The organism is Streptomyces sp. NPDC001410, from assembly GCF_042895235.1.
Classification (GTDB): domain Bacteria; phylum Actinomycetota; class Actinomycetes; order Streptomycetales; family Streptomycetaceae; genus Streptomyces.
On record NZ_JBIAWE010000007.1, the window covers coordinates 226,002 to 283,313 of the forward strand.

The following is a 57,312-nucleotide window of genomic DNA, read 5'->3' on the forward strand; positions in this document are numbered from 1 at the left end:
GGTCAGGTCGAACTCAGCCGTCTTGGGGTCCGGGTCCGGGTACTCGGGTATGCCGTTCTTCCGGAAGCACTCCGCCTCCTTCCGCGCGGCCTCAAGTGCCTCGGCCGGATCGGACGCCGACGGACGGTCGTCCGGGAGCTTGCTGTGGCACTTGGCCTCGGCCGCCTGCTGCTTCGCATAACCGAACTCGGCCGCCTTGTCCTTGTCGACCCGGAGTTCGCCGCCGTCGATCACCTCCAGGGTCAGCCCCTGGTCCTCCAGACACCGGTAGTAGGCCACTTCCTGCGCGTCGGCGGCGGACGCGCTCGGCGTCGCATCCTGGGCGTCGCCCGAGGCCGAGCAGGCGGCCGAAAGGACGCCCGCGGCCAGGGCGGCAAGCAGGAGCTGAGTTCTTCGACGGGCAGACGGCATCGCAACTCCAGGTGCTCGACCAGGGTTTGGCGCAGACAGGACTGGCGCAGACAGCGCAACAGCGGGGACCGCAACCTACGGCATTGCCGGTAGGCGATCAACGGTTTGCAACTCCTTGGCGCCTGGTCCGACGGCTGATCACAATCAGCGCACCGCCCACTGCGCCACCCGAGCAACTGCGCGACAGGCTGCGGCTTGCCGCCTCCCTGACCTTCTAGCCGGGACGGACCCCGGCGAACTCCCGCATCCCCTCCTCGAAGGTCACCTCCGGCTTCCAGCCCAGTTCCGCCCGCAGGCGGGACGAGTCCGCCGTGATGTGCCGTACGTCGCCCAGCCGGTACTCGCCGGTGATCAGGGGTTCGGGGCCGTCGCAGGCGGTGGACAGGGCGTGGGCCAGGTCGCCGACCGTGTGGGGGTCGCCGCTGCCGGTGTTGTACGCGGTGAGTGTTCCGGGGCGTGGCTCGGCCTCCAGCGCGGTGACGTTGGCGGCGGCCACGTCCCGGACGTGCACGAAGTCCCGGCGCTGTCGGGCGTCCTCGAACACGCGCGGGGGCTCGCCGCGTTCCAGGGCCGAGCGGAAGAAGGAGGCGACCCCGGCGTACGGGGTGTTCCGGGGCATGCGGGGGCCGTAGACGTTGTGGTAGCGGAGGGAGAGCGCCGTGCCGTCCGTGCAGCGGGCCCAGGCGGCGGACAGGTGTTCCTGGGCGAGCTTGGTGGCCGCGTACACGTTGCGCGGGTCGGGTGGGGCGTCCTCGCCCACCAGGCCCGGGGACAACTCCGCCCCGCACAGTGGGCAGTTCGGGTCGAAGCGGCCTGCGGCAAGGTCGGCGGCGGCACGGGGGCCGGGGCGTACGACACCGTGCACGGGGCAGTCGTAGCGGCCCTCGCCGTAGACCACCATCGACCCGGCCAGGACGAGTCGCCGTACGCCCGCCTCGGCCATCGCGGTGAGCAGGACGGCGGTGCCCAGGTCGTTGCGGGAGACGTACTCGGCCGCGTCCGCGACGCCGTTGCCGAGGCCCACCATGGCCGCCTGGTGGCAGACCGCGTCCACGCCGGACAGGGCGCGGGCGATGGCCGCAGGGTTGCGCACGTCGGCGGCCGGATCGTCCCGGACGTCGTACACGACCGGCTCGTGCCCGCGCGCCCGCAGCGCGTCGACGACATGGGACCCGATGAACCCGGCACCGCCGGTGACCAGTACACGCATACGGCCACGCTAGGTCCGCGACCCGCCCGCGACCGGGTGCGACGGGCGGTACGTCACCCCTCCGTAAGGACCGCTCTGGAAGGACTGTTCCGTAAGGGCCGCTCCGTAAGGACTGCTCTGCAAGGACTGCTCAGAGCGGCTTCGCGGGCCAGTCCAGCAGGCGGGCGCCGATCACCGCGGTCTGCAGCGGGTAGCGGTGGGCCGGGTCGGCCGGGTCGGCGCCGGTCAGCTTGTGGATGCGCTCCAGGCGGTAGGTCAGGGCGCGCACGCTGAGCGAGAGCCGGCGGGCGGCCTCGGCGGCCACGCAGCCGGAGTCGAAGTACGCGGTGAGCGTGTCCAGCAGGGGCTGCGGCCCGCCGCGGGCCGCCGTGAGCGGGCCGAGGGTGTGCGAGACCAGGTCGGCCATCGCCTGCCGGTCGCGGGCGAGCACCGGGTACACCAGGAGGTCGGCGGCGCGCAGCAGCGGCTCGTTCAGGTCGAGCCGCCCGGCCATCTCCAATGTGGCGAGGGCCTCTTCGTACGACTGCACGACCCCGCCGGGGCCGTGCTGCGCGCGGCCGACCGCGACCCGGCAGCCCTCGGCCGCCGCGTACACCTGCTTGGCGAAGTGGGTGAGGACGTCGTCCTCGTCGCCGGGCGCGACGCACAGCAGTCGGCCGTTCTTGGTGGTGAGCAGGATGCTGCGGGTGTCGAAGCGGGCCAGGACCGCCCGTTCCACCTGCCGGGCCACCGGATCGCCCTCGACGTACGGCACCGGACCCTCGGCGACGGCGACCGCGTGGGCGCGGGACATCCGCAGGCCGAACCGTTCGGCGCGCTCGGCGAGGCGGCCCAGGTCGCTGCGGCCGTAGAGCAGGTCGTCGATGAACTCCCGGCGCGCGGCCTCCTCGCGGCGCACGGCGAGCCGCTGGGCGCGTTCGTAGCCCTCGGCGAAGGCGTCGACCGCCTGCTGCACGGCGGCCAGCGTGCTGTCGGCCGAGCCGGGCGTGCGGGGCCAGGCGGCGCGGGCGGCGGCCAGGTGGGCGACGACCAGGGCGCGCAGCCCGTGGCCGGACTCGGCGGCCTGCTCGCCCAGGGCGCGGCGCGCGGCCAGCTCCTCCCGGGTCAGCCGGCGGCCGGTGGCCGCGACCTCGGCCAACGCGCCGGCGTAGCCGTCCAGATAGTGCTCGGGTATCGCCTGCTCGGTCACGCCGTCCCCGTCCCCCGTGATCTTGACGTGCCGGTGATGCTTTCTTAGCGCCTGTCCGGCATCGAGAACATAGTGAACGCTGCCGGAGACCGGCAATGCGCGGGGGTACGCCCCGGGTGCACGATCGTCCGACGGGGGAGCACTACGGATGGTTCGGGTGCCGGACATCGAACAGGTGTCCGGCACTGGGGCTGAGGGCTCGTCCGTCTTTCATCGTCTGACGCACAAGGACGTAGCCATGGAAGCCCTCGGCGTGCTGGTCGCCGTCTGTCTCGTCGTCGTACTGCTCGCGCTGTTCTCCTTCTCCCGGCTGTACCGCAAGGTGGACCAGGGCCGGGCGCTGATCGTGTCCAAGACGCGCAGGGTGGACGTGACGTTCACCGGGCAGGTCGTGCTGCCGGTGCTGCACAAGGCCGAGATGATGGACATCTCGGTGAAGACGATCGAGATCAGCCGCTCCGGCCGGGACGGGCTGATCTGCCGGGACAACATCCGCGCCGACATCCGCATCTCGTTCTTCGTCAAGGTCAACAAGACCGAGGCGGACGTCATCAAGGTCGCCCAGAACGTCGGCACCGAGCGCGCCAGCCACCAGGACACGCTGCAGGAGCTGTTCCACGCGAAGTTCTCCGAGGCGCTGAAGACCGTCGGCAAGCAGATGGACTTCACCGACCTGTACACCAAGCGCGAGGAACTGCGGTACCACATCATCGAGTTGATCGGCGTCGACCTCAACGGCTATCACCTGGAGGACGCGGCGATCGACTACCTGGAGCAGACGCCGCTCACCCAGCTCGACCCGGCCAACGTCCTCGACGCCCAGGGCATCCGCAAGATCACCGAGCTGACGGCGATCGAGCACGTGCGCACCAACGAGGCGCAGCGGGGCGAGCAGAAGGAGATCACCCGGCAGAACGTCGACGCCCGCGAGGCCATCCTGGAGCTGGAGCGGCGGCAGGCGGACGCGGAGATCAAGCAGAAGCGGGAGATCGAGACGTCCCGGGCCCGCGAGGAGGCCGAGACCGCGCGGGTCGTGGAGGAGGAGCGGCTGCGCGCGCAGGGCGCCTTCCTGCGCACCGAGGAACAGCTGGGCGTGCAGCGGGAGAACCAGGCCCGCGAGGTCGCGGTCGCCGCGAAGAACCGCGAGCGGGTCATCGCCGTCGAGAACGAGCGCATCGAGAAGGACCGGATGCTGGAGGTCATCGCCCGGGAACGGGAGACCCAGCTGACCCGGATCGCCGCCGAGAAGGAGGTCGAGGCGGAGAAGCGGGAGATCGCCGAGGTCATCCGGGAGCGGGTCGCGGTGGACCGTACGGTCGCCGAGCAGGAGGAGTCCATCAAGAAGCTGCGCATGGTCGAGGAGGCCGAGCGCGAACGGCAGGCCCTCGTCATCGGCGCCGAGGCCGAGGCGCAGGAGAAGCTGGTCAAGGACATCAAGGCCGCGGAGGCCGCCGAGCAGGCAGCGACCCACCGTGCCGCCGAGGAACTCACCCTCGCCGAGGCCCGGTTGAAGACCGCCGACCTCGACGCCCGGGCCAAGCTGCGGCTCGCCGAGGGCATCCAGGCCGAGGCCGCCGCCGAGGGGCTCGCCGCCGTGCAGGTCCGTGACAAGGAGGCCGAGGTCATCGAGAAGTCCGGCCGGGCCGAGGCACAGGCCACCGAGGCACGGCTGCGCGCGGAGGCCGAGGGCACGCAGGCCAAGGCGCTCGCCGAGGCCGAGGGCGCGCGGGCCGCGGCGGAGGCCACCGGGGCGCGACTGAAGGCCGAGGCGGAGGGCGCCCGGGCGAAGGCCCTCGCGGAGGCCGCCGGCATCGGGGAGAAGCTGAAGGCCGAGGCGGCGGGCCTCACCGAGAAGGCCGCCGCGATGGCCGCCCTGGACGAGGCGTCGCGCGGGCACGAGGAGTACCGACTGCGGCTGCAGGCGGAGAAGGAGATCCGGCTGGCCGGCCTGGAGACACAGCGGCAGGTCGCCGAGGCCCAGGCCACGGTCCTCGCGACCGGCCTGGAGAACGCCGACATCGACATCGTCGGCGGGGAGTCCGTCTTCTTCGACCGGCTGGTGTCGGCGGTCTCGCTCGGCAAGGGCGTGGACGGCTTCGTCGACAACTCCCGTACGGCGCAGGCGCTGGCGAAGCCCTGGCTGGACGGCTCGGGCAGCTTCACCGACGACCTGAGCCGGATCCTCGGCTCCTTCGGCACGGCGGACGTGCAGAACCTGACGGTGTCGGCGCTGCTGATGAAGCTGATGAAGTCCGGCGGCCCGGAGGCGGGACAGTTCCGGCAGCTGCTCGACCGGGCCGGTGAGCTGGGCCTCGCGGACACCCCGCTGACCGCGCTGAACGGCGCCGCCAGGAACTGACGGCCCGATGCCGGGCCGCCGTACGGGGGTCGGCGGCCCGGCAGCCCCCTGATCACCCACGCGAAGTTCGCGTACTCACCGTTCTCGAAGCCCTTGAAGGGAAGCGCCGTCCATGGCAACCGCCCCGGAGACGGGCTCGTACGACACCGTCGACGCCGGCACCTACGAGGTGCTGCGCGACCGCCTCGCCGCCCAGGCCGCCGACCTCGCCCGGCGGGCCGAGGCCCTCAACGCGCGCCGCGCCGAGGAGTTCGGCTCCGCCGGGCTCGGCCTCACGGCCACCGGGCGGCTGCGCACCGAGCACGCGTGCGTGCCCTGCGACGTCGTCGCCGTCGGGGACGTGCTGCTGTTCGGCAGCACAGGCAGCACAGGCAGCACAGGCAGCACAGGCAGCGCCGGCAGCACCGGCCGGACCGCCGACGGGACGCCGGCCTCGGACGTCCTCGCCCTGTACGACCGGGACCTGAACCGGCTGCCCGAGGACGCCGTACCCGGACTGCTCGACGACCCCGCGTTCGTGCGCGAGTTCACGGCCCTGCACCGCTACTACCGGCAGGCCCGGCTGCTGCGGCTGCGCCGCCTGGACGACCGGCTGCTGGCCGTCTTCCGCACCGGCGAGAAGGCCGAGGACGTCCGTGCCCTGCGCTGGAGCCTGACCGCCGACGGCGGGGCCCGGTTCCTGGACGCGCGCGGCGACCGCGACGACGTGGTCCCGCCCGCGCACGACTTCACCTGGACCGAGACCACCCGTGAGGATCACGTCCTCGGCCGGGACCCGTATGTGGCGGTGCCGGGCGGGGCGGGCGTGGCGACCGTCGGCGGCCGGCTCACCGTGCGCGGCCCGGAGGACGAGGAGCTGTACGCCGAGCCGGTCGAGGAGCCGCTGCAGGCCCTCGCCGACGCCGCGGTCGCGCACGCGCGGGTCGGCGCCCTGGTCCTGCTGCGGGTGCGGCCGTACAAGGAGGACGCCGACCGGTACCTGGTGTTCGACACGCTGACCCGGTCGGTGGTCCGGCTGGACGGCATCGGACAGGCCTGCCGCCGGCTGCCCGAGGACCAGGGCATCGTCTTCCCGGGCGGCTACTGCCTGGCCTCGGGCGCGCACAAGACGTACGAACTCGACGCGGCGGGGCTGGAGTTCGAGCGGGAAGTGCGCTCGCCGAACGGCGAGGACGTGCTGTACGCGTTCCGCTCCCGGGCCGAGGGCCGCACGCTCCTGCTGTCGTACAACAGTCTGCGCAAGGAGGTCGCCACCCCGCTGCCCTGCCGGGGCTGGGCCCTGTTCGAGGACGGCACCCTGGCCGTGCTGCGCGCCGACGGCGACGAGCGCGCGCACACGCACTCCGTGCAGTGGTGGACCTCGCCGTACGTCTCCGACACCCACGCGGCCGCCCTGCGCACCGGCACCGGTGCTTCCCCAAGCTCTCAACTTCGTTCGAGCAGGGGAGACCCCATCGCCCGGGTCGGCAACGCGGACCTCGTGCGCGGGCTCGCCGACTGCCTGTCCGTCGCCCGGCTCGTCGCCGAGGGCATCGGGACGGGGGAGGGCTACCGGGCGCTGGCCGCCGCCTGCGTGCGCGCCGCCGACACCCACCACTGGCTGGGGGAGCCCGAACTCGGCGATCTGCGCACGCCGTTGGCGGCGGTGCGGGAGACCGCCGAGCAGGTGCTGGCCGAGTTCGAGACCGTACGGGCCCTGTCCCGGCAGGCCGATGAGGCGTTGGAGGAGGCCGCGGTCCGTATCGCCGCCGTGGTGCGCCGGCTGCGCGGGGAGGCCCCGCGGGACGCCGCCTCCTGGGTGCGGGGGCTCACCGGACTCCGGCACGCGCACGGCCATCTGCTGACGCTGAAGGAGCTGCGGTACGTCGACACCGCCCGGGTGGACGAGCTGGCCGCCGAGGCGGCGGCCGACCTCGCGGCCTTCGGGCGGCGCGCGGTGTCCTTCCTGGCCCGCGAGGACGCCTTCGCGACCCAGCAGGCGGAGGTCGAGCAGCTCGTGGCGGAGGCGGCCGCGGCGCCGACCGTCGCCGCGGCCGCTCCCGTCGCCGCCCGGCTGGACGAGCTGGCCGACGGGCTGCGCACGGTCACCGAGGTCGTCACCGGCCTGGACATCGCCGACGCCACCGTCCGCACCGCCATCCTGGAGCGGATCGCCGAGGTGCTGGGCGGCGTCAACCGCGCCCGCGCCACGCTCGACGCCCGCCGCCGCACCCTCCTCGACCACGAGGGCCGCGCCGAGTTCGCCGCCGAGACGGCCCTGCTGGCCCAGGCGGTCACCGCCGCGCTCGCCGCCGCCGGCAACCCTCAGGCATGCGACGACCAACTCGCCCTCCTGCTCGGCCGGTTGGAGGACCTGGACGCCCGGTTCGCCGAATTCGACGACTTCCTCGGCGAACTCGCCGACAAGCGCACCGAGATCTACGAGGCCTTCGCCGCCCGCAAGCAGTCCCTCGCCGACGCCCGCGCCCACCGCGCCGAGCAACTGGCCGCCTCCGCCGCCCGGGTGCTGGAGACCGTCGACCGCCGCGCGGCCACGCTCCCCGACACCGACGCGGTCACCACCTACTTCGCCTCCGACCCGATGGTCTCCAAGGTCCGCCGGACCGCCGACGAGCTGCGGGCCCTCGGCGACGGCGTGCGCGCCGAGGAGCTGGACGGCCGGCTCAAGGCCGCCCGCCAGGAGGCCGCCCGCGCCCTGCGCGACCGCACCGACCTGTACGCCGACGACGGCCGCACCCTGCTCCTCGGCGGCCACCGCTTCGCCGTCAACACCCAGCCCCTCGACCTCACCCTGGTCCCGCACGGCGACGGCCTCGCCTTCGCGGTCACCGGCACCGACTACCGCCGCCCGGTGACCGACCCCGGCTTCGCGGACACCGGCCCCTTCTGGGCCCGCCACCTGCCGTCCGAGTCGCCCGAGGTCTACCGTGCCGAACACCTCGCCGCCCGGCTGCTGACCGAGCACGGCCCGGCCGCCCTCGCCGCGGCCGACCTGCCCGCGCTGGTGCGGGAGGCGGCGCAGGTGTCGTACGACGAGGGCTACGAACGCGGCGTCCACGACCACGACACCACCACGATCCTCACCGCCCTGCTCCCCCTGTACGACGCCGCCGGCACCCTGCGCCACGAGCCCTCCGCCCGGGCCACGGCCCAGCTGTTCTGGTCCCACGGCACCACGCCCGGCGCGCGAGAGGCCTGGTCCCGACGCGCGGTGTCGCTGGCCCGGGCCCGGGATGCGTTCGGGCCGTCGGGCGCCCTCACCGAGCTGGTGGGGGAGCTGGCGGAGGCGATCGGGCGGTGGAGCGGGGGTGGGGTGAGTGCTTCGGGAGTGGTGCGGGAGCCGGGTGCGGGGGCGTCCGGGGGACCGATCGAGGGGCTGTCCGTGCGACTGGCGGAGGGGGCGTCGGCGCGACCGGCGGAGGGGCTGTCGGCGCGGCCGATCGAGGGGCCGTCCACGTGGCAGACCGAGGAGCCGTCGGCGCGACCGGCCGCCGAGCCGCCCACGCCCATGGCCGACGGGCCGTTGGGGCGGCGTGCCCTCACCGAGCCGCTCGCCGGTGCCGCCGCCGCGTACCTCTTCGACGAGCTGACGTCCGGTTCCGGTGGCTTCGTCCTGGGGGCGGGTGCGCGCACCCTGCTGGAGAAGTTCCGGCACACGGTGGGCGGTTCGGACTACGCCCGGGACCTGGAGGCCCTGACCGACCTCGGCGCCCGCCGGCAGGTGGCCGAGGCGTGGCTGACGTCGTACGCGGCCGCCACCGGCGCCGAGGCGGGCCCCGGTGAGCTGGCCGAGGCGGTCGCCGCCGAGCTGTGCCCGGGCCTGCCCCGCTACGACGGCGACGCCCCGCTGACCGCGGCCGCGGAGGGCCTGCTGGGCACCCATCCGCGCGTGACGGGCGGCCGGTTGCCGTTGCGCCTGGACGAGTTCCTGGCCAGGACGGCGCGGTTCGCCGAGCTGGAGGTCCCCGCCTTCCGCGCCTACCAGCGCCGCCGTACGACCCTGGTGGACGCCGAACGCGAGCGCCTGCGCCTGGCCGACCACCGCCCGCGGGTGATGTCCGCCTTCGTCCGCAACCGCCTCGTCGACGAGGTGTACCTCCCACTGGTCGGCGACAGCCTGGCCCGGCAGCTCGGCACCACCGGCGAGTCGAAGCGCACCGACACCGGCGGGCTGCTCCTGCTGATCTCCCCGCCGGGCTACGGCAAGACGACGCTCATGGAGTACGTCGCCGACCGCCTCGGCCTGATGCTGGTCAAGGTCAGCGGCCCGGCGCTCGGCCACGGCGTCACCTCGTTCGACCCGGCCGACGCCCCGAACGCCACCGCCCGCCGCGAGATCGAGAAGATCAACTTTGCGCTGGCGGCCGGCAACAACACGCTCCTGTACCTGGACGACATCCAGCACACCTCCCCCGAGCTGCTGCAGCAGTTCATCCCGCTGTGCGACGCGACCCGCCGGGTGGACGGGGTGTGGGAGGGCGAGCCGCGCAGCTACGACCTGCGCGGCAAGCGCTTCGCGGTCTGCATGGCCGGCAACCCCTACACCGAGTCCGGCGACCGCTTCCGGATCCCCGACATGCTCGCCAACCGGGCGGACGTCTGGAACCTCGGCGACGTCCTCACCGGCAAGGAGGACGTCTTCGCGCTCAGCTTCGTCGAGAACGCCCTCACCGCCCACCCGCTCCTCGCCCCGCTGGCCGGCCGCGACCGCGCGGACCTGGACCTGCTGGTCCGCCTGGCCTCGGGCGACTCCTCGGCTCGCGCGGACCGCCTCACCCACCCCGTCCCGCCCGCCGAACTCGACCGCGTCCTCGCGGTCCTGCGCCACCTGCTCGCCGCCCGCGACACGGTCCTCACGGTCAACGCGGCCTACATCGCCTCCGCCGCCCAGTCCGAGGCGGCCCGCACCGAACCGCCGTTCCGCCTCCAGGGCTCCTACCGCGACCTGAACCGCATCGCCCAGCGCCTGAGCCCGGTCATGAACGACACCGAACTCGCCGCCGTGATCACCGACCACTACACCGCCGAGGCCCAGACCCTCACCACCGGCGCCGAGGCCAACCTGCTGAAGCTCGCCGAACTGCGCGGCACCCTGGGCCCCGAACAGGCCGCCCGCTGGGCCGAGGTGAAGACCGCCGACGTCCGCGCCCGCACCCTCGGCGGCCCCGGCGACGACCCCCTGACCCGTGCGGTGGCCGCCCTCGCCCTGCTGGCCGACCGGGTCGCGGCGGTCGAGTCCGCCATCACCCGGGCGACGGGCGTACGGGAGGGGTCCTGATGCTGTACTTCCTGGCCCCGGTCTCGGCCGCCTTCGCACTCGTCGCGTCGACCACGTACGCCCTGATCCGCCGGGACCGCCGGCTGGCGCACGGGTATCGGGACCGGGGGCGGTGGGAAGGCGACTGACGTACGTCCCCACGGCGTCCCGGTGACCCTTGCCACCAGCCCACCCAGGGGGCACGGCTGGGCTGACCTGCCGATCGACGCGGAAGCCATACGCCCTGATGGCAGCCCGGTTCTACCGGTGCTGCCCGCTCGCACACGAGCAGGGAAAGGTCGACTGCCGCTGTCTGGAACGCTGTTGGCCGATTCGGAGGCGGGCTCTACTCGACCCCGCCGGGGTTTGGCTCGGAGGGGCCGAGTGCTGCGAAGTGGCTGGTGCGGGCCGGGCCAGGGTACTCAGCCGAGCCCGACCAACTCGGCGATCGTCCCGCCGAGCACCCGGTCGCGTACCTCTCCCGGGCTGGTGACCCGCTCCACCAGCGCCCGAGTGAGGACCGGGTCGCCGTACGGCGCGTCCGATCCGAACAGGGTCCGGTCCGGAATCTCCTTGATGGCCAGCCGGACCGCGAAGACGATGTTGGCCGTGGACAGCTCCAGGTACATGCTCGGGGTGTCCCTCACCAGCTCGACGGCCTGCATCCAGTTCAGCCCGCCGAGCTGGCTGACCACCAACGGAACCGTCGGATAGCGGTCGGCGAGCGCCGACATCTTCGTCAGGTCGTCCGCCGTGGTCGGAGCGAATCCGTGCACGACCACGGGCAGTCCACCGTGATCTGCCGCCGCCCGGAGCACTGGTTCGATCACCTCTGCCCGTCCCGGTGGCGGTGTCAGCTCGCCGATTCCGCGCAGCCCACGCCCGACGACCTCGCGTTCCACGATCGCGGCGGTCTGCTCCGGCTCCAGGTCCAGCGGCACGGACAGGAAGCCGATGAACCGCTGCGGGTGTGCGGCGAGCGCGGCGTCCAGCTCCCCCCACGCTCCTCGGTACCCCTCGACGGTGCCGGCGCGACCCCCGATGGCCTCGTCCAGGATCGCCATCTCCCGGCGCAGCGAGGTGAGGTCACCGGCCCGCTCAGGGTGTGGGCGGGTGGCGAAGAGCACGGCGCGGTCCACCCCGGCCTCGTCCAGCAGCCCGACGTGTGCCTCGACGGGGTCGTGGACGTGGCTGTGCGCATCGATGATCAATGACTTACTCCCTCCTCGGCGATCGGCCCGGAATGTGGCCGATCAGCGCACTGTTGCTCCCTGACACTGTGGGAAGGTCAAGTCGGAGGGAACCGACCGGTGTTGATCGGGGAGCTGTCGCGTCGTGCCGGAGTCAGTGAGCGCCGGCTGCGCTACTACGAGCGGATGGAGCTGATCAGCTCAGAGCGCCGCGCCAACGGCTATCGCGAGTACGACGACCGGACGGTGGAGACAGTGCGGCGCATTCGCGCCCTGCTGGCCGTCGGCTTGCCCACCCGCCTCATCCGCCAGGTCCTGCCCTGCACCTTCGACGAGGCGACGCTGCGCCCCTGTCCCGGCGTCCTCACCACCCTCCGCACCCAGCTGGACGTCCTCGACCAGCGCGCCGCCGATCTGGACACCGCGCGAGGCCTGCTGCGCCGGACGATCGCCGCCACCGAGAACGCGGCAGGCCAAGACCCGGTGTCGGGAGCCGAAGTTCCGTACTCGGGTGGGGAAACCCGGCTCAGAAGTCGAAGCTCGCCTTCTGGAAGCTGAACCTGCTGACCTCCCCGGAACGCCTGGCCGACCTCACCCCCCGGGAACGCGAGGTCACCGCGCTGGCCGCCCGGGACCGCGCCCAACTCGTCGTCATCGCCTACCAGGCGGGGCTGGTACGGCCCTCGGGGTGAGCCCGTCGCCCAGCAGGCGAGCAGGGGCCGCTGTGATGTTTGGACCTGTATGTGCGCTTGGTGTACCAGGGGTCCAGGCGGTATCCGTGGGACGGCTGTGACCCCTGTCATGAAGCCAGGACAAGGGGATGAGCGTGGCTCCGCGTATCGCACGTCATCGGCGTTCAGTGCAGCGTCGCGTAGTCGCAGGGATGGGCGTCGCCGTGGCGGCCGGGCTCGCGGTCACCGCGACGGTGGGCATGAACGCCGAGGCCGCCTGGACGTCGTCGTGGAACGTCTCGGCGTCCGGCTGGTCCGCCGCCGACTCGCCCCAGGTGTCGGTCGACCGCCAGGGCGACGCCCTGCTGGCCTGGACGGCCGGCGACATGTCGACGACGTACTCCTACCAGCGGGTCCAGACCCGGGTGCAGTACGCGAGCGGCACCAGGGGAGCGATCCGCACCCTGTCGCCGGACGGTGCCGCGGTGTCCTGGCCGGAGATCGCCTCCGACGACACCGGGGACTCGGCGGTGGTCTGGCAGCAGGACAGCCAGGTCGTGGGCCGGCGGGTCGCCTCCTCCGGCAGCCTCGTCGGACCGCTCCAGAAGCTCTCCACGTCGGCCCCCGCGACCACCCCGGTCGTCGCGGTGACCCCGGGCGGCACCGCCCTGGCGGTCTGGACGGAGAGCCACGACGGCAGCTGGTACACGGTCGCCCGGCGCCTCAAGCTCGACGGCACGGTCGGCGCGCCCCTCACCCTCGGCTCGGGCTCGTCCGAGAAGCCGGCCGTCGGGGTCGACCGGAACGGTCGGTTCGTCGTGGCCTGGGCGCGGGGCTCGGACGTCGCGGCCAAGCGGATCACGTCGACCTCCGTCTCCGCCACGAAGGTGCTCACGACGCCGATCGCGTCGTACGGCGGTTTCGGCATGGTGCGGGTCGGTGTGGACCGGGACGGCGACGCGGTCATCAGCTACCACTCCGGCGGTGGCGCCGTCGCGCAGGTCTGGGCCTCGCGCTGGAGCCGCACCGGCACCCTGGCGGCCCCGCTGCGCATCTCGGCCGCCGCGGACAACGTGGGCTTCCACCACGCCCTCGCGACGGACCTCGACGGCGACTCGGTGATCGTGTGGACCCGCTACACCAGCGGCAAGCTGGAGCTGCTCGGCCGCCGGCTGTCCGCGGGCGGCACCCGGGGCGCGGTCACCACCCTCGGCCCGGGCGACCGGCCCGACCTGGCCCTCGACGACGACGGCGACGGCATGCTGGTCTTCCACACGGTCGTGCCCAAGTCGACGCCCCCGTACAGCTACACCAGGACCAGCGCCCGCACGGTCAGCCGCTCCGGCACGTTCGGTGCGACGAAGACGCTCACCTCGGACGGCCGCGTCCCGCAGGTCGACACCGCCCCGAGCGCCAGGTTCACGGTGGTCTGGCAGCAGGAGAGCTACCCGTACCCGATCAAGTCCGTCACCAGTTCCTGACGTTCCGACAGGTGATGAGCGGTGGGCCGGGCGCAATCTCCCGAGCGGTGTCAGCCGTATAGACGGCAGAGGGATCAATCCTGACGAAACACTGCGAAATGAACAGCTGGAGTCATGATGACCTCCAATGCCACCGAAGTCACCCTGAGGGGGCTGGGAGCGTGTTGTGCCGTTGGAAACACGGTGCTGCACACTCTTCTCGTTCCTGATCACCTTGAGGAGATTTTCTACATCGGCGTCCTTTTCGCCGTGGGCAGCGCCGCCATGCTGGTCGTGGCGGTGGCGCTCGTCACGGTGCGGCGCCCCATGGTCGCTTGGGCGACCGGGGCGCTCGTCAGCCTCGGCATGATCGTCGGTTTCCTGCTGTCGCGCACCGTCGGTCTGCCGAACGGCTACTACGAATCCGGTTGGGAGGCGCCCTACGGCCCGCTCTCTCTGCTCGTGGAGGGAGTCTTCATACTCGCCTTCCTCACCTGGCTGGGAGTCAGGGCGCAGGAGGGTGTGGCGCCCGAGCCGCCGTACCGGGCGGCCCGCCAACGGACCGCACCGGGCAGCGGCGCGTCGAAGGGCTGGTGAGGACGGAAAGGCTGGTGAGAACTCAGTTCTGGCGAGGGTTCGGCTTCAGCACGGCGAACATGGCCTGGCCCGGGTCCGCGAGCCAGGCGATGCGCCCGACGTCCGGCACGTCCGCGGCCGGCATGAGCACCGTCCCGCCGTTCCCCTGCACGGCCGTGACGACGGCATCCGCGTCGGCCACGGCGAAGTACGGCACCCAGCGCGCCGTCTCCTGCTCCCCCTGGAGCGGAGCCACGCCGCCGAAGGATCCCTCCTGTTGGTCGCCTTCCGCGATGCTCAGGACCCGGTAGGTCATGCCGGGCGCGTGCATCTCCTGGGAGCGCCAGCCGAACAGCCCCTGGTAGAAGCGGATGGCCGCTTCCGGGTCGGGGACGTGCAGCTCCACCCACACCAGTGTGTTGTCACCCGACGTCCGCTCCAGGCCCATCGCTGACTCCAGGACGGCGAACCGCGCGCCCTGCGGGTCGGTGAACTGGGCCAGCCGGCCCTCGCCCACGCTGATGGGCGGAACGCGCACACCGCCGCCGCCGGCGGTCACGGCACCGGCGGTGGTCTCGATGTCGTCGCTGCGGAAGTACGTCGTCCAGGCCGACGCGGCGCCCTCCTCGGTGAGCGGCCCGAGGGCGGCGACCGTTCTGCCGTCCTGCTGGAAGAACCCGTACCCGCCCGCCTCGGGCCCCAGCGACAGGTACTGCCAGCCGAAGACGGCGCCGTAGAAGGCGGCGGCCGCGTCCGTGTCGGGGCTGCCGAGATCGATCCAGACGGGCGACCCGGCGCGGAAGTCGGTGCCGAGCATGCGGGTCCTCCTGCGGGTCCGGAACTGAGAGGAACTGAGACGCCGTCACTATGCCGCCCACGAGGACGGCATCAAGCCCGGCGGCCCGGAACTCCCGGCCGTTTCACCCGGGCTGGGGAACCCGGTGGGCCCACTCTCGGCCCGTTCGCCGGCCGTGGCCCGCTCGCTAGCCGTTCTCCGTGCAGGGCGGAGCGTCCCGCAGGTGCTTGATGGCCCACGCGCCGAGTTCTCTGAGCGCGGGCTCCAGCGCGGCGCCCGCCTCGGTCAGCCGGTAGGAGACCCGCAGCGGGGGTCCCTCGTCGACCTCGCGGACCACGAGGCCCGCCCCGCCGAGCTCGGCGAGCCGGTCGGAGAGCATGCGCTCGCTGATGCCGGGGATGGCCCGGCGCAGGTCGGCGAAGTGTGTCTGCCGCCCCTGCAGGACGGACAGGATCGGGCCGTTCCAGCGCTTTCCGAGCACCTGGAAGACGCGGGTGATGCCGTCGTCCACCCGCCTGCACTGTGCCGCGCCATGCGTCTGCTCCGCCGCCATGGGGCCAGGGTACTACCCGACCGTTTGGGGGTGAAAAAAAGTAAGTACCTGTGTTAGACATAGCTGCGTACGAAACCTCAGGCCCGTCTGCCGCGGGCTCGCCCCCTTTGGAGACCCCCATGGCCACGCTGCTTCACATCGACTCCTCCCTCTTCCCGGGCGAGGCATCCGCCTCCCGTGCCGTGACCGACGCCTTCCGCAGGACCTGGGAGGAGCAGCACCCGGGCGGCACGGTGGTCTACCGGGACCTGGCCGTGAACCCCGTCCCGCACATCGACGCCCACGCCCACACCGCCGGCTTCGTCGACGCCGCCGCCCACACCCCCGAGCAGGCGGCCGCCTTCGCCGACCGCGAGAAGCTGATCGAGGAGCTGGAGCAGGCGGACGCGGTGCTGATCGGCGCGCCGATGTACAACTACTCGATCCCCTCGACCCTCAAGGCCTGGCTGGACAACGTGATCCTGTTCGGCCGCACCGCGGGCGAGGCCCCCTCCGCCAAGGGCACGCCCGTCACCGTCGTGGCCAGCCGCGGCGGCTCCTACGCGCCGGGCACCCCGCGCGAGCCGTACGAGTACGTCCAGAACTACCTGACGGCGGTCCTCGGCGACGCGCTCGGGCTGGAGCTCGACTTCATCGTCCCTGAGCTGACCATGGCCCCGCAGAACCCGGCGATGTCCGAGCTGATCCCGCTCTTCGAGGCCTCCCGCGACCGCGCCCTCCAGGACGCGGCCGTCAAGGCGAAGGCCCTCGCGGAGCGCTTCGCCGCGTAGGCGGGCGCCGGCCTCCCTGCCCCTGCCCGCCGGGGAAGGGGCAGGCTCCTCGGACCTGATCCTCCGCCCTGATCCTCCGCCCTGATCTCCCGCTCATCCGTTCGGACCGTCGCGGTCGCCGCCCGGAGCGGCTCCTCCCAGAGTGGGTGGCGTGGCCCGGCCGGAAGGGGTGTGGGCGGACAGGAATGAGGAGTGAGCCGCGTATGAGTCCCAGGAAGACAGCAGCGAAGACGGCGACCAAGGGGTTCCCCACCGCCGAGGACGCCCTGGAGATCGCCTCGGAGTGGGCGCCCGCCCAGCTCATCGACAGCGAGGAGATCGGCCTGCGGCTGAACCGGATGATGGCGGACGGGCATGCCCAGCCGGGCATGGCGCCGCCCGGCCCGGTCGCGGCCGTCTCCGCCGCTCACCTCGCCGCGGCCGGTCCCGGCGAAGCCGCGTGGCACGTGCCCACCGGGACCGCGGCGCCGATGACCGCACCGATGGAGGCGGAGCAGCTGCGCTCCCTGGTGACCAGGCTCGTACGGGCCTCGCAGCGGGTACGCAAGGACCACCGGCAGCTGAGCACCGCCGAGCGGGACCGGTACAACGAGGTGCTGCGTCAGCTCGCGACCACGCCGGCGTACAAGCAGCTCGTGGCCGACCACCAGGACATGAGCCACCGGCACCACACCATGCAGGGGATGGGACCGGAGGCCACCCAGCGCTTCCTGCCCTGGCACCGCGCGTACTGCCTCAAGTTCGAGGAGCTGCTCCGCACGGTCGATCCCGCGCTCACGATCCCCTACTGGGACTACGCCAACGACCACGCCCGCCCCGACTGGGTGTGGAAGCCCAGCGGTGTCACCCGGCCGACTCCCGCCACGAGCGGTCTGCCGACCCAGGCGACCATCGACGGGCTGCTGACCCGCCCCACGTTCACGGCCTTCACGTTCGGCAGGGTGATGGCGGGCGTCCAGCCCAGCGGCCTGGAAGTGGCCGCCCACAACAACGTGCACAACTGGTGCCGCGGCACGCTCAGTCAGCCCATGACCGCGTCGAACGACCCGATCTTCTTCCTGCTGCACGCCAACGTGGACCGCATCTGGGACCAGTGGCAGCTGACGCACACCGGCGGCCCCAACGTGACCGGCGCGGACGCGGGGCTGGACCCCTGGTGGACCCAGGCCGCCGGCGGCCTCACCACCGACTCCGTCAAGGACATCACGGTGCTCGGTTACTCCTACCAGTAGCCACCCGAGACGCATCGGCGTGCTCTCCTACGTACTCCTGGAGAGCACGCCTTCTGTTTGGGACGACCTCGCCCCTTCCTTTGCCGGTCCTTTGCTAAGATCCGGCCACTTGTGCGAGTTGTTCGTGCCTCAACGACTTGTCGGCCCCTGCCGTATCGGTCCGTCACACGACCTGCCTCGCTCCCCCGTCTCCTGTGGAGGAACCGAGTGGGCAGACGTGCCCTCATACGTGGCGGCATCGCCGCCGCCACCTCGCTCGCGCTGGCCATGGGGCTTGGGCCGCTGGCCTTCGACGCGCACGCGACCGACGCCGCGGAGGTGGTCGTACCGGCCGAGACGTCCCTGCTGCCCAGGACCGCCCTGCTGAGCGCGGGCACGTCGGGGTTCCTGCGCTACGAACCCGGACGCGGCCATCTGTGGACCACCTACACCGGTGAGGACACGGTGGTGGACGCCTCGGCCACCGAGGTGTGGGGAATGCCGGACTTCGGCGCCGGTTCGGACGTCGTCGCCCGCTACGACGACGGCACGCGGACCGTGTCGCTGCGGGACATGGGGGCCGGCGGGACGACCGTGCCGCTCCCGTTGCCGACGGGTCACACCTACGTGGGGACGCTCGGGCGGACCGTTGTGACGACCGCCTGGTCGGGTGACAACCCGCAGTGGCATCTCCTCGACGTGCAGGACGACGGCACGGTGCGCGACCGCACCGTGGCGGGCGTCCCGGCCGGCATCACCCTGCTGAACGGCGGTAATTCGCCCGTCGCCGACGCCCACGGCATGCTGGTCCATTACCGGGACAGCACGACGGTCACGCGAGCCTGGCTCGACGCCGACCAGGGCCGACTGGTCGAAATGCCGTTCGGCCCGAACGTCAGCAGCAACGCTCAGGTGGTCCTCACCGCCACCCACCTGCTGTCGTGGGACGGCTCCGACACCGTTTCCGTGTACTCCCGGGACGACCTGACCACCGTCGTCCGCACCGTGCACCTGGTGAACGACCCGCAGACGCGCCTGCTGGGCATGGTCGGCGACAAGCTCCTAATCTCACGCTACGACGCCTCCCTGGGCGCCATGGACGGCAGCCTGCCCGTCTGGCGGGTCGACGCGGTCGCCTTCGACGGCTCGACGACGGGGACCGTGCTGGCCCGGTCGCGGAGCGTGGGAGACCCCGTCTCCACCCCCGACGGCGGACTCCTGGTACAAGGCAGCGGCCCCGACACCGCCGACTGGGGAGTGAACTTGGTCCGGGCGGGCGCCGACGGCACCCCCGTGGTCCAGCGGGTCGCCGCCGCGGAACTGAAGCCCATGACCGACCCCGTGCAGGACCTCACCCTCATGGGCGGCCGGCTGACCATGCTGCAGAAGGACCTGGAGCAGGGCCGTACGTACCTGTACAGCCGACCGGTCGACGCGACCGGTGACGGTCTCACGCTCGGCTCCCGCACCTCCCACGGCGCCGTCACCGGCACCGTCGACCCCAACCTGGTCAGCACCGGTGACGGCCGAACGGTGGTCTGGAACCTGTGGTCCTCGGGCGGCGACATCGTTCCCCGGGTCGTGCAGCCGACGGGCTCGCTGCCCGGCACGCCCGTCGACGCGAAGCACAACTACGTCCGCGTGTTCGACGCCAAGGGCCGCCACGTCGTGATGCCCACCGAGTCCACCGACGAAGCCGGCTCGGAGACGCGGGTGGTCGACCTCGACACGGGCGGCACGGTGCTGATCGCGGGCGGCAGAACGATGTGGGGCACCACCCTGTGGGTGGGCGACGGCAACGACAGCGTCGTGCCGGTCGACGTCCGCACGGGTGAGCGGGGCGAGTCGGTGTGGTTCGGATCCGGCTGCCTGCTGGAGCACGTGCAGGCCGTGGGACGCTGGCTGCTGTGGTCGTGCGTGGGCAGGGCCGAGGGACAGGGCGTCTACGACACCGTCACGAAGACCAAGTTGACCCTCACCCAGGGAGAGTGGGGGAAGGCGGAACTCGGTGACGGATTCGTCGTCACCAACACGGACGGCACCCTGAAGGTGACCGACGTCCGCACCGGCACGGCCGTCTCGCACACGGTGGGGTCCGTCGAGTCCTGGAAGCCCTGGGACGTGGACCCGTACACCGGCCTGATCGCCTACGTCGACGCCAAGGGCGACACCCACGTCGTGTCCAGCGGCGTTCCCGTCTCCTCGCTCACCCAGCTCGACGCGGCCGTCGCCGGGTCGGCCGACGTGAAGGGCGGCGCCGCGCCGTGGAGCCCCAGGTGGTGGCTCTCGAAGCCGGCCGCTTCCTGGCAGCTCGTGATCAGGAACAAGGCGACCGGCACGACCGTGCGCACCCTGTCCGGTGGTACGGCCCGGGGCCTGGTCCAGGCGTCGTGGAACGGCAAGGACGCGGCCGGCAAGCTCGTCCCCAACGGCGCCTACACATGGACCCTGACGGCCACCCCGGCCGACGGCCAGGGCCCGGCGCTGACGAAGACCGGCACGGTCAAGGTCACCGGCGCCGCCGCGGTCCGGCGGGACTTCGTCGGCTCGGACGGCTTCGGCGAACTGCTGACGCTGGGCGGCTCGGGCGGGCTGACGTACCAGTACGGCACCGGCACCGGAACCTTCACCGGCAAGCGGACCGGTTCCGGGTGGCCGACGACGGTGAAGGCGGTGCCCTTCGGCGACCTGAACGGCGACCGGTGCAACGACGTGCTCGTGCGCTTCAGCAGCGGCACGCTGCGCGCCTACCGGCCCGCCTGCGGCTCGGCCCTGACCCCGTCGACCGCGTACACGTCGCTGGGTACGGACTGGAACCAGTACGACGTGCTGACCTCACCCGGGGACGTCAGCGGTGACGGCCGGGCGGACCTCGTCGCCCGCCAGTCCTCCACCGGGAACGTCTACCTCTTCAAGGCGACGAGCACGGGCAAGCTCTCGGCGCGGGTGAAGATCGCGTCGGCGTGGACGGGCTACAAGAAGATCGTGGGCGCCGGCGACCTGAACGGCGACGGCCACGGCGATCTGCTGGCGCAGGACAAGTCGAACGAACTGTGGCGCTACGACGGCACCGGGACGGGCGCGTTCAAGAGCCGGGTGAAGGTCTTCAACGACTGGGGCTCGTCGTACAACGCCCTCGTGGGCGTGGGCGACATCACCGGTGACGGCAAGGCCGACCTCGTGGCCCGCGACAGCTCCGGCACCGTGTGGCGCAACAACGGCAACGGCAAGGGCTCCTTCGGCAGCCGCACGAAGATCGCGACCGGCTGGCAGGGCTACAAGGGCCTGTTCTGACGCGGACCTCGGCACCACCCGGCGGGCCCGGACGACTTGTTCGTCCGGGCCCGTTCGCTGCTACTTGTGCTTCCCGCCGCCCGTGCTGCCCGTGCTGCCCGTGCTGCCTGTGCCGCCCGTGCTGCCCGCGCTGCCCGTGCCGCCGGGGGTGCTGCCGGACGTGCCGTTGCCGGAACCGTCGGTCTTACCTGCCGTGCCGTTGCCGGTGTCAGAGGTACCTGCGCCGGGTTTGCCCGTGCCCGCCGGTCTGCTCGGCGTGGCCGACGCCCGCGCCAGCTGCTCGGAGCAGTACGCGGCGACCTTGTCCTTCCCGCCGGCGGCCGCGACGAGCCGCTGCAAGGCCCGCGCGTCGAGCGCCTTGCCTTGGGCCTTGACCTGCTCGTAGGCCTTGCAGCGGGATTCGGTGTCCCGGCCGGGGCCGTCTGCCGGCCGGTGGCGGCCGGAGGGGGACGCCGACGAGGCCTGCCCGCCCGGCCGGTCGGGGGCGTCCGCCGACGGGTGTGCGGTCCCTTGGCCGGCACCGGCTCCGTCAGCGGACGAGCCGGCCGAACCGATGGCCGCGACTGCGACACCGCCCAGGGTGAGGCTGGCGAACACCACGCCGAAGGTCACCTTCACAGAGCGCCTGGCACGCCGCTCCGCGGCCGGCCGCCAGTCGTCCCGGCGCCGGGTGCGCGCCCGGTGCGCGGCGGTGCCGTGGGCCGCGGTGCCGTGGGCGGCCCGGAAGGCGGCCAAGGCCCGCTGCTCGGCCTCGGGGTCGAGATCGCCCGCGCACAGGGCGGCGGCCAGCATCGTCTCCAGCGCGGCGGAGTCATGCACGTCCTGCGGACCCGACGCGGCGCCGCCAGGGTGCACATGCCGACGGCCCGGAACCGCACCGCCGCTCATCCGTTCACCCATGTCCGCTTCCGTTCCTGTCCGACGGGTTCGATTCGTTCTCGCCGCCGACGCCCAACTGGCGGGCGAGGCGTTTCAGGCCCCGGTGGGCGGCGGTCCGCACCGCTCCCGGCCGCTTGCCCAGGACGCGTGCGGCGGCGGGGCCGTCCAGGCCGACCACGACCCGCAGGAGCACGGCCTCGGCCTGGTCCCCCGGCAGCGAGCGGACCAGTTCCAGGGCCCGCTCGGTGGAGAGGGACTCCAGGGCCAGGTCGGGGGTGCTGTGCGGGGCGGGCAGGTCCAGTACGTCCTGTTCGGTCCCGCCCGCCCGGGGCCGTACGCGCAGGCGGCGCAGATGGTCCAGTGCCCGGTGCCGGGCGATGGTCGCCGTCCAGCCGCGGAACCCGGCCCCGTCCCCCTTGAAACGTCCGAGGTCACGGGTGATCTCCAGCCAGGCGTCGGACGCCACGTCCTCCGCGTCGTCGCCGACGAGCCCGCGCAGATAGCCGAGGAGGCTCGGCTGCACGATCCGGTAGACGACCGCGAAAGCGGTTTCGTCACCGTCCTGGGCCCGCGCGACTGCCGCTCCCAGATCCGCGTCGTACGTCTGCACGCGCCGGGGGTGCCGTACCTGGCCCAAGACTGTCCTCGTTCGCACGGGGTTCATGGCATTCGTCATCCGCCGTGCTCCGGTCGCGTCGACGGTCCCCCATAGTGACCAGCGTCAGTGCTCACAGAAGTGTCACAGTGCCCCAGGCGCGTCTTCACGTCACCGACGTCACGGCCGGGTGACGTTTCGCGCCGCCCCTGCGCTGCATGGCGTGGGAGCCGGGTCGGCGCGAGCGGCCCAGGGCGATCGCCCGGCCGGAAGCCGGCACACGATCCGCCAGTCCCCGGACGCCTCTGCGTGGCGCTGCTGACTCCCCCCGGTCGCGGCACGCAGAGGACGGGGCGGCCGGAACCTCACCCACTGCACGAGGTTCCGGCCGCCCCCACCTGCCTCCGTGACGAGGCGGTTGTCGGACGAGGTGTAACACTTCCGGCCGAGTCCGCTCTGTCCATGTGGACGACCTCGTCGGTCGGCCAGGACAGGGGACACGACTCGTGCAGTGGACGAACGGCAGCGGCGGAGGGTACGGCGAGGATCCGTACGGCGGCGTCGGGTACGCGCATGCCTACGGCCACGAGTACGGCGCCTACGGCCACGAGTACGGCGGCAGCGCCACCGCCGACACGGCCCCGATGCCCTGGTACCCGGCGGAACCCGCGCAGTGGACGCACCCGGGGTACAGCACCGGTGCGCTGCCGCCCGTGGCGTTCGACACATCCCGCCATCCCGTACCGGAACCGGACACGCCTACGGGCGAGTCGGCGCGCCCCGTCTTCGTCGATTCCTCGGGGCGACGCCAGCGCCGCGTGCTCCGCGCCGCCCGCCTGCTGGTGATCCCCGCCGGCGGCTACGTCGCCCTGCTGATCAGCACGATGCTGGGCGGCCCGAGCATCAGCTCCCCGTTCGTGCCGCAGTCGGGCGCCTCGCATCCGGCCGTGCCTCGCGCGACCGCACCCGACTCCCCGCCCGGCACGGGCCGTACCGCGGGGAGCGGGGGCTCCGCCGCGGCGCGGCAGAAATCCGGCCCCGCGGCGCAGAAGACCTCCAGTCCCACCGACCGCCCGACAGCGTCGACCGCCCCTGCGGCCACGTCCGGGCCCACCGGGACCACGTCCCCGACCTCGACCACCACCCCCGCTCCCGCCCACACCTCCAAGGGCCGCGCCAACGGCTCGTCCCACAACCCGGTGAAGTGATCCAAGGCCCCGACGTGACCGATCGCCGACGCCGCCCGGCTCCTCCCCGCGGCCACACCCCTACCCGCCAGGTCGCGCCCCGCACCCACTGGCTGCTGCTGAGCGTGCTGGCGGTGACCCTGTCGACGGCCCTCCTGCTGCAGGGCTACACCCACCACATGTTCCGCATCACGTCGGACGCCGTGACCGGCGCCCGGGGCCGCAGCGACACGGTGCCCAGCCAGGTGGTGCACGGCGGCCCCGTGATCGCGAACGCCGCCACCTCCGCGCACACCGCCAAGGCGCAGGCCCGCACCATCGCGCTCACCTTCGACGACGGCCCCGACCCCGTCTGGACCCCGCGCATCCTGGACGTGCTGCGCCGCAACCATGTGCACGCGACGTTCTTCGTCGTCGGAACCCAGGTCGTGGCCCACCCGGAGCTGCTCCGCCGGATCGTCGCCGACGGCCACCAGATCGGCATCCACACCTTCACCCATCCCGACCTGGCCCGCCTCGCCCCATGGCAGCGCTCCCTGGAACTGCGGGAGACGCAGATGGCGGTGGCCGGCGCCGCCGGGGTCACCACCGCACTGCTGAGGCCGCCGTACTCCTCCGGGAACGACGCGCTGGACGACGCCGACTGGTCCGTCCTCCGGCAAGCCGACACTGCGGGCTATGTCACGGTGCTCTCCACCCAGGACGCGAAGGACTGGCAGCGTCCCGGTACGGACCGCATCCTCGCGAACGCGACACCGCACGGCCACGCGGGGCAGATCCTGCTGATGCACGACGGCGGCGGTGACCGGTCCCAGACCGTCGCCGCGCTCGGCTCCCTGATCCCACGGCTCAAGGCACACGGCTTCCGGTTCGCCACGGTCGGCGCCGCGACCGGCATGGCCGGACCCGTCCAGCCCGCCGGGCTCGGCGACCGTCTGCAGGGCATGGCCTTCATCAAGGTGCTGCAGGGCGGCGACCTGGCCGTGTGGCTGCTGGGCGTGCTGATGTACGCGGCCGGAGCGATCAGCGTGCTGCGCGCGGCGGTCGTACTGGTCGCGGCCCGCCGGCACCGGCGCCTGCGCTCCCGGAGCCGGGGCCGGTCCTGGGGGCCGCCGGTGACCGAGCCGGTCAGCGTCATCGTCCCCGCGTACAACGAGAGCGCCGGGATCGAGGCGGCCGTACGCTCACTGCTCGCCTCGGACCATCCGGGCGAGATCATCGTGGTGGACGACGGTTCGACCGACGGCACCGCCGACCTGGTGGAGTCGCTGCGCCTGCCGGTACGGGTGATCCGCCAGCAGAACGCGGGCAAGCCCGCCGCGCTCAACACCGGACTCGCCGCCGCCACCTACGACCTGGTGGTCATGGTCGACGGCGACACGGTCTTCGAACCCGACACCGTCCGCATGATCGTGCAGCCCTTCGCCGACCCCCGCGTGGGCGCCGTCTCGGGCAACGCCAAGGTCGTCAACCGCGGTGGCCTGCTGGGCCGCTGGCAGCACATCGAGTACGTGGTCGGCTTCAACCTCGACCGCCGCCTGTTCGACCTCGCCGAATGCATGCCGACGGTGCCCGGAGCGGTCGGCGCGTTCCGCCGCCGGGCGCTGCTGGACCTCGGCGGCGTCAGTGACGTCACCCTCGCCGAGGACACCGACCTCACCATGGCGCTGTGCCGCGCCGGCTGGCGCGTGGTGTACGAGGAGGGCGCGCGGGCCTGGACCGAGGCCCCCGCGTCGCTGAACGCCCTGTGGCGTCAGCGGTATCGCTGGTGCTACGGCACCCTGCAGGCGATGTGGAAGCACCGCGGCGCGCTCGTGCAGCGCGGCGCGGCCGGAAAACTCGGCCGCCGGGGCCTGGGCTACCTGCTGCTCTTCCAGGTACTGCTGCCGCTGCTCGCGCCCGCCGTGGACATCTTCGCCGTGTACGGCCTGCTCTTCCTCGATCCGGTCCGGATCGTCGGGCTGTGGCTGGCCTTCCTCCTGCTGCAGCTCATGATGGGCCTGTACGCGTTCCGTCTGGACGGAGAGCGACCGGGCCCGCTGTGGAGCCTGCCGTTGCAGCAGTTCGTGTACCGGCAGCTGATGTACCTGGTGGTGATCCAGTCCGTCTTCACCGCCGTGTCGGGCTCCCGGCTGAGATGGCAGCGCATGGAGCGCTACGGCAGCCTGCAGGCCCCGGCGGGGGCGGAGGCGCCCGGCAACGACGTCCCTCCGCAAGGCCCCGTCAGTCCGCAGCGGCCGCCGTATCACGGTGGTCTGCAGCCGGCGCCGTATGCCCCCGTTCAGCAGCCGGCGCCGTATGCCCCTGTTCAGCAGCGGCCGCCGTACGCCCCCGTCCAGCAACCTCCGCCGTACGGCGGACTTCCCCAGCCCCCGCCGCCCCCGGGTTTCCGGCAGCCCGGACCGTACGAGACACAGCAGTTGTACTGAGAGGACAGTGAGCAGAGCCCATGAGCGGACACCGGCGCCGGCCGCCGCAGCGCTTCAACAGCGGCACGCGTGGCGGGGGCGACCGCGGCACGGGCCGCCGGGCCGCACGTCGTGACCAGGCCCCACGACGTGACCAGGCCCAACGAGAGGAACTGCCGGGCCGCGCCAGGAGAAGGGCGCCGCAGCAGAAACGTTGGATCGACTACCCGCGCCGGGGCCGGACGGGCCCGCGCCGCTGGCTGCCGTCGGTGCTCCAACTGCTGTCGCTCTTCCTGTGCGTCCTCGGCGGCACGGCAGCGGTCGTCGGCTACGCCTACGCCACGGTCACCATCCCCGACCCCAATCCCACGACGCTGCTGCAGAACAACGTCTACTACTGGTCGGACGGCACCGTCCTGGCCACCGACGGCAGCGTCAACCGGCAGAACGTCACCCTCGCGCAGGTGCCCGAGGACGTGCGGTGGGACTTCATCGCGGCGGAGAACTCGTCCTTCTACACCGACCCGGGCATCGACCCGCAGGGCATCGCCCGCGCCGTCCTGCACATGGCCGAGGGCGACTCCGTCCAGTCCGGATCGACGATCACCCAGCAGTTCGTCAAGAACACGTACCTGGACCAGTCTCAGACGCTCTCCCGCAAGTTCAAGGAACTGCTGATCTCGTCCAAGATCGGCGCCAGCATGTCGAAGGAGCAGATCCTCCAGGGATACCTGAACACCTGCTACTTCGGCCGCCAGGCCAACGGCATCCAGGCCGCCGCCCGCATGTACTACAACCTCCCGGTGGAGAAGCTCGACGCGAGCCAGGGGGCCTTTCTCACCGCTGCGGTCAACGAGCCGAGCCTCTTCCAGTACGCGGACTCCGACCGCACGGCCAGGGCGAAGGCCGAGGCCCGCTGGTCCTGGGTGCTCGACCGGATGGTGCAGACCGGCAGACTGACCTCGCAGCAGCGGGCCCGGTACGCCGCCGAGGGCTTCCCGACGCCCAGGAAGTGGGCCCCCGGTGCGGGATTCACCGGCCAGACCGGCTACCTGGTCCAACTGGCCCGCTCGTACGTCCAGGCGCACGACCCGGCCGTCACCGACAACAGCCTGAGCCGGGGTGGCTACCAGATCCACACCACCTTCGACAGGAAGAAGACGGCGGAGCTGTCCAAAGCGGTCGCGAACGTGCGCAAGGAACGTCTCGACCCCGCCCACCGGTCGGTCGACCGGGACGTGCAGGTCGGAGCCGCTTCGGTGGACCCCGGGACCGGCAGGATCCTGGCCGTGTACGGCGGCGCAGGCTTCGACCGGGCCCACTACTCGGACAACGCCGACACCTCCGGCGTCCCGGTGGGATCGACCTTCAAACCCATCGTCCTCGCCTCCGCGCTCCAGCACGGAGCCGTCCTGCGACCCGGCAAGCCTGCCGAGTCGATCACCCCGGCCAGCAAGTTCAACGGTGACGACGGCATCAAGATCAAGGACCAGCAGGGCAACTACGTCACCGACGACAAGGACCCCACCGGCCTCCTCCACCAGCGCAACGACACCACGCACCGCTGGGGCTACATCTCGCTGCGCACAGCCATGGAGCAGTCGGTCAACACGCCGTACGTGCAACTGGGAGAGGACGTCGGCTACGACAACGTCGCGAAGACGGCCGAGGCCCTCGGCCTGCGTTCCGGCAGCCTCGCCGATTCCAGCGCCGGCTTCTACATCGGCACCTCGACACCGAGCGCCATCCGGATGGCGGGCGCCTACGCGACCTTCGCCGCCTCCGGTACGCAGGCCACCCCGTACTCGGTGACCAAGGTGACCCACGACGGCACGGCGCTGCCCGGCTTCACCGCCCCCGTCCCCGTACGGGCCCTGCCGTCGGCCGTCGCCGACCACGTGACCGACGTGCTCCGGGGCGTCATAGCCCGGGGCACCGGAACCAAGGCCCAGGCCCTCGGCAGGACGGCCGCGGGCAAGACGGGAACCACCGACGATTTCCGATCGGCCTGGTTCGTCGGCTACACCCGCCAACTCGCCACCTCCGTGGTCCTCTTCAGAGAGGACCCGAAACACCCCGAGCTGCAGTCCCTGGTAGGCGTCGGCGGCCTCCAGAAGGTGTTCGGCGGCGACATCCCCACCGAGATCTGGACCCAGTACATGCGCGGCGCCCTCACCGGCCTCCCCGACGTCCCCTTCCCCAAGCCCACGCCGCTGGGGCACGGCGCCGACGAGCCGGGCGCCTCTCCCTCTCCCTCCGCGCACCCGGACAAGCGGGACGGCAAGGACGGCAGGAAGACGTCCCCCACCGCCGCTCCCACGCCCGGCGGCCCGGGATCAGGCCACAAATGCCATGGGCCCAGGTGCCGTTGAGCCACGTCGGGCGGATCCTCGGCCGGCTGCCGGCGTCCCGTCGCCGCGAGGCGTCCCTCTACTGTCCTCCGTATGAAGATCGAATCCCTGATCGAGGACCTGGAACACGGGGACGCCTCGCGCACCGCAGCCGCCGAGGCGCGGGTGGTGGAGCAGGCGGACACCGTGGTTCCCGCACTGCTGCGCGCCGCCGCCGGCCGGAAGAGCACCCGTGATCTCCAGCCGCTGATGGGGGTGTTGAAGCGCGTCGGGCCCCCGGCCTTCGACGCGGTCGTGGCGGCCTGGCGGCGGGAGGAGATCCCGGACTGGCAGGCGGGCCGCTACCTGGGCGTGTTCGACGAGCGTTCGGCGGACCGGTACGCGGCCGCGGCGGCCGATCCGGACCGGCGGATGAGCCACAGGGGCTTCTCCGGTCTCGTCAGGCTGCGGGTGGACTCCGATGCCGGGCTGCGGGCCCTGGCGGAGGCCTTCTCGCGATGGGACGCCTCCTACAACTACGACGCCGCACGGTACGCCCGGCTGCTCGCCGACTCCTTCGGCCCGCGGCTGCGCGGCCTGCGCCGCGACCCGGCCGAGTCCCCGAGGACGCGCCGGGGAGCGATGGCCGCGCTGGTGGCGGGCGGTGGCACCGACGCCCTCGACCGGCGTGACCAGGAGGTGATCGAGCGGCTGATACGGGTGAAGATCCCGCACGAGATCCCGCGTCTTCCGTCGCTGAGCCTGAGCGGGTGGTGGCTGGCGGTGCCCGGGGCGTCCTACGAGGGAGTGTTCGAGGCGCTGGGCCTGCACGAGCGACGGCCCATCACCGTCTCCGGCGGTCTGCACGCGGTGGACGGCGGCAGCGACAGGGTCCGCCTGACCGGTCCCGACGGCACCGACCGCACCGTGGGACGGGCCTTCGTCACCCCGGAGTTGGACGGCTGGCGGCTCGTCTACGGTTCGCTCGACCTCCTCCTCGGCGACCCCTGGGACGACATGATCGAGGCGGTCGAGCGGGTCAGCGCCCACTGCGGCCAGGCGCAGTTCTTCTTCCTGGACGAGCACGGCGGCTCCAACATCTGGGTGGTGGCCCAGGAAGGCATGGTGATCCGCCGCTACACCGCCGAGGACGACCCCGAATGGGAGGGCGACCCGCTGCCCTGGGAGACCCTCGCGGTCGACGACCCGGACCATGACCCCGAGTTCGACGACTGCCCGCCCAACGCGGGCACGTCCTCGGCGCAGTCCGCCTGCGGCCGGCTCTCCCTCGACCCGGCCGAGGTCGGCCCGGACACCCGGGTGCGCGGGCACGGCTGGCTGGCCCTCACCGAACCGGATGCGAGCCACGGGGAGTTCCCCGGGATACTCCGCCTCTGAGGCGAACGACTCGCCCGACGCTCTGCGGCAAAGATGTCTGATGGAGCATCAACTCAGCGACAGGCCTTGCCGGTTCATGCCCGAGCCTCTAGGTTAAGCGAGCCCTTAAGTCTGTTTAACTGCGTACTTAAGCGAGGTCTCCGTGTCGCACCGCGCAAGACCACGTACGTGCCGGACCGTTGCCGCAGCCGCCCTGACCGCCGCGGTGGCGTTGGTCGTCGGAGCGCACCCGGGACCGGCCGAGGCGGCAGGCGCCGCCCCTGCTCACACCCAGCGCGTCGAGTACTTCCCCGGTCCCGGCGCAGAGCCCCGCGAGGTGACCGTCCCGGCGGACACCCCCGCCCGGACGGCCCGCCGCACGCCTGCCCCGGTGGACGCCACCGCCACGGTCAGGTCACTCCAGCGGACCGGGCCTGTGGCCGGGCGGCTCGACCTGGTGGTGATGGGCGACGGCTACACCGCGGACGAACAGGGCGAGTTCGCCACGGACGCCGAGGAGAAGCTGGACGAGATCTTCGACATCGAGCCGTACCGGAGCTACCGAGGCCTGTTCAACATCTGGCTGGTCGGCGCCGTCTCCCACGACTCCGGAGTCTCCGGCGACCCGACGGCCGATGTCGCCAAGGACACCGCGCTGGGCTCCCACTTCTTCTGCGACGGCCTCGAACGCCTGCTGTGCGTCGACCCGGACAAGGTCGCGGAGCACGCCGCTCTGGCCCCGGACGCCGACATCGTCTTCGTCATCGCCAACTCCGCCAAGTACGGCGGCGCGGGCTACTCCGCCGGCGACCTGCCGACGGGCTCGCCCTTCCACGGGGTGGCGACGATGTCGTCCGAGAACGACAGGTCGTACCTCATAGGCGCCCATGAACTGGGCCACTCCATAGGCCACTTGGCCGACGAGTACCAGTACGCGGGCTACGGTCCCTACCCGTACCCCGACGAACCGGCCGAGGCCAACCTCACGCTCGGCCGCGACCCGGCCTCGTCGAAGTGGTACCGCTGGCTCGGGGCCGACGACCCGACAGGTTCGGTCGTGGGCACGTACGAGGGCGGGGGGTACTACGAGACGGGCATCTACCGGCCGACCGAGACGTCCCTCATGCGCTCCCTGACCTCGACCGAGTTCAACGTCGTCGGCCGCGAGGCGATGATCGCCGGCTTCTACGCCGACGCGGACGCGCTGACCTCCTCCGTCCCCACGTCCCGGCCGGTCCGGCAGGGGCGGCGGATCACCGTGCGCCTCGCCCCGCTGACCGGCCTCGCCGACCTCGAACTGACCTGGTCCGTCGACGGCAGACGGGTCCCGTGGGCCACGGGCGACCTGTCGGTGACGCCGCACCAACTGGGCGTCCACGGTCGCGGCCACGAGATCACGGCGACCGTGACCGACCGCACGACGGCTGTACGGGACCCCGCGGTCCGGGCACAGACGTCCGACTCGCTGACGTGGACGGTGCGGTGACGCGGTAGCCGCCGCGGCTCACTCGGTACCGGCGGGCCGGCGGGCGTCGTCGTCCGGGAAGAGGGTCGCGGCCACGTGCCTGGTGTCGGCGTACTCCACGACGGAGGCGATCCGGCCGTCGCGGACCGTGTAGATGCCGATGCAGCGGTTGTCGTAGGCGCCGCCGTACACGGTGGTGGCCTTGGAGGTCCACTCGGCCACCACGCGGTCGCCCTCGGCGATCGTGCTGACCAGTTCGATCTCCACGGTGCCGGGGACGAAGACCGTTCCCATATTGCCGAGGAACTCGCCGACGATCTCGTCGCGTCCCCGCCACACCTTGGAGACGGGCAGGTCGCCCGGGTAGTGCCAGGTCGCGTCCTCGCGGAAGCTGTCGTGGATGACAGCGGCGTCGCCGTCGCGGACGGCCTCGACGTAGCGGATGACGACGGCCCTGGGGTCGTTGGTGGTCATGGGCGTGCTCCTTCGGTGGTTCCCGCGTCCGGTCGTCCGGGCGCCGGTCAGGACAGGGTCAGGACAGGGTGAGGACGGCCTTGCCGCGGATGCGGCGGTCGCGCAGGTCGGTCAGGGTGGTCGCGGTGTCGGCCCAGTCCGTGACGCGGCCGATCTCGGGGTGCAGGCGGCCTTCGGCGGTCAGCCGGACCAGCGTCGCCAGGTCGTCGTCGAGGCGGGTGTCCGCGTCGAGGTAGTGGAAGTGGCGGATGACAGCCGATTCGGGGCCGGTGAAGAAGTCGAAGAAGCCGAGCGTCGCCGGGGTGCGGCTTGCCTGCCCGAACCAGATCAGCGTGCCGCGCCTGGCGAGCCGTGCGAGCGCGAGGGGGAGGGCCTGTCCGCCGGTCGACTCCAGCACGATGTCGTAAGGGCCCCGGGCGTCGGCGACGTCGTGGACGATCTCGGCGGCGCCGAGTTCGGCGAGCCGGGCGCCGCGGTCGGCGTCCCTGGTCACGGCGGTGACCTGGGCCCCGGCGGCGGCCGCGAGTTCGGTGACGAAGTGGCCCACGCCTCCGGAGGCACCGGTCAGCAGGACGCGTCGTCCCAGCACCGGTCCGGCGGCGCGCAGCAGCCGCAGCGCGGTGAGCCCGGCCAGCGGCAGCGCCGCGCCCTGGAGCGCCGAGACGTCGTCCGGCAGTTCGGCGAGCGCGTCGGTCGGCACCGCCACGTACTCCGCCCAGCCGCCCTCCATGGGGTGGCCGACGACCCGCGTGATTCCGGACGGTCCGCTGCCGTCGGCGGCCGGCTGCACCACCAGCCCCGCGACGTCCTTGCCGGGGCGGTCGCCGGGGCCGGGCTTCTCCAGCCTGAAGGTCTCACCCCGGTTGACCGAGAACGCCTCGACCTTCACCAGCGCCTCGTCGGGGCGTGGCGCCGGCTCCGCGACGTCGGCGAGCACGACCGGCTCGGCGGGGTCTCCGGTCGGTACGAAGGCTTTCATCGTGGTCGTCCCTTCGGTGGCCGCCCGGGGCCATCTCTCGGTGCTGTCTGTTGGCACCATCCGACCGGGTGCGGCGGCGGCTCGGCCAACAACGAAGCGCCCGGACCGACAACGCGGGGTTGTCGCATAGGGTCAGGGGCATGGACCTCGACCTCGCCCTGGTCCGCGCTTTCGTCGCGACGGCCCGGACACTGCACTTCGGGCGGGCCGCGGAGGAGCTGAACACCAGCCAGCAGGCGCTGTCCAAGCGCATCGCGCGGCTGGAGGAGCTGCTGGCCGTGCGGCTGTTCGAGCGTCAGGGCGGGGTCCGGCTGAGCGAGGCGGGGGAGCGGTTCCTGCCGGCCGCGCGTGAGGCGCTGGTGGCGGGCGAGCGGGCGGTCGCGGCGGTGACGGGCGCCGGACCGGTCGTACGGATCGACACGTGGGGTCATCTGTACGCGCCGATGCGCACGGTCGCCGACGCGGTGGAGGCGCTCGGTCCGGTGCCGTGCGAGCCGGGTCCGGGACGTGACTGGCCGTCGGTCGCGCAGGCGTTGCTGCGCGGCGACACGGACCTGGGATTCGGCCGGGTGCACCCGCTGCCCGACGGCCGGGACGCGGGACTCACCCAGCGGCTGGTGCGGCTGGAACCCGTCGACGCGGTGGTCGGCCCGTCCCACCCGCTGGCCGACGCCCCCGCCCTGCGCCCGGCCGACCTGCGCGACAGCGTCCTGTGGTCCCCGGCCGAACTGAGCCGCCTGGACTTCCTGCGCCGCTTCGCCGACGCGTTCCACATCACGCGCCGGCACGACGGTCCCAACCTGGGCCTGGACCACCTCGCGCAGCACATCCGCACCGAGCCCGAGGGCTTCACCCTCTTCCCCGCCGACGCGCCGCTGCCGGACCACATGGGCCTGCGCTGCATCCCGCTCGTAGAGCCGACGCCGCTGTACGCGTGGTCGCTGGCCTGGCGCGAGTCCTCCCGTCACCCCCTGCTCGACACCTTGCTGCGCGGCTTCACCGAAGTCGGCCGTGCCCGGCGCTGGTTGGAGTACTCACCGCAGTGTGACTGGCTCCCCGACACCGACCATCCGAAACTCGCAGATCACAGCACGCCGACCGGGTAGCGGATCGGCGAGTGCCGTCAACCTCCCTGCTCAGGCGGGCTGTTCGAAGGTGAAGGAGCGGATGAAGCAGTCCCGCGGCTGGGACACGGCGAACAGCACACACTCCACGAGCGAGTGCGCGGTCAGCGGGTCGCCGGTCCCGCGCGGAGTCTTCTCCCAGTCCTCGGACAGCGGGTCGGGGTTCACGAAGTCCGGCGGGTACAGGGAGATGACGCGCACCCCCTCGGGGCGCAGCCGCTTGGACAGGATGTCCGCGAATCCCGCCTGGGCGCTCTTGGCGGCGTAGAACGCCGAGTGGGCGTCCGAGCGGTGGTGCCCGGGGACACCGGCGGCCGAGATCATGTTGACCACGTCCGGCTGCCGCGAGGCGCGCAGCAAGGGCAGGAAGTTCTTCACCATGAGGACCGTGCCGGTGGCGCCCGAGGCCACGGTGTCTGCGACGTCCTCGTCGCTGGCCGACAGCAGGTCGGTGCCCTGCAGCCAGCGGGCCGCGTTGTTGACCAGGATGTCGATGTGGCCGGTCGCCGCGGCGACCTCGGCGGCGAAGGCCCGGATCGCAGCGGGGTCGGACAGGTCGCAGGCGAACGCGTGCACCTGGTCGTGGCCCAGGCCGCGGACCTCGTCGGCCACGCGGCGGGCGGCCTGTGCCGTCCGTGCGGAGAGGTACACCTCGGCGCCGCACTGCGCGAAGCGGATGGCCAGGGTGCGCCCGAAGTCCCGGGAGGCTCCGGTGATGACCACCTTGCGGCCGTCGAGCCGGGGAAGCGGGGCGCGGGATGCGGGGCTGTTCTGTGCGTCGCTCATGGATCGGGATTCTCCTCTCGGGTCGAAGGGGTCCTGGTCGGCGTCGCCCAGCGCAGCCGCCTTCACACGGCCCGCTCACGGCTCCGACGGCCAGGAGAACCCGCTTCCCCTGCCCACCCGCACCCTGCCGGAGTTGTTCGCGCATGGCTGGGCGCTGGTGGAGAGCGGAAGGGGTCCTTCGGCATGAGGGCCGGGCGGCCGGCTCAGCCGGCCTGCGACGGGGGCTGCTTCATGGCGTCGACGATGGCCCGGTTCATGATGGCGCTGGTGTAGAGCACCGTGCCGGGGGTGATCAGGTGGTCCGTTCCGCTGTTCCCGTACACCTGGACGGTGCGCTTGCCGAGGAAGACATGGGTCTTCTTGTCGAAGATCCATTCCTCGCGCTCACCGCTGGGCTTGTCGAGCCGGGCCACCGCCACCCCGTGCCGGCCCGCCGCGTCCACCGCGTCCTCGACCACGACGACACCGGGGATCTTCGCGGCGGCCTTGAACAGCGCCGAGTAGAGCTCCGCCGGGGGGTAGCTCTCGCCGAGCAGGTCCCCGATGGTGGTGAACGCCTCCTGGTCGGGGGAGTTGCCCTGGCCCTTGGTCTCCCTGTAGATCTTGGCCAGCAGTTCGTCGGGGTCGGTGGTGAGCTTGGCCAGGTAGTCGTACGACGGACCGTTCAGGTTCGCCTTCGGGGTGTTGCCCTGCTCGTCGGGGAGGCTCAGGGTCTCGCCCTCGGGACTGTCGTCGACCGCGGGGTCGATGAGCCAGCCCTTGGTGCCGTCCGGGGACATCCACACCTGACGCCGGTGCAGCGCGTGGCTGGCGAGGCTGGACGTGTCGCCGACGTGCTTCACGAACGTTTCGGCCGCCTTGGACTCGATGTAGATGTACTGCCCCGGCTTGACGTCCGGGTGGGAGGTGTCGGCCGCCGCCAGCGAGATCTGGTCGAGCAACTGGGGCACGCCCTTGCTGGTCGCCGCGCCGATCTGCGTGGTCAGCGCCGGTCCGGTGGCGACGCCTCCGTCCTTGACCCCGCCACCGCCGGACATCGACACTCCGGCGATGACAGCTGCCGCCACGGCGGCCGCCAGGGCGGGCAGCGCGATCGCCGGACGCGGGAGCCGCGAACGCCGCGTCTTCACCGGGACCACCGTCGCCGTGCGCTCTTCCTGCTGCATGTCGTGGATCTGGGCCATCAGACGCTCCCTGTGGAACTGGTGGCGGCCCGTCGGCAGGTCACGCGCCGTCCGGGAGAAGAGCTGTGCGCTCTCGTCCCACTCGGCCGGGTTCTGCCGGGACGTGTTCGCGTTCATCGGTTTCCTTCCTGTGCGGGCCGGATCACGTTCGTGCGATCACCTCTTGTCTGTCGGGCGGGACGGCCGACTTCCCGATTTCCGCGGACTTTCTCGGACGGCGCCCCGGCCGCGAGGCGGACCGGTTCGTCCTGGGCGTAGGCGCGCAGCTTCTTGCGGGCCCGGGAGAGCCGGGAGGCGACGGTTCCGACGGGAATCCCGAGGGCCCCCGCCGCGGCCTCGTAGTCCAGGCCCTCACCCAGGCAGAGCGTGACGACCTCACGCTCCGGCCGACGCAGCCTGGCGAGGGCGGTGAGGGCCGTGGCGAGTCGGCGCCGGTCGTCGACCCGCTCGGCCACCTCGTCCGCGTGGTCGGGCACCGACAGCTCGGCCGCCGCGGCGGCGCTCGCGGCAGCCCGGTACCGCCGGTTGCTCCGGTACTGGTTGCGCGCCGTGTTGGTGGCGATGCCCAGCAACCAGGGCCGCAGGGAGCCGCCTTCGGGATCGACCCTGTCGCGCAGCCGCCACGCCTCCAGGAACGTCGCGGCCATCACGTCCTCGGCCACCGCCCAGTCGGCGGTCAGCCGGAAGGCGTGGTTGTAGACCGCGCGGGCGTAGCTGTCGAAGAGCTCCGCGAACGCGCTCGATTCCCCGGCCCGTACCCGGGTTCGCATATCAGTGCTCACCTCAATGAGCTGTCCGGCACCCTGCGCCCACTTCCCGTGACCTGTGTCACATGTGCTGGGGTCATGGGCGGCGTCCCGCCGTCACGTCGGGGGCGCCGTGCTCGGCACCACGGTCGGCCTGACGACGGCCGCCTCTTACGACCGGCCCCTCACCCGGCCTCTTCGCGAAGGGCCTTGTCGATGTCGCCCAGTGCGCTGGTGAGCCGTGCGTAGTCGTCGGCTGTCAGTGGCCTGACGAAGTACTGCTCCACCACGCGGGCGTGGACGGCCGCGGCGCGCAGGAACGCCGCGCGTCCCTCGGTGGTCGGCTCCACCAGAGCCACCCTGCGGTCCTCGGGGGAAGGGGTGCGGCGGACCAGGCCGGCCTCCTCCATGCGGTCGATCAGGCGGGTGGTGCCGCTGCTGGTGAGCGTGAGGTCGTCGGCCAGCTGCCGCTGGGAGACCTCCTCGCCGGGGCGGCGGCAGAGCCGTATCAGCACCTCAAGCATGGTGTGGCTGATCCCGCACTCCCGTCGTAGCGCGCTGTCGATGCGCTGTTCCAGGCGGGTGGCGGACTTGATCAGCAGACCGAAGTCCCGGACGAGCCCGCTGTTGGCGGCGCGGGCGACGGTTTCGTCGTCGTGCTGGGGCGTGGCGTTCATCGCCGCCGAGTTTACTGCTGCCTCAGTCACTGCTGTCTCAATTGCTGAGTAGTCAATTGCTGATCAGTCAATGAAATCCTAGAGTGGGCCCACCCGCGAGCGAGAGGGAGATCAGTGGATCTGCAGCACTGGCTCGGACGAGCCACCCACGCGATACAGGACTGGGCCGACGGCTTCGGCCCCTACCGGCCCCACCCGTCCCTCCAGGTGGACGACGACCGCTTCGGCGCGGTCTTCGAGGAGTTCACGGGCCGGCTGAAGGACAACTACCCCTTCTTCCACCCGCACTACGCGGGCCAGATGCTCAAGCCCCCGCACCCCGCCGCAGTCGTCGGCCACCTCACCGCCATGCTGATCAACCCCAACAACCACGCCCTGGACGGCGGCCCCGCCACCGCCGCGATGGAACGCGAGGCCGTCGCCCAGCTGGCCGCGATGTTCGGCTACGACACGCACCTCGGCCACCTCACCACCAGCGGCACGATCGCCAACCTCGAAGCCCTCTTCGTCGCCCGCGAACTCCACCCCGGCCGGGGCGTCGCCCACAGCGCCGACGCCCACTACACCCACGGCCGCATGTGCCACGTCCTGGACATGACCAGCCATCCCGTCCGCACCGACGGGCAGGGGCGGATGGACCTCGACGCGCTGGAGGAGGTACTGAGCACCGGGGGCGTGGGCACCGTCGTCCTCACCGCCGGCACCACCGGACTGGGCGCCGTCGACCCCGTCCACGAGGTTCTGCCCCTCGCCGAGCGCTACGGCGTGCGCGTCCACGTCGACGCCGCGTACGGCGGTTTCTTCACCCTGCTCGCCGGCGCGGACGGCCCGGAGGCGCTGGCCCCCGAGCCCTGGCGGGCCCTGGCGCAGGCCGATTCGATCGTCGTCGACCCGCACAAGCACGGACTCCAGCCCTACGGCTGCGGAGCCGTCCTCTTCCGTGACCCCGAGGTGGGCCGCTTCTACCTGCACGACTCGCCCTACACCTACTTCACCTCGACCGAGCTGCACCTCGGCGAGATCAGCCTGGAATGCTCCCGCGCCGGCGCCTCCGCGGCCGCCCTGTGGCTCACCTTCCAGCTCCTCCCGCCCGCCCCCGACGGCCTCGGCCGGGTCCTGGCGGCCGGCCGGCGGGCCGCCCTGAAGTGGGCGGACCTGATCGAGGCGTCCGACCTCCTGGAGCTGTACCAGCAACCCCAGCTGGACATCGTCACCTACTTCCCCGCCGTCGCCCCGGCGAGCCTCACCGGCATCGACGCGGCGTCCGCCCGCATCCTGGCGGACGGCATGGAGAGCCCCGACCCCGTCTTCCTGAGCACCCTCAAGGCCGGCCGCGAGGCGTTCGCCGCCCGCCATCCCAAGGTCACCGCTGATGCCGACGGCGCGCGGATCCTCCGCAGCGTCCTCATGAAGCCGGAGTCCGAACACCACGTGGAGCACCTGCACAGCCGGGTCGAGCGACTGGCCCAGGCCGGCTGACCTGATGACGTCCCCTGTGTCAGTGCTCACTCGGGCGGCAGAACACCGTGCTGCTGACCGAAGCCGCCGACATGGAGGCCCGGCCCGTGTCGATGCGTGCGGTGGGTGCTCGGCGCGTGACACAGCGCGATGAGCGCGGCGTCGTCGTCGAGGCATCCGCCGACGTGGTCGAGCAGATCACGGCGGATGTGGTGCAGCAGCTCCTCGGGGCTGCTGCCGGCCCACTGGGCGGCCCGGTCCGCCAGTGGGTAGAAGGCGCGGCCGGCGTCCCGGGCCTCGATGACGCCGTCGGTGTAGAGCAGAAGGGTGTCCCCGGGCTCGAAGGCGAACACGTCGACGGTGTAGTCCCCGGGCGTCGGCCCGTGGATCCCCAGCGGGGGTGCGGGGTGCACGGGGACCGTGACAGCGCTGCCGGGACCGAGCAGCAGGGGCGGGGGGTGGCCGCAGCTCAGTATCCGCGTGACGTGACCGTCGTCGGGGATCTCCACCAGCATCACGGTGGCGAACCGCTCGCCCACGTGTTCGTCGGGCCCGAGGTCCGGCAGGTTGCGGGCCACGCTCTGTTCCAGGGAGGCGGCCAGCTCGGGCAGGGAGGTGTGGTGGTGGGCGGCTTCGCGGAACGCCCCGATGAGGAGCGCGGCCTCGCCGATGGCGGACAGCCCCTTCCCGCGAACGTCGCCGATCATGACCCGTACGCCGTTGTCGGTGGGCGTCGCGGCGTACAGATCACCTCCGATCTGGGCCTCGGCCTCGGCCGCCATGTACAGACAGGCGATCCTCATCGAGCCGATCTGCTCCGGCAGCGGCCACAGCAGAACGTGCTGCGCCGCCTCGGCGACCATGCGCACCTGGGCCAGCTGGCGAGCGCGGCGGTCGCGCACCACGCAGAAGAACACGGTCATGGCCGACAGCACGGTCAGGGCGAGGATCTGCACCAGCACGTTCCGGCTGAACAGCACGCCGAAGTGCCAGCCGATGTACGCCTGCGCTCCCACGGCCAGGAAACCGATCAACCCGGTCAGCCAGGCGTCGGCGAACGAGGCGGTGATCGCGGGGGCGATGACCAGCAGGGGACCGAGATGGATGTCGGCCGGGACCAACTGGTCCACCACCGTGATCACCACGATGAGCACGATCGGGATCACCAGCAGCGCATGGCTCGACTGCCACGGCTGCCGCACACCGGCCGCGTATTGCCGGACGTCCACGTCTCCACAGTGCACCATCCAGCTGGTGCGGACACTCCGGGCCGAACCTAGACTGGCGACGGCGTAGAAAGTCCCGGATGAGGGAGATATGCATCATGGCCAAGCGAGGGAACAAGAAGCGCGCTCGCAAGAAGAAGAAGGCCAATCACGGCAAGCGTCCCAACGCCTGAGCCAGCCGGAAACCCCCGGGTCCACGACCTGGGGGTTTCCGGCTTCCCGTACGACGTACCGAGAGCGTGTAACTTCGCGCCATGTCCCTTGCTTACGGTGTCCTCGGCGCTCTTGCGGCTGTGCTGGCTGTGATCAACGGTTTTCAGGTCTTCCTCGGTCGTCAGCTCGTCAGGCCTTCGGCGAGCAGGCGTTCGGGCCGACAGCTTCGGGCCGAGTCGGCCGCTGCCGCCGTAGCCATGCTCGGTGCGTCCTTGGCGGCTTTCGGCGTTCTGGCGGGTGGCCAGTGGCCCCCGGTCGGCGGCCTCGTGATGCTGGCCGGATGGACCGCCCTCATAGTCGTGCGCAGGCGGTTCGCCGCCCGGGCCTGATCGAGGAGCCGGTCCGGCGCCCTTCACACGGCCCGCTCGGGCTCCGACGACCCCCTCCTGATCCCGCTGATAGCTTGCTGCCTCTGCCAGTTCACTCCATGGGGGACCCGAATGAGCCAGCCGCCGTTCTCATCGCCACCGCCGCCTTCACAGCCACCGCAGGGCCCCTACAACCCGTACAACCAGCCCGCCCCGCCCCCGCAGCCACAGGGGTTCGCGCCGATGCACCCGGCACCGCCGTTCCAGGCTCCGCCCTTCGGACAGCGGCCGAACGCGGCCGGCAACCCGGTCGGCGCGGTCTTCCTCGGGTTCGTCGTCTCGGTCGTCGTCTCGCTGCTCTACAGCGGCATCATCCTGGCCACGTACAAGGACCAGTCGCTCACCGCGGCCAACATCCTCTACCTGGGCCACGCGCTGATCAACGGAGCGCTGGTCGGCTCCTTGGTCGGCCTGGTGGGCCACCGCAGCAACGGCGCACACATCGCTGCGGCCGTCATCGCCGCGCTCGGTGCCTTCTTCGGCTTCACCAACTCCCTCCCGCTCATCATCGCCGAAAGCGAAACGCCCCGGGCTGCCGGGGACCTCCTGCAGCACGATCCCTTCTGGCCGGCCAAGGCATGGTGGAACAGCGAAACCGGCGGCGGAGTCGACTGGTTCTCCCCGCTCGGCCTCGTGATCGCCGCGGCCGCGGCTTGGGGTCTCGCCCGTGTCATCGGCAATAAGCGCGGACAGATGTGACTTTCTGTTGGCGCGGGCTTTCGGCAATTCCGGAGCCATCTGGCCCATGATCGAAGTGCGGTCGGTGCCGCACGCCTCGACGATGGCACTGAAGGGCGGAGTGCCAAGCAGGCGACAGCCGAGCACTCCGCCGAGTCATGCGTCAAAGAAAGAGGGAACCATGACGGCAGCGACGGAGACTCCCACTCGAGAAAAGGCCGGCGTAGGCCAGGAAGAGTTCGGCGAGGAATCCGCCTTCGGTCCGCTCCTGCTGGCAGCGATGCTGGCCCGCCGTGAGGAGCGCGGCGAGGAGTCGATCATCGAGCACCCGCTTCTTCTCGCAGCGCTCGCGCGACGCCGTGAGGAGGGCGGTGAGGAGTCGATCATCGAGCATCCGCTTCTCCTGGCTGCGCTCATGCGCGGTCGCCGCGAGGAGCGCGGTGAGGAGTCGATCATCGAGCATCCGCTTCTCCTGGCTGCGCTCATGCGCCGTCGCCGTGAGGAGCGCGGCGGGTCTCTGATCGAGCACCCGCTTCTCCTGGCCGCGCTCATGAACCGCCGTAAGGAGAGTGGCGAGGAGTCGATCATCGAGCACCCGCTGCTCCTGGCCGCCCTCATGCGCGGTCGCCGTGAGGAGCGCGGCGGGTCTCTGATCGAGCACCCGCTTCTCCTGGCCGCGCTCGCGCGCCGCTGATGGGAAATGGCGACACCCCTGCCCCCCGATTTCCGCAGTCGTCGGCATCGGGGGGCAGGTCCCGTACGGCAATCGAAGACTTGAGGAACCACCATGGCAGCTGAGTCCGGCGGACAATCGGAACGGGATCCCTTCGAGGCCTTCATCGACGAGATCTTCGAGGAAATGGTGCGCGATTCCGGATTCCTGCATACCGGCACCGGTGTCAGGCACGGAAAGGACCCGCTGGCCGGCCCCCTGATGGAAGCAGCCGTGGCGTCCCTTTCCCGGCCGCCCTCCCGCACCTCGGAACTGGAAAGGGTGCTGTTCGCGCAGACCCTCGCGACCGCACTGGCAGATTCCCTCGCGCCCGCTCTGGCGGATGTGCTGGCCTCGGAGATCATGAAGGTGCTGACCCACCACGCGGACGCGCAAAGAGGCGGCACCCACGAAACCGTCGGCGGGGCCGGGCGTCCTCACCGCTCTTCCGGAGGCGGCGACCGTTCCTAGCCGTTCGCCCCATGAGGACGCGACGAGGGGGTGCCCGAAACCAGGCACCCCCTTGGCCGGTCCGGTCCGTTCCGGGCCGGTCAGGAGGGGGGCCGGGCCGGTTCGCGGTTTCGCGGTGGGCCGTCGCAGCGGCGGACCTGCACCTGCCCCGAATCGCTGAGCGGCATCCGGTCCGCCCAGCTCAGTGCCTCCTCCTCGGAGGGGACGTCGATGATCCAGAGCCCGCCGACCTCCAGGACCCCTTCGCCGGCGCGCTCCTCCTGTTCGGCGGCGACCGGGCGGGCGAGCCGTGCTCCGTAGACGATCCGGACGCCGGCCTCGGTCATCGCGCGGCCGTACGCGCGATTGGCGGTGAAGCGCTCCTCGCGCTCCTGCGGGGTCATCCGGTCCCAGTCCGTCTCCTGCCCGAAGACCAGCAGCGCGAATTCCATGGTCGTCCCCTCTCCCGGCGGTTCACCGGTTTTCCGGCGGCTTTTCGGTCGGCGCCGTCTCGTCGGCTACATCCGACGGCTACATCTGACGGCTCGCCAGGCGGGCGAAGAGCCCGTCGCGGTCGGCGAGCAGTTCCTCGTATCGGCCCTGCTGGACGACCCGGCCCTGGTCCATGACGATGATCCGGTCGGCTTCGGCGACCGTGGAGAGCCGGTGCGCGATCACCACCCGGGTGGCGTTCAGGCGCCGGGTGCTCTCGGTGACCAGGCGCTGTGTCGGGTTGTCCAGTGCGCTGGTGGCCTCGTCGAAGAAGACGATGCGGGGCCGGGAGACCAGCGCGCGGGCGATCATGAGGCGCTGGCGCTGGCCGCCGCTGAGCGTGCTGGTGCCCTCCGAGAGCACGGTGTTCATGCCCATCGGCAGGGCCGCGATGTCCTTGTCGATTCCGGCCATCTCGGCCGCCGCCCAGGCGTCGTCCAGGGTGTGGTTGGTGCTGCCGACGATGTTGGCCTTGATGTCCCCGGCCAGCAGCGCTCCGTGCTGCAGCACCACGCCGCACTGCCGGCGTACCGCCGAGACCTCCAGCTCGCCCAGGTCCTGTCCGTCGTAGAGCACCGTCCCGCTCTCCGGCCGCTCGAAGCCGAGCAGCAGCCGCAGCACCGTCGACTTGCCGCTGCCGGACGGTCCGACGATCGCCACGAACTCCCCGGGCTCGATGGCCAGCGTGACGTCCTGCAGGGCGGCCGGGCCGTCCTGGCCGTAGCGGAAGGTGACATGGCTCAGGCCCAGCCGGCCGGACAGGTCGCCCGGGTCCGCCTTGGTGTCGTCCACCTCCGGCTTGCCTTCCAGGATCGGCCGCAACCGCTCCAGCATCGGCACCACGCCCAGGGCGGTGACCGCCGCCGAGGTGAACTGCAGGCTCGACGCGATCAGCAGATTGAACGCGGTGAAGAAGGAGAGGAAGACCGGGATCGGGACATCGCCGTGCAGCGGGCCGGCGATCACGCCGAAGACGACCACCGAACACACCAGGGGGAAGCCGGCGTTGAAGGTGGTGACGGCATTCTGGATCCGGCGTGCGGAGGCGGCCAGACCGCGCCCCTTGCCGAACTCCGCCGCCCACACCCCGAACACCCGGTCCTCGGCGGCGGCCACCCGCAACTTCGGTACGGCGGTGAGCAGTTGGAAGACGCGCGCGGACATCGCCTGCTCGTGCGTGTAGAGCCGCCGCTGCCAGCGGACCTCCAGCCGTCCGGCGAGCAGCCCGAAGCCGATGCCGAACAGCACCAGCGCGGTCGCCAGGCCCGCCAGCCGCAGATCGTAGAAGTAGACGAGCACCAGGTTGGCCAGGCCGGTGAGCAACCCGAGGGTCGCCGTGGTCATCATCCCCGACAGCGTCTCCTGCGCCGCGCTGACACCCAGCACGGTCGTCCCCAGCTCCCCGGTGGAGTAGCCGGAGAAGAACGACGCGGGCAGCGAGAGCAGCCGGGTCCAGACTCCCACCTGCATGGCGGCGGTCGAGCGGCTCTCGATGCGCAGCACGGCGATGTTCTGCACCACCGAGAGTGCGGCGACGGCCATCGCGGAACCGATCACCACCACCGCTCCCTCGGTGATCAGGCTGCGCTGGGCGTGTGCCACGAAGGTGCCGAGCACCGCACCCGTCATCACCGGGACCAGCAGCCCGATCACCGCGACCATCGTGGCCATCCCCGCGAACATCCACAGATCGCGCCGGTTGTTGCGCATCCCGAAACGCAGCAGCCCGCCGACCGTGCGGACGGTGAGCGGCAGCGGCCGGTAGAGCACCGTCGCCTTGTTCTGCAGCTCGCCGGCGAGTTCGGGGGTGAGCGGGGTGACCGTGCCGTTCTCGGCCAGGACATAGCGGCCGCTCACCGGGAGCAGCGCGACCGCGTCGCCGCCGACCTTGCGGTAGCCGACCATGGGGCCGAGGTCCCCCCGCCACCAGCGGCCGTCCAGCCGGACGGTACGGGTGCGTACGCCCGAGGCGAGGGCGATGGACTGCAGCCGGTCCAGATTCCGGTCGTGGCCGTTGCCCGCCACCGGCGCCTTGACCGTGAAGCCCTGGTGACCGGCGACCAGCCGGGCCGCCGCGAGGGTCGGCGGGTCGCCGGCGGCGTCGCCGATCCGGACCCGTGAAGACGTGTCGTGCAGGATGGACTCGAAGCCGCGTGCGGAGTGCGCCAGGGTGCCGCCGTCGCGCTCCCGCCGGGCGGCGAGCAGGTCGGTCTCGGCCGCGCGCCGGGTCTCGACCCGTCGGTCCACGGTGTAGAGCAGCCGACCGCAGTGCGTCTCCAGCCGCTTGAACAGCTCGCCCCCGTCGAGCAGTTCGGGAAGCGAACGGGCGCGGACGGTGGCGGCGCTGCTCGCGACGAGCCAGTCCCGCTCGGTGAGGCACACGTCCGCTCCCGCGGTCAGCTCGCCGTCCGCCCCCTCGGGCAGCTCGACGGTCCCGTCCTCGATCCGCACCCACTGCACCCCGTCCACGGAGCGGAGCGCCTGTCCCTTCTTGAGTGCGGTGGGCTCGGTGGTGGACAGCGGAGTGAAATCGCGCGGCGGCAGGGTGTCGCGCAGGGCACCGGCGAGCGCCGTGATGCCCTGGGCGAGTCCGCCCACGAACTGGTCCACGGCCTGCTGCTGTTCGGCTGCGGGCAGGGCCCGGACGGCGGCCCCGGCCTCCGTGTCGCATGCGCGTCCCAGTGCCGCGAGTCCCTCGGTCCAGGCGGTGGCCAGGAAAGAGACCTCGGCGCCGAGCACCGGGCGGGCCACGATGCCGTGCAGCGGGCCGGCGGGTGCGCCGGGCAGCAGGGTGCCGGCCTCGACCCGGCACAGGAAATGCCAACGGCCACCGGGTTCCCGGTCGCAGAGCCGGACCGCGAACAGATCGACGGCTCCGGTCAGCACGAGCAGCATCCGGCTCGGGTCGTCCAGGACCAGGTAGCGGTCCGTCTGCTGGTCCACCGGGTCGGCCGCCTCGGTGAAGAACGCGGCGAAGGCGCTGCCGGTGGCGGGGGCTGTGCCGGTGACCGAGGCCTTGCCGGTGACCTGGGCCTTGTCCGTGACGGCGGTACTCACAGCTCGTCCTCCTCCTCGCGCCGCGAGGACTCGATGAGGGCGGTGTAGTGGCCGCCCAGCGCCAGCAGCTCTTCGTGGGTGCCTCGTTCGACGATCCGGCCCTGCTGCAGTACGACGATCTCGTCGGCGTCGCGGACCGTGGAGAGCCGATGGGCGATGATCAGGCAGGCGCAGCCTCGTCGGCGCAGGTTGTCCATGATGGTGCGCTCGGTCTCCGGGTCGAGCGCGCTGGTCGCCTCGTCCAGCACCAGCAAGGTGGGCTCCGCGGCGAGTGCCCTGGCCAGCTCCAGGCGCTGGCGCTGCCCGCCGCTGAAGTTGCGGCCGCTCTCCAGGACCGGGCTGTGGACTCCGCCGGGCCGGGTCATCACGGTGTCGAAGACGGCCGCGTCGCGCAGCGCGGCGGTGACCGCCTCGTCGGACACGTCGTCGTTCCACAGCGTCAGGTTGTCGCGGACGGTGCCCTCGAAGAGGGAGATGTCCTGGTCGACATAGGCGAGCGAGGCGGCCAGCACGGTGCGCGAGATCTCCTCGCGGGGTCTGCCGTCCAACAGGATCCGTCCCTCGCCGGGAGTGTAGAGCCCGGTCAGCAACCGGCCCAGGGTGGACTTTCCGCTGCCCGAGCCGCCGACCACGGCGACCCGGCGGCCCGGCACCACCGTCAGGCTCAGGTCCTTGATCACCGGTTCCGACAGCGGGCTGTAGCTGAAACTGACGTTCTCGAATTCCAGCGTGCCGTCGAGCTTGGCGGTGGCCGGGGGGTCCGCGGTGGCGAAGCAGGCGGCCACCGGGTAGCGCTCGACGTCGTAGAGCCGCTTGATGTCGGCCGTGACGTCCTGCAACCGGGCTCCCAGATTGGTCAGTTGGGTGACCGGACGGCTGAGCGCGGACAGCAGTGTCTGGAACGAGACCAGCAGGCCCACGCTCATCGCTCCGTCCACCACCCGCTGCCCGCCCACCAGCAGGATGAGACCGCTGTTGAGGGCGGCCAGCATCGGGGGCACCACGGTGAGCACCGCGCTGGGGATGCCGAGCTTCTGCTTGGCGGAGACCACCTTGGCCAGGAACCCGGCCCAGCGGCTGAAGGCCTCCGGCTCGGCGCCGGTCGCCTTGACCGTCTCGATCAGCGACAGGGTGGTGAAGCTGGTCGCCGTCAGATTGCCGCGGTCCGTGCGCAGGGCGGCCACCGCGTCCGTCCGGGCGCGTGACACGGCGTGCAGCACGACGACGTTGAGCAGCGCCATGCCCACCCCGATCACGCCGAGCAGGACGTCGTATTGGATCAGGATCGCCGCGTAGAAGAGCACCAGAGCCAGGTTGATCACGGTCAGCACGAGGTCCCGGGAGAGGATCTCGGCGACCGTGTCGTTGCCGGCCACCCGCTTGGCCACCTCGGCGGGGCGCCGTTGCAGGAAGAAGTCCACGGGCAGCCGCAGCAGATGGCGGAAGAACCGGGCCGAACTCACCAGTCCCATCCGGATCTCCAGCCGCAGCAGGTAGTGCCGCTGCACGGAGGTGAGGATGAAGACCGCTACCGAGGTCAGGGTCATGGCGGCCAGCAGCGGGAAGAGATAGCCGCCCCCGCTGCCGGCCAGTACCCGGTCGATGAAGACCCGGGTGTACGCGGGGATCGCGATGCCCGGGACGACCAGCAGCAGACTGGCCATCAGCACCAGCGGCATCGCCCGGCCGGTCGGCAGCCGCCGCTCCAGCAGGGCGCGCCCGACTCCGCCCTTGCTGCCTCCGGGCCTGAAGTCCGGGCCCTTCTCGAAGGACAGCACGATCCCGGTGAAGCCGGAGTCGAACTCGTCCCACTCCATCAGCCGCGGCCCGCTCGCCGGATCGTTGACCGCGACGACGGTCCGGCCGTACCGGGTTCGGATCCCCTCGACCACCATGAAGTGCTGGAAGGCCCAGAAGATGATCACCGGGCCGGTCAGGTCCCGCAGCTGGTCGGCCTCCGTCTGGTAGCCGCGGGCTGTCAGGCCGAAGGTGCGGGCGGCGGAGAGCAGCGTGGAGGCGCGGGCGCCGTCCCGGGACACCCCGCAGACGCCGCGCAGATCCTCCAGCGGAACATGGCGGCCGTGGTAGGCGAGGATCATGGCGAGGCTGGCCGCGCCGCACTCCACCGATTCCATCTGCAGGACGGTGGGAACGGCGTGCCGCCAGCGACGGGGCCGCCGTGCCCAGCGGTTCTTGGACCGGCGCCCGCCGCGCCCGCGGGTGTCCGAGGGGCCCGTACCCGGCGCGTCCCGCCGGGTCTCAGGCATCGTGGATGTCATCGCAGCGCCCCCTCAGCGGCCGAGAATCAGATCGAACGGCGTCTGCCGGCCCACGTTGATCGTCGCTGTGACCGAGACCTGGGTGTTCAGCGGCATCGGCGGACCGCTCTGTGACGTCCAGGCGAAGCCGGTCCGGGTCGACGCGTCGGGAATCAGATCCACCACCACCAGCCGCGGCGGTGTCCCGTTCAGATAGGGCCGGGCCGCCAGGTCCCCGCCGACCAGGCCGGACACGGCCTCCTTGGTGAGCCCGTACGGGCTGACAGAGCTGACCCTTCCGCGCAGCAGGCCGAAGGCGCCGGCCGGCGCGGTGGACACCGAGAGGTCCACGGAATCGCCCCGGCTGAGTCCGGCCGCGCGGGTGGCGGGGACGAAGACCATCGCGACCATCCGGTCCCGCGCGTGGTCGGTGCGCTCGACGGAGACGACGGGCGAACCCGGTGCGACGACCTGCCCGTCGGTGACGGACAGCCCGACCACCCGCCCGCCGAAGGGGCTCGTGATCGCCTGCAGACGGCCCCGGGCGTCCTCCACCTTGATCACCGTCTGTCCCGGCCGGACACTGTCGGCAGGCCGGGTCAGAACGCTGCGCACCATCCCGCCGTACGGGCTCTGGATCAGCGCGGTGCCGCTGGGACGGGTGAGCAGGCCGGGCGCGTCCACGGTGATCGGGATCCGGCCGGCGAAGGTCCACAGCAGTGCCGCGCTCATGGTGATCAGAACGACGAACAGCGCGATCCAGCCGCGTGGTGCGGCCAGCAGGGTCGGCGAGTCGAGCTCGTCCGGCTCCCGCATCCGCTGCAGAGCCTTGAAACGGAACTTCATCGCCGGACGCCTCCTCGGAATGTCATCTCTTGGGCTCTCTTCGTGGCACGCCGACGTCCTGACGGAGCGTCATGGGCCTGCTCCCGACGACCAGTTCCCCGACCGTGCCCTCGGTGAAGAAGTCCAGACCGCTGGCCGCGGCGAAGTCGGCCGCATCGCCTCCGCCGAGGCCGCAGACCGCGAGGTCCATCGCGGTGCCGACCAGATAGAAGGTCTGGTAGAGCACGCCGACGTGCTTGAGGATCAGCGGATAGGCGACCGTCTCGTACTTCCACATCACCCGGCCGAAACGGGCGGTGACCAGCAGCACCACCTGGGGATCGGTCGTCATCAGGGCGGACTCGCGGGCACCGGAGACCAGCGCCGCGGTGGCCGGACCCGGCTCGGCGACCAACTCCAGTTCATGCCGGTCGGTCGCGTAGTGCCACAGCCCCGGCTTCAGGCCCGCGCACTGCGTCACCAGCGGATAGACCTCCAGCTCGTGCACCGCGCCGCCGCTCGGATACGGACGGTCGGCATGCTCCTGGCGGTCGCCGCCGGTGAAGGTCTGCCGACGGCGCATGGTGCGGTAGAGCAGCTCACCGAGCCGGTCCACGGTCAGCGGCGACTGCTCGTCGTGGTCACGGACCGAACGGCGCTGTTCCAGCACCTCGGTGAGCGGCTTGTCCGTACGGGCGAGCGCGGCGAGATCCGGAACGGCCAGCGCGACCTTCTCACCGGGAAAGGGCGGGGGAGAGGCGGGCTCGGGCGCGAAACGGTCGCCGAACCGGTACGTGCCGCCGTACCCGGCCACCGTCGAAGGCCGTCTGGTGCGGGAGTGGAACATCAGGTCGAGGGCCGACCACTGGGCGAACCGCCGCTCGGTCGCCTCCGGTTCCTGCCCGGCCGAGCCGTACGCCAGCAGCCCGGCCACGTCGAACAGCCGGAGGATCTGGCGGACGGCGTCGAGGGTGAGCCCGCTCGGCAGCTGCGCGAGCGCGGCGGGGCTGGTCCATCCGGCGAGCGCGGGAAGCAGCCCCGCAGCCCTGGTGCCGAGCTCCACGGCCAGCGCACTGCCCGGCGCGCGGACCACCAGCGCGCCGTCCTCGGCCCCGGCGGTGGCGAAGCGGGAGAGCTTCACCTGACGGGTGGGGTCGGGGACGGGGCCCGGCAGGGCGGCGCCCCGGCCGATCGGACGCAGCCGGGCCAGTGGCTCGTCGGCGGCCCCCGCCACCGCATGGACGGAACTCTCCAGCATTCCGGCCATGCCGAGCCGGCGGAGGGTCAGCTGCCAGCGCAGCAGTCCGGTCTCGCCGTCCCGGGCGGCCACCAGGGCGCCGAGGTCCTCCTCGGTGTGTTCTCCGAAGGCCAGCGCGGCCACCGCCTCGCGGGCTCCTGCGGACAGGTCCGGCAGGTTCAACGAGCCGACGGGGGCGGTGAGCCGGACCGTGCGGCCGGCGGCCGGCGCCGGCTCGCAGACGGCGTCGCGGCGCAGCCGGACACGGCGGACCACCCGGGCGGTGCCGGTCCCGGTCGCCGCGGGGGCGGCGAGACCGGCGGTCATCGATGCGGCGGTCGTCTGCGCGCCGGACCGGACAACGGCCGTCTGCGCGCCGGTCCCGGCGGCAGCCGTCTGCCCACCCGATCCGGCAGCAGCCGTCTGTGCGTCGGTCTGAGCGGCGATCGTCTGTGCCGAGGTCTGCGCGGCGGCCGTCGGCGCGTCGGTCCCGGCAGCAGCCGTGGGCGCGGCGGTCCGGTTGGTGGCCGTTTGCGCGCCGGTCCCGGCGGCAGCCGTCTGCCCACCCGATCCGGCAGCAGCCGTCTGTGCCGCAGTTCGCGCGGGTGTCGTCTCTGCTGTCATCTCTGCGGTCATCTCTGGGGTTTCCCGGCCCGTTCTAGAAGAAGACGTTCTTCGGGTTGAGCTGCTCCTCGGCGTGCGCCGTGGGCAGCCAGCCCTGGTCGACCGGCACGTCGTAGAGCCGCCCGGGAGCCAGTCGGCGCCAGAAGTGCCGCATGCCGGGGGCGATCACCTTGACCACGCTGAGGTCGAGGTCGGGCCGGCTCTGGTCGAGCACGATGATCTCGATGCCGCGCGCCCGCGCCCGCTCCACGCAGTCCCGCACATGGTCGGCCAGGTCGTCGCCGGCGGGCGGAACGAAGTCGGTGACGACGGTGGGCGCCAGGTCCCGGGCCGGGAGCAGCCAGGGCTCCTGGGCGACGGTGGCCGTCCGGCACCATTCCAGGGTCTCCAGGTCGTCCGTCCGGTACAGGGTGGCGCCGTTCTCGTCGCGGCGGTCCACGAACGGAAGGAACTGGTTGACCTCGGTGAGCGCGCGGATCGCGGCGATCCTCGGGTCCGGGTGCGCTCCGAAACCGACCATGATGTCCTCGACCTCGTGCCTGCGCCGGGAGATGGCCGCGAAGGTGGGCACGCCCAGGTCGGAGGTGATGTCCAGGACCCACAGCTCGCGGTCGACCGAGGCGTAGAAGTCGCGCATGGTCCGCACGTAGGGGTCGTTCAGCGAATCCAGGTCGAACTCGGGCCGCGGCAGCCGGTTGTACCACCACAGCGCCACCGCGTCCCGCTCGACGACCTCGCAGAACCCCTGCAGGATCGCCTCCTCCAAGGTGTTGCCGCTGGCGCAGCCGTTGGAGTCGCCGACGCAGTAGAAGTGCCGTGCCAGGTCGGGGTGGCCGTACCAGGCGTAGCCGGAGGGGATCAGCCGCTCGGCGTCGTGGGTGAGCGACCAGGCGCGCGACCAGTCGAGTTCGGCCTCGGTCGGGAAGGGGTCGGGCACCAGGTGCAGCCGGTGGGTCGGCTGCGCGTTCCATTCGGCGCGGCCGTCGAACTGGGCCTGGGAGAACAGCAGCAGGCGGTCCATGTGGACGGCGGTGTCCGGGTCGAGATCCCGGTAGGCGGCGCGCACCACGGGCTCCTCGCCGCGCCAGACCGCCGAGTAGCGCTCGATCGCCTCGCAGACGGCGCTGACCTTGGCCTGGATCTCCGAACGGCCCTTGCCCCCGCTCTGACCGCGCATGTTGCGGCGCAGCAGGTCCATGTTGTCGTTGACCATCGCGAAGTTGTGACCGGCCGTGAAGCTGTAGGTGATGCCGTTGCCGGTGTCGTCATGCGCGCCGAGGCGGGTGATGGCACCCAGGTGCGGGCTGATGTGGTGCTTCAGCCGGTCGTAGGTGAACTGGGGTGCCTGTACGCGGTATCCGCCGTCGGTCGTGTGCCCGGCCGGGCTCGCCGACAGCACCACCTTGGGACTGCGCTCGGCGATCAGGCCGGGATCGCCGCAGCTCGGGCACTGCGGCTGGCGGACCAGGGTGTGCTCGGTGGTCTGCAGGGTGGCCAGGTCCCAGGTGACCATCTGCCCTTCCAGCGCGGCGGAGGAGCCGCTCGCCAGGAACTTCGCCGTCTCCGCGGCCAGCAGCTGCCCGAGCATGGCCGGACCGGCCGGGATGGCCGCGCGCGTCGGGTGGGCCGGGACGGCCTCGCCGCGCTTGCCGGCCAGGTAGCGCTCGACCTGCCGGTTGCCGCTGATCCGCTGCGCGATGCACGTCCAGCAGCCGGTGACGCCCGGGCGCAGCAGCGGGCCGAGCCAGACGCTGGTACCGGTCGGCTTGGCGAGCAGCCAGGGGCGGTCATCGGCCAGCCGGGCGGTGTTGAGCCGTTCCAGCGCCGGGTCGAGGTAGTCGTCGGCCAGCGCGATGACCAGGGTGTCCGCACCGGCGGCCAGTGCCCCGGGCTCGTCCACCGCGCGGGCCCGCAGACCGGTCGAGTGCAGCGCCTCGACCACCGGCGTGGCCGAGGTTTCCCCGAGGGCCAGGACCAGCAGCTCGGTGCGGTCCATGGCGGTCTGTACGGCGGCCGGGTCGACGCCCTGGGCGTCCCAGAAGGCCAGCACTTCCTCGGGCAGGTCGGGGCGGCCTTCGGCGAGGTGCCCGGCGGCCTCGTATCGCCGCAGCGCGGTCAGCACCTGGCCGAGCGGCACACTGCCGCCGAGCTCCTGCAGGATCTCGGCGACGGTGCGCCGGCCGTCCAGATACGGCAGGAGGCGCACGGCGGCGGCTCCCGGGACCAGATAGTCCTGACCCTCGCCGAGCAGGAAGACCTTTCCGTCCACCACTTCGCTCAGGAAATGGGCCTTGAGCCGAGGCCGTTCCATGCGTCATCCCCCTGTGTTCACGAGTACTGCTGTATCCGCCGTTTGAGAGGCGAAAAGCTCTCGGTGCATTCGAACACGTGTCAAAACCTGTGTACATACTGCAAATTCGGCGCGCGGCAATCCCTACGTATCGGCGTTCATTACGTATTCGGCGGCGTCAATACGTAGGCGAATACGTATCCTGTTGCGCGTTGACAGTGCGGTCGTGTGCGCGATACTGGTGTGCCGGCGGGCCTTTGACGGCCCAGGCGCGGACGGGGCCGCGACCGCGCCGACGCGCCAACGGGGGGTCGCATTGCCGGCAGGCAGCTTGTTGCATCGTGAGCGGGAACTCGATGAGTTGGCCCGCGCACTCGACGAGGCCGGAGCCGGACGACCCGCCGTGGTTCTGATCCAGGGCCCGCGGGGAATCGGGAAGACGGCGTTGCTGCGCGCCGCGTTGGGCCGGACACCCGGCAACGCCGTGGTGCTGCGGGCACGGTGCCACGACAACGAACGTGACTTTCCTTACGGCGTCGTCCGCCAGCTTTTCGACCCCTTCATGAACGGGCCCGGTCGGCCGAACCGGTCGGACCGGTCGCAGCAGTCGGAATTCCCCACGGAATCACCCGGTGGTTACCTCGCTCAGGCGCTCCCGGGCGTCGAACCGATCTCCTCCGGCGCGGAGGCCGGAAACGGCCGTCACCATGTGCTGAACAACCTCTTCCACGCCGCCCGTTCCCTCACCACCAGCACCCCGGTGGTGATGGCGATCGACGATCTGCACCTGGCGGACGACGCGTCCCGGCAGTGGTTCTCCTACCTCGCCCGCCGGCTCGACGGCCTTCCGGTGGCGCTCCTCGCCACCACCGCCGACGAGGCCGCCGACCCGCTCACCGCCGACCTCGGCGCACTCGGTCACACCCGCACCATCACCCCGGGGCCGCTCTGCGACAGCTGCGTGACCGAGCGGGTCAGTTCGACGTTCGGTGCGCCGGTCGACCCCGACCTGGCCTCCGTCTGCCACGACCTCTCGCGGGGGAACCCACTGGTCCTCCAGGAGCTGACGGACCGGCTGCTGGCCGCTCGTACGTCGCCCGGCGCGCCCGATCTGGACGCGGTGCTGCGGATCGGCGCCGCGACCCTCGCCGACACCACGCTCAGCTGGCTGCGGCGCAGCCATCCACGGGCGATGGAGCTGCTCACGTCCCTCGCCGTGCTCGGCCCCGGCGCGGATCTGGCCACCGCGGCGCTGCTGGCCGGCCAGGGAGACCTGCTGGCCGACGAGGCCCGCGAGGCGCTGCGGCGCACCGACCTGATCGACCCCGGCCCGCCCGAGACCTTCCGCCATGAGCTGGTCCGTACGGCCGTGCTGGCCCGCACCGATCCGGGCGTCCTGGTCGCGCTGCACGAGCGGGCCGCAGCCCTGCTGGTCCGGCTCGGCGCACCCGCGGGCCGGGTCGCCGAGCATCTGATGTCGTCCGGCACCACCGGCCTGGACTGGGCACTGCCGGTGCTGCGGACGGCCGCCAGGGAAGCGGCCGCCGACGGCCGCCCGGACGACGCGGCCTGCTACCTGCAGCGCGCGCTCGCCGAGGCGACGGACCCCGCGCTGATCCAGTCACTCACCGTGCAGCTCGGCACCGTCGAGCTGCACCGCGACCCGGCCGCCTGCGCCCGGTACGCCGCCGGTCTCGCGACGGCCGCCGACCCGGTCGAACGGGCCGGGCTGCTGGTGCCCTTCGCCCATCCGGTGCTGGCGCTCACCGCCGCCGGAGCCGCGGTGCCGTTCGCCGAGGCGGCGGGCGCACTGGCCGCCACCGAGGACCCGGCGGGTGAGCTGCTGCTGCCGCTCGCCGCACAGGCGGTCCTCGCCGGACAGCGCACCGCCGTCCGGCGCGCGGTCGCGTCGCTGCGTGCGGCCGAGGACGAGGCGGCCGTTTCGGGCTTCCTGGGCGCGCTGGCCGCCATGGCCGCGGCCGGCGGGCGCTCACCCCGGCGGGCGGTCCGGCTGGCGGCCCGGTGCGTGAGCGGTGCTTCACCCGCCGAGGCGGGTATCGGGGTGCTCGGCGCGGCGATGGCCTTCGCCTGGAGCGGCCGACTGGACGAGGCAGCCGCCTGGGCCGGCCGGGTGGTCCGCTCCGCCCAGCGCCTGAACCACCCGGGCGAGCTGGCGCTGGCGCTGCTGGCCCGCTCCGACATCGCCTACCGGCAGGGGCACCTGGACACCGCGCTGTCCGACGCCGACCGGGCGGCCCATCTGGCCGCACAGATCCATGCCGACGAGCTGGTCAGGGCGGCGACCGCGCTGCGGATCCGGGTCCTGCTGCGGCGCGGCCAGGTCCCGGACGAGTCGCGGCTCACCCACGCCGCGCTGCCCGCCGACACCCATCCGCTGATCCGGGCGGTGGTGCTGGAGGCCCGCGGGCTGGTCGCGGCGGCGCGCGGCGACCACAAGGAAGCGCTCCGGCTCTTCCTGGAGTGCGGCCACCAGCTGGCCGTGCGGGGCATCGCCAACCCCGCCTGCGTCCCGTGGCGCACCCATGCCGCCCAGGCGTACCAGACGCTGGGCGAGTTCGCCGCGGCCCGGACCATCACCGCCGACCCGCTGCCCGGTGCGGACACCCGTCCCCGCCCGGCACCGGATCGCGGCCCGGTGATCGGGACGCGGGACGCGGGCCCGGTCCGGCTCACCCCGAGCGAGCGCAGGGTTACCGAGCTCGTCCTGCAGGGGCTGAGCAATCTGGAGGTGGCCGAGCGGCTCTGCCTGAGCAAGCGTACGGTCGACACCCACCTGGGCCGGATCTACCGCAAGCTCGCCATCAAGGGGCGTTCCGAACTCGGCGCGGCCGTCAAGGCGTTGTGACGGCGGTCAGCCCGAACTCGGCACCCCACGGGTCACGCAGCACGGTGGGCTCTCCCGGGCCGGAGCGGACCACCGTCGCCCCCAGAGCGAGCGCCCGGCGCACGCCGTCCGCCGGGTCGGCCGCGCCGAAGTACGGCAGCCACAGGGGTCGGCCCTGGTCGCTCTCGACCACGCGGGCCTCGGCGGACCCGTTCAGTTCCAGCTCCGGTCGCTCGTCCTGCGATGCGAGCCGGTAGCCGAAGAGTTCGCCGTAGAAGCGGGCGGCCCGTACGGCGTCCGGCACCCGCAGCTCGTGCCCGGACACCGCGCCGGGCTCGTCCGCGAGCACCACTCCCTCGTCATGGTGGCCCTCCCAGAAGCCGACGACCACGCCCGAGGGATCGACCGCGAGGAAGAGCCGCCCGTCGTCACCCGCCGGCACCGGGTCCATCACCACCCGTCCACCCAGCACCCCGACCTGCCCGCAGGTGTGGTCGGCGTCCTTGGTGGCCAGATACACGTTCCAGGTGGCGTTCGGTGGCAGTCCGGCCGGGCTGCCACCGAAGCCGGCGACGATCCGCCCGCCGAGCGTGGCCAGGTGGTAGCCGGCCGCCTCCGAGGTGAACTCCCAGCCCAGAAGCGCCGCGTAGAACGCCTGGCTCGCGGTCAGATCCGGAGTGATGCAGTCAACCCAGCACGGTGTGCCGGCAGCGTATCGGGTACGTAAAGGCATGATTCGCTCTCCTCGTGAGGTACTTTCTGGTCGATCAACCCGGCCGCCTCCTCCGCCCCGCTGACGCCGGGCAGTTCCAGACGGTAGGCGGGCACTTCGTCGAGCAGCCCTGCAGAACCGTCCGGCCATGCCTGCGCGGTGTACTCGCAAGGCGTCAACCGGACGCGTTCGTCAGCACTTCGGCACAGCTGGACCAGCGTAGGCCGACCCAGCCTTGCCCGGACCGGGGCCACCGGACCGAGACACTCCGGCCGCACCAGCAGCACCTCGGCGCCGGCCGGCGAGGTGACCGCGCGGCACAGCTCGTTCGGCAGCCCCGCGCCCCGCAGCCAGGCGGCGGCCCGGCCGCGCACCTGAAGGGGAACGAGATACGGCAGAACGTCGCCGGTGCGGCGGTCCAGCACCAGCAGCCGACCGGAGACGAACTCCCAGGAACGGTGTGCCAGCGCCGCCCCGATGTTCGCCTGCTCCGCGTACGGTCCGCCGATCAGTGCGACCGTGGCGCTCTCCTTGGCGAGCACGACGGCCGGCACCAGGCAGAACCGGTCCTGCAACGCGGCGAAGGGCGGCAGGGCCGGAGGCACGTTCCCCCAGCCCCTGAAGGCCCGGCGCAGCAGGGGCGTGCCGTCACCGCGCCGCACCAGGAACTCGCCCGGAGCGGAACCGGTCGACCGGGAGAATTCCACGC

Annotated in this window: 45 protein-coding genes (2 of these 45 running past the window's edge); 22 read left to right on the forward strand and 23 right to left on the reverse strand. The window is 72.0% G+C overall.

All coding sequences use genetic code 11. From position 1 onward, the window contains the following. The 3 genes from ACFY3C_RS17235 to ACFY3C_RS17245 form a co-directional block, all read right to left on the reverse strand. A protein-coding gene (locus ACFY3C_RS17235) for a hypothetical protein (RefSeq protein WP_390771298.1) crosses the window boundary here: on the reverse strand, positions 1–411 show its 5' portion. 90 nt of this gene lie to the left of the window's left edge; only the first 411 of its 501 coding nucleotides appear in the window; it begins with the start codon at positions 409–411; the stop codon falls past the left edge of the window. A 214-nt stretch (positions 412–625) separates the two neighbouring features. After that, the gene (locus tag ACFY3C_RS17240) at positions 626–1,621 is read right to left on the reverse strand and encodes an NAD-dependent epimerase/dehydratase family protein (RefSeq protein ID WP_390771299.1); all 996 of its coding nucleotides are present in this window, start codon (positions 1,619–1,621) and stop codon (positions 626–628) included. Positions 1,622–1,751: 130 nt separating this feature from the next. Further along, positions 1,752–2,810 carry a PucR family transcriptional regulator gene (locus ACFY3C_RS17245; protein ID WP_390771300.1) on the reverse strand — a complete coding sequence of 353 codons (1,059 nt, stop codon included), beginning with the start codon at positions 2,808–2,810 and terminating at the stop codon, positions 1,752–1,754. A gap of 238 nt (positions 2,811–3,048) precedes the next feature. On the opposite strand from ACFY3C_RS17245, the gene ACFY3C_RS17250 reads away from it, so the two are divergent. The 3 genes from ACFY3C_RS17250 to ACFY3C_RS17260 all read left to right on the forward strand — a co-directional run bounded on the left by ACFY3C_RS17250 (position 3,049) and on the right by ACFY3C_RS17260 (position 10,575). Beyond that, entirely contained in the window at positions 3,049–5,169 is a 2,121-nt protein-coding gene (locus ACFY3C_RS17250) for a flotillin family protein (protein ID WP_390771301.1), read from the forward strand. A 112-nt stretch (positions 5,170–5,281) separates the two neighbouring features. After that, positions 5,282–10,447, forward strand: coding sequence for a DNA repair ATPase (locus tag ACFY3C_RS17255; RefSeq protein ID WP_390771302.1), 5,166 nt, complete (start codon positions 5,282–5,284; stop codon positions 10,445–10,447). After that, a complete protein-coding gene (locus ACFY3C_RS17260; protein WP_386572877.1) occupies positions 10,447–10,575 on the forward strand; it encodes a hypothetical protein in 129 nt (42 codons plus the stop codon). The genes ACFY3C_RS17255 and ACFY3C_RS17260 overlap by 1 nt, the downstream gene beginning before the upstream one ends. A 273-nt stretch (positions 10,576–10,848) precedes the next feature. On the opposite strand, the gene ACFY3C_RS17265 is transcribed toward ACFY3C_RS17260, so the two are convergent. Next, a complete protein-coding gene (locus tag ACFY3C_RS17265) occupies positions 10,849–11,637 on the reverse strand; it encodes an amidohydrolase family protein (RefSeq protein WP_390771303.1) in 789 nt (262 codons plus the stop codon). Between the two features lie 99 nt (positions 11,638–11,736). On the opposite strand from ACFY3C_RS17265, the gene ACFY3C_RS17270 reads away from it, so the two are divergent. From ACFY3C_RS17270 to ACFY3C_RS17280, 3 genes are all read left to right on the forward strand, one after another. Continuing rightward, the gene (locus ACFY3C_RS17270) at positions 11,737–12,174 is read left to right on the forward strand and encodes a MerR family transcriptional regulator (RefSeq protein ID WP_390771304.1); all 438 of its coding nucleotides are present in this window, start codon (positions 11,737–11,739) and stop codon (positions 12,172–12,174) included. 325 nt (positions 12,175–12,499) lie between these two features. Then, entirely contained in the window at positions 12,500–13,768 is a 1,269-nt protein-coding gene (locus ACFY3C_RS17275; protein ID WP_390771305.1) for a hypothetical protein, read from the forward strand. Positions 13,769–13,951: 183 nt separating this feature from the next. Further along, the gene (locus tag ACFY3C_RS17280) at positions 13,952–14,344 is read left to right on the forward strand and encodes a hypothetical protein (RefSeq protein WP_390771306.1); all 393 of its coding nucleotides are present in this window, start codon (positions 13,952–13,954) and stop codon (positions 14,342–14,344) included. A 22-nt stretch (positions 14,345–14,366) separates the two neighbouring features. Here the strand turns inward: ACFY3C_RS17280 and ACFY3C_RS17285 are convergent, their stop codons facing one another. Further along, complete coding sequence (locus ACFY3C_RS17285) at positions 14,367–15,140, reverse strand: VOC family protein (protein WP_390771307.1); 774 nt, start codon at positions 15,138–15,140, stop codon at positions 14,367–14,369. 166 nt (positions 15,141–15,306) lie between these two features. After that, entirely contained in the window at positions 15,307–15,672 is a 366-nt protein-coding gene (locus ACFY3C_RS17290; RefSeq protein ID WP_386572883.1) for a winged helix-turn-helix transcriptional regulator, read from the reverse strand. 119 nt (positions 15,673–15,791) lie between these two features. Between ACFY3C_RS17290 and ACFY3C_RS17295 the strand changes: the two genes are divergently transcribed. The 3 genes from ACFY3C_RS17295 to ACFY3C_RS17305 all read left to right on the forward strand — a co-directional run bounded on the left by ACFY3C_RS17295 (position 15,792) and on the right by ACFY3C_RS17305 (position 20,947). Continuing rightward, positions 15,792–16,442: an FMN-dependent NADH-azoreductase gene (locus ACFY3C_RS17295; protein WP_390771308.1), complete on the forward strand. Its 651-nt coding sequence runs from the start codon at positions 15,792–15,794 to the stop codon at positions 16,440–16,442. Positions 16,443–16,645: 203 nt separating this feature from the next. After that, positions 16,646–17,674, forward strand: a complete 1,029-nt coding sequence (locus tag ACFY3C_RS17300) for a tyrosinase family protein (RefSeq protein ID WP_390771309.1) — start codon at positions 16,646–16,648, stop codon at positions 17,672–17,674. Between the two features lie 207 nt (positions 17,675–17,881). Next, on the forward strand, positions 17,882–20,947 hold the full coding sequence (locus ACFY3C_RS17305) for an FG-GAP-like repeat-containing protein (RefSeq protein WP_390771310.1): 3,066 nt from the start codon (positions 17,882–17,884) through the stop codon (positions 20,945–20,947). Between the two features lie 60 nt (positions 20,948–21,007). On the opposite strand, the gene ACFY3C_RS17310 is transcribed toward ACFY3C_RS17305, so the two are convergent. Beyond that, positions 21,008–21,847 carry a hypothetical protein gene (locus tag ACFY3C_RS17310; protein WP_390771311.1) on the reverse strand — a complete coding sequence of 280 codons (840 nt, stop codon included), beginning with the start codon at positions 21,845–21,847 and terminating at the stop codon, positions 21,008–21,010. Beyond that, entirely contained in the window at positions 21,840–22,463 is a 624-nt protein-coding gene (locus tag ACFY3C_RS17315) for an RNA polymerase sigma factor (protein WP_386573126.1), read from the reverse strand. The genes ACFY3C_RS17310 and ACFY3C_RS17315 overlap by 8 nt, the downstream gene beginning before the upstream one ends. A 464-nt stretch (positions 22,464–22,927) precedes the next feature. Here ACFY3C_RS17315 and ACFY3C_RS17320 point away from each other — a divergent pair, with 464 nt between their 5' ends. The 5 genes from ACFY3C_RS17320 to ACFY3C_RS17340 all read left to right on the forward strand — a co-directional run bounded on the left by ACFY3C_RS17320 (position 22,928) and on the right by ACFY3C_RS17340 (position 31,209). Beyond that, positions 22,928–23,629, forward strand: coding sequence for a hypothetical protein (locus tag ACFY3C_RS17320; RefSeq protein ID WP_390771312.1), 702 nt, complete (start codon positions 22,928–22,930; stop codon positions 23,627–23,629). A gap of 14 nt (positions 23,630–23,643) precedes the next feature. Continuing rightward, on the forward strand, positions 23,644–26,037 hold the full coding sequence (locus tag ACFY3C_RS17325) for a glycosyltransferase (RefSeq protein ID WP_390771313.1): 2,394 nt from the start codon (positions 23,644–23,646) through the stop codon (positions 26,035–26,037). 20 nt (positions 26,038–26,057) lie between these two features. After that, entirely contained in the window at positions 26,058–28,388 is a 2,331-nt protein-coding gene (locus tag ACFY3C_RS17330; RefSeq protein WP_390771314.1) for a transglycosylase domain-containing protein, read from the forward strand. A 72-nt stretch (positions 28,389–28,460) separates the two neighbouring features. Further along, a complete protein-coding gene (locus ACFY3C_RS17335) occupies positions 28,461–29,744 on the forward strand; it encodes a hypothetical protein (RefSeq protein ID WP_390771315.1) in 1,284 nt (427 codons plus the stop codon). Positions 29,745–29,886: 142 nt separating this feature from the next. After that, positions 29,887–31,209, forward strand: coding sequence for a M64 family metallopeptidase (locus tag ACFY3C_RS17340; RefSeq protein WP_390771316.1), 1,323 nt, complete (start codon positions 29,887–29,889; stop codon positions 31,207–31,209). A gap of 18 nt (positions 31,210–31,227) precedes the next feature. Here the strand turns inward: ACFY3C_RS17340 and ACFY3C_RS17345 are convergent, their stop codons facing one another. Both ACFY3C_RS17345 and ACFY3C_RS17350 read right to left on the reverse strand, forming a co-directional pair. After that, positions 31,228–31,662: a nuclear transport factor 2 family protein gene (locus tag ACFY3C_RS17345; RefSeq protein ID WP_386572893.1), complete on the reverse strand. Its 435-nt coding sequence runs from the start codon at positions 31,660–31,662 to the stop codon at positions 31,228–31,230. Positions 31,663–31,720: 58 nt separating this feature from the next. Next, entirely contained in the window at positions 31,721–32,641 is a 921-nt protein-coding gene (locus ACFY3C_RS17350) for a zinc-binding dehydrogenase (protein WP_390771317.1), read from the reverse strand. A gap of 140 nt (positions 32,642–32,781) precedes the next feature. Here ACFY3C_RS17350 and ACFY3C_RS17355 point away from each other — a divergent pair, with 140 nt between their 5' ends. Next, positions 32,782–33,747: a LysR family transcriptional regulator gene (locus tag ACFY3C_RS17355; RefSeq protein ID WP_390771318.1), complete on the forward strand. Its 966-nt coding sequence runs from the start codon at positions 32,782–32,784 to the stop codon at positions 33,745–33,747. A 30-nt stretch (positions 33,748–33,777) separates the two neighbouring features. On the opposite strand, the gene ACFY3C_RS17360 is transcribed toward ACFY3C_RS17355, so the two are convergent. The 4 genes from ACFY3C_RS17360 to ACFY3C_RS17375 all read right to left on the reverse strand — a co-directional run bounded on the left by ACFY3C_RS17360 (position 33,778) and on the right by ACFY3C_RS17375 (position 37,158). Continuing rightward, the gene (locus ACFY3C_RS17360) at positions 33,778–34,551 is read right to left on the reverse strand and encodes an SDR family oxidoreductase (protein ID WP_390771319.1); all 774 of its coding nucleotides are present in this window, start codon (positions 34,549–34,551) and stop codon (positions 33,778–33,780) included. Positions 34,552–34,754: 203 nt separating this feature from the next. Next, positions 34,755–35,852: a CU044_5270 family protein gene (locus tag ACFY3C_RS17365; RefSeq protein ID WP_390771320.1), complete on the reverse strand. Its 1,098-nt coding sequence runs from the start codon at positions 35,850–35,852 to the stop codon at positions 34,755–34,757. Beyond that, positions 35,849–36,505, reverse strand: a complete 657-nt coding sequence (locus ACFY3C_RS17370; protein WP_386572898.1) for an RNA polymerase sigma factor — start codon at positions 36,503–36,505, stop codon at positions 35,849–35,851. Before ACFY3C_RS17370 ends, ACFY3C_RS17365 begins: the two co-directional genes overlap by 4 nt. A gap of 161 nt (positions 36,506–36,666) precedes the next feature. Next, a complete protein-coding gene (locus tag ACFY3C_RS17375) occupies positions 36,667–37,158 on the reverse strand; it encodes a MarR family winged helix-turn-helix transcriptional regulator (RefSeq protein WP_390771321.1) in 492 nt (163 codons plus the stop codon). A gap of 114 nt (positions 37,159–37,272) precedes the next feature. Between ACFY3C_RS17375 and ACFY3C_RS17380 the strand changes: the two genes are divergently transcribed. Next, complete coding sequence (locus ACFY3C_RS17380; RefSeq protein WP_390771322.1) at positions 37,273–38,637, forward strand: pyridoxal phosphate-dependent decarboxylase family protein; 1,365 nt, start codon at positions 37,273–37,275, stop codon at positions 38,635–38,637. Positions 38,638–38,663: 26 nt separating this feature from the next. Here the strand turns inward: ACFY3C_RS17380 and ACFY3C_RS17385 are convergent, their stop codons facing one another. Continuing rightward, positions 38,664–39,863: a PP2C family protein-serine/threonine phosphatase gene (locus ACFY3C_RS17385; protein ID WP_386572901.1), complete on the reverse strand. Its 1,200-nt coding sequence runs from the start codon at positions 39,861–39,863 to the stop codon at positions 38,664–38,666. A gap of 77 nt (positions 39,864–39,940) precedes the next feature. Here ACFY3C_RS17385 and ACFY3C_RS17390 point away from each other — a divergent pair, with 77 nt between their 5' ends. The 5 genes from ACFY3C_RS17390 to ACFY3C_RS17410 all read left to right on the forward strand — a co-directional run bounded on the left by ACFY3C_RS17390 (position 39,941) and on the right by ACFY3C_RS17410 (position 42,284). Continuing rightward, positions 39,941–40,015: a 50S ribosomal protein bL37 gene (locus ACFY3C_RS17390; protein ID WP_099895366.1), complete on the forward strand. Its 75-nt coding sequence runs from the start codon at positions 39,941–39,943 to the stop codon at positions 40,013–40,015. Between the two features lie 81 nt (positions 40,016–40,096). Beyond that, entirely contained in the window at positions 40,097–40,384 is a 288-nt protein-coding gene (locus ACFY3C_RS17395; protein WP_390771323.1) for a hypothetical protein, read from the forward strand. 111 nt (positions 40,385–40,495) lie between these two features. Next, positions 40,496–41,122, forward strand: a complete 627-nt coding sequence (locus tag ACFY3C_RS17400) for a hypothetical protein (RefSeq protein ID WP_390771324.1) — start codon at positions 40,496–40,498, stop codon at positions 41,120–41,122. Positions 41,123–41,282: 160 nt separating this feature from the next. Further along, a complete protein-coding gene (locus ACFY3C_RS17405) occupies positions 41,283–41,795 on the forward strand; it encodes a hypothetical protein (RefSeq protein WP_386572904.1) in 513 nt (170 codons plus the stop codon). Positions 41,796–41,888: 93 nt separating this feature from the next. After that, positions 41,889–42,284 carry a hypothetical protein gene (locus ACFY3C_RS17410; RefSeq protein ID WP_386572905.1) on the forward strand — a complete coding sequence of 132 codons (396 nt, stop codon included), beginning with the start codon at positions 41,889–41,891 and terminating at the stop codon, positions 42,282–42,284. An 80-nt stretch (positions 42,285–42,364) separates the two neighbouring features. Here ACFY3C_RS17410 and ACFY3C_RS17415 read toward each other — a convergent pair whose 3' ends face one another. From ACFY3C_RS17415 to ACFY3C_RS17440, 6 genes are all read right to left on the reverse strand, one after another. Next, positions 42,365–42,715 (reverse strand): YciI family protein, encoded by a 351-nt coding sequence (locus tag ACFY3C_RS17415; RefSeq protein ID WP_390771325.1) that lies wholly within the window; start codon positions 42,713–42,715, stop codon positions 42,365–42,367. Positions 42,716–42,794: 79 nt separating this feature from the next. After that, entirely contained in the window at positions 42,795–45,812 is a 3,018-nt protein-coding gene (locus ACFY3C_RS17420; protein ID WP_390771326.1) for an NHLP bacteriocin export ABC transporter permease/ATPase subunit, read from the reverse strand. Beyond that, a complete protein-coding gene (locus tag ACFY3C_RS17425; RefSeq protein WP_390771327.1) occupies positions 45,809–48,091 on the reverse strand; it encodes an NHLP family bacteriocin export ABC transporter peptidase/permease/ATPase subunit in 2,283 nt (760 codons plus the stop codon). Before ACFY3C_RS17425 ends, ACFY3C_RS17420 begins: the two co-directional genes overlap by 4 nt. A 12-nt stretch (positions 48,092–48,103) precedes the next feature. Next, positions 48,104–48,916: an HlyD family efflux transporter periplasmic adaptor subunit gene (locus ACFY3C_RS17430; protein WP_386572909.1), complete on the reverse strand. Its 813-nt coding sequence runs from the start codon at positions 48,914–48,916 to the stop codon at positions 48,104–48,106. Between the two features lie 22 nt (positions 48,917–48,938). Then, the gene (locus ACFY3C_RS17435; RefSeq protein ID WP_390771328.1) at positions 48,939–50,768 is read right to left on the reverse strand and encodes a SagB family peptide dehydrogenase; all 1,830 of its coding nucleotides are present in this window, start codon (positions 50,766–50,768) and stop codon (positions 48,939–48,941) included. Positions 50,769–50,790: 22 nt separating this feature from the next. After that, the gene (locus ACFY3C_RS17440; RefSeq protein ID WP_386572911.1) at positions 50,791–53,067 is read right to left on the reverse strand and encodes a TOMM precursor leader peptide-binding protein; all 2,277 of its coding nucleotides are present in this window, start codon (positions 53,065–53,067) and stop codon (positions 50,791–50,793) included. Positions 53,068–53,377: 310 nt separating this feature from the next. Between ACFY3C_RS17440 and ACFY3C_RS17445 the strand changes: the two genes are divergently transcribed. Next, positions 53,378–55,912 carry an ATP-binding protein gene (locus ACFY3C_RS17445; RefSeq protein ID WP_390771329.1) on the forward strand — a complete coding sequence of 845 codons (2,535 nt, stop codon included), beginning with the start codon at positions 53,378–53,380 and terminating at the stop codon, positions 55,910–55,912. On the opposite strand, the gene ACFY3C_RS17450 is transcribed toward ACFY3C_RS17445, so the two are convergent. Together ACFY3C_RS17450 and ACFY3C_RS17455 are read right to left on the reverse strand one after the other, a co-directional pair. Then, positions 55,899–56,624 carry a VOC family protein gene (locus ACFY3C_RS17450; RefSeq protein ID WP_386572912.1) on the reverse strand — a complete coding sequence of 242 codons (726 nt, stop codon included), beginning with the start codon at positions 56,622–56,624 and terminating at the stop codon, positions 55,899–55,901. The two genes, ACFY3C_RS17445 and ACFY3C_RS17450, sit on opposite strands and share 14 nt — an antisense overlap. Then, positions 56,558–57,312, reverse strand: the 3' portion of a protein-coding gene (locus ACFY3C_RS17455) for a hypothetical protein (protein WP_390771330.1). It continues 133 nt past the right edge of the window; 755 of the gene's 888 nt are visible here — the last part of the coding sequence; its start codon lies beyond the right edge, outside the window — the gene reads right to left on this strand; the stop codon is at positions 56,558–56,560. The genes ACFY3C_RS17450 and ACFY3C_RS17455 overlap by 67 nt, the downstream gene beginning before the upstream one ends.

What these genes read in the sequence shown, in the direction of transcription:
- ACFY3C_RS17240 (WP_390771299.1), bottom strand. Translation starts at nt 1,621, where the DNA reads ATGCGTGTACTGGTCACCGGCGGTGCCGGGTTCATCGGGTCCCATGTC.
- ACFY3C_RS17250 (WP_390771301.1), top strand. Translation starts at nt 3,049, where the DNA reads ATGGAAGCCCTCGGCGTGCTGGTCGCCGTCTGTCTCGTCGTCGTACTG.
- ACFY3C_RS17255 (WP_390771302.1), top strand. Translation starts at nt 5,282, where the DNA reads ATGGCAACCGCCCCGGAGACGGGCTCGTACGACACCGTCGACGCCGGC.
- ACFY3C_RS17260 (WP_386572877.1), top strand. Translation starts at nt 10,447, where the DNA reads ATGCTGTACTTCCTGGCCCCGGTCTCGGCCGCCTTCGCACTCGTCGCG.
- ACFY3C_RS17275 (WP_390771305.1), top strand. Translation starts at nt 12,500, where the DNA reads ATGGGCGTCGCCGTGGCGGCCGGGCTCGCGGTCACCGCGACGGTGGGC.
- ACFY3C_RS17285 (WP_390771307.1), bottom strand. Translation starts at nt 15,140, where the DNA reads ATGCTCGGCACCGACTTCCGCGCCGGGTCGCCCGTCTGGATCGATCTC.
- ACFY3C_RS17290 (WP_386572883.1), bottom strand. Translation starts at nt 15,672, where the DNA reads ATGGCGGCGGAGCAGACGCATGGCGCGGCACAGTGCAGGCGGGTGGAC.
- ACFY3C_RS17295 (WP_390771308.1), top strand. Translation starts at nt 15,792, where the DNA reads ATGGCCACGCTGCTTCACATCGACTCCTCCCTCTTCCCGGGCGAGGCA.
- ACFY3C_RS17300 (WP_390771309.1), top strand. Translation starts at nt 16,646, where the DNA reads ATGAGTCCCAGGAAGACAGCAGCGAAGACGGCGACCAAGGGGTTCCCC.
- ACFY3C_RS17310 (WP_390771311.1), bottom strand. Translation starts at nt 21,847, where the DNA reads ATGGGTGAACGGATGAGCGGCGGTGCGGTTCCGGGCCGTCGGCATGTG.
- ACFY3C_RS17330 (WP_390771314.1), top strand. Translation starts at nt 26,058, where the DNA reads ATGAGCGGACACCGGCGCCGGCCGCCGCAGCGCTTCAACAGCGGCACG.
- ACFY3C_RS17335 (WP_390771315.1), top strand. Translation starts at nt 28,461, where the DNA reads ATGAAGATCGAATCCCTGATCGAGGACCTGGAACACGGGGACGCCTCG.
- ACFY3C_RS17345 (WP_386572893.1), bottom strand. Translation starts at nt 31,662, where the DNA reads ATGACCACCAACGACCCCAGGGCCGTCGTCATCCGCTACGTCGAGGCC.
- ACFY3C_RS17350 (WP_390771317.1), bottom strand. Translation starts at nt 32,641, where the DNA reads ATGAAAGCCTTCGTACCGACCGGAGACCCCGCCGAGCCGGTCGTGCTC.
- ACFY3C_RS17355 (WP_390771318.1), top strand. Translation starts at nt 32,782, where the DNA reads ATGGACCTCGACCTCGCCCTGGTCCGCGCTTTCGTCGCGACGGCCCGG.
- ACFY3C_RS17360 (WP_390771319.1), bottom strand. Translation starts at nt 34,551, where the DNA reads ATGAGCGACGCACAGAACAGCCCCGCATCCCGCGCCCCGCTTCCCCGG.
- ACFY3C_RS17365 (WP_390771320.1), bottom strand. Translation starts at nt 35,852, where the DNA reads ATGAACGCGAACACGTCCCGGCAGAACCCGGCCGAGTGGGACGAGAGC.
- ACFY3C_RS17370 (WP_386572898.1), bottom strand. Translation starts at nt 36,505, where the DNA reads ATGCGAACCCGGGTACGGGCCGGGGAATCGAGCGCGTTCGCGGAGCTC.
- ACFY3C_RS17375 (WP_390771321.1), bottom strand. Translation starts at nt 37,158, where the DNA reads ATGAACGCCACGCCCCAGCACGACGACGAAACCGTCGCCCGCGCCGCC.
- ACFY3C_RS17385 (WP_386572901.1), bottom strand. Translation starts at nt 39,863, where the DNA reads ATGGTGCACTGTGGAGACGTGGACGTCCGGCAATACGCGGCCGGTGTG.
- ACFY3C_RS17395 (WP_390771323.1), top strand. Translation starts at nt 40,097, where the DNA reads ATGTCCCTTGCTTACGGTGTCCTCGGCGCTCTTGCGGCTGTGCTGGCT.
- ACFY3C_RS17400 (WP_390771324.1), top strand. Translation starts at nt 40,496, where the DNA reads ATGAGCCAGCCGCCGTTCTCATCGCCACCGCCGCCTTCACAGCCACCG.
- ACFY3C_RS17405 (WP_386572904.1), top strand. Translation starts at nt 41,283, where the DNA reads ATGACGGCAGCGACGGAGACTCCCACTCGAGAAAAGGCCGGCGTAGGC.
- ACFY3C_RS17410 (WP_386572905.1), top strand. Translation starts at nt 41,889, where the DNA reads ATGGCAGCTGAGTCCGGCGGACAATCGGAACGGGATCCCTTCGAGGCC.
- ACFY3C_RS17415 (WP_390771325.1), bottom strand. Translation starts at nt 42,715, where the DNA reads ATGGAATTCGCGCTGCTGGTCTTCGGGCAGGAGACGGACTGGGACCGG.
- ACFY3C_RS17425 (WP_390771327.1), bottom strand. Translation starts at nt 48,091, where the DNA reads ATGACATCCACGATGCCTGAGACCCGGCGGGACGCGCCGGGTACGGGC.
- ACFY3C_RS17430 (WP_386572909.1), bottom strand. Translation starts at nt 48,916, where the DNA reads ATGAAGTTCCGTTTCAAGGCTCTGCAGCGGATGCGGGAGCCGGACGAG.
- ACFY3C_RS17435 (WP_390771328.1), bottom strand. Translation starts at nt 50,768, where the DNA reads ATGACCGCAGAGATGACAGCAGAGACGACACCCGCGCGAACTGCGGCA.
- ACFY3C_RS17440 (WP_386572911.1), bottom strand. Translation starts at nt 53,067, where the DNA reads ATGGAACGGCCTCGGCTCAAGGCCCATTTCCTGAGCGAAGTGGTGGAC.
- ACFY3C_RS17450 (WP_386572912.1), bottom strand. Translation starts at nt 56,624, where the DNA reads ATGCCTTTACGTACCCGATACGCTGCCGGCACACCGTGCTGGGTTGAC.